We start from the raw sequence: 57,671 nt of genomic DNA, 5'->3' as shown, positions 1-57,671 counted from the left end.
AAAGGACCAGTCGCGTCCGTTGCCGTGCCAGGCGGATTCGACGAACAACAGATCAGGCCCGAACTCGTCCAAGTCCCGGCGCCAGCTTTCCCTGCCGATCGGTCGCTGAGTCCATTCCGCCGCGAAGGCCGAGGACGAGAACTCATCGAGGATCGTCGCGACGCGAAGTTCCTTCCACCGAGGACGCTCACGCGTCACCGGCGCCAGGGCCGTCGCCTCCTCAAGGATGGAAGCGAACTTGTTCGGATTGCTCTTGGTGGTCAAAGGCTTGTCGCCCGACGGTTTCACCGACTCATGCCGGTGTGCCGCTATCGACCGGATGATGGGCGCGCTGCGGCCGACCGTACCGGCGATGTCTCGCTGATTCCTCACGATGAGGTTGAGCTTCTGGTCAAAAGCGCGGATGCGATGTGCAGTCAGTGTGGCGATCCGATTCATGGCGACGAGGCCAAGAGCGCCAGCGACCAGACCGAGCAGGATCGCCAGCGGCGGGTATGCGGCACGGACCAGGACAGCCGCCACGCCGCACATGACGGCAAGAAGCACGGCCACCTGTGTCTTGCGCCGCGCGAAGGGCTGGGGCAGGACCATCAGCGCCAGACCCCCCGAGTGTCGATGACGCAAGTGCGGTCCAGACCGAGGTCGTGCGGCTGGATCTCCTTGAACACCGCATGATCGACCAGGACGACGGTGGCGTCAGCAGAGCCCGTCGCCTCAGCCAACGAGGTCAGTTCGACGTTGCGACGGTTGGCGAGCTCGGGCGGGAGTGCATCGACGTGAGGCTCGACCACGAGAATGCGAGCCGACGGGTTCTGATCGGCGAGTTCGGCGACGATCCTGCGTGCTGGGGACTCACGCAGGTCGTCGATGTCTGCCTTGAACGCGAGGCCAAGCGCCGCAATCGTCGGTGACTGGACATCGGCAACGGCCTGGCGCACCTTGTCGGTCACCCACTCCGGCTTCCCGTCGTTCACTTCGCGGGCCGTGCGGATCAGGTTGGCATGCTCGGGTGCCGCGTCCACGATGAACCACGGGTCCACGGCGATGCAGTGACCGCCCACGCCAGGCCCGGGCTGCAGGATGTTGACGCGCGGGTGGTGGTTGGCGAGCTCGATCAGTTCCCACACGTCGATACCCAGACGGTCGGCGATCAGGGAGAGCTCGTTGGCGAACGCGATGTTGACGTCGCGGAACGAGTTCTCGACCAGCTTGGCCATCTCGGCGGTGACCGCGTCCGTCAGCAGGATCTCGCCCTGGCAGAACACCGAGTACAGCTCCTTGGCGTGCTGGGCTGCCGCGGGCGTCAGGCCGCCGACGATCCGGTCGTTCGTGACGAGCTCGATCATGACGCGGCCGGGCAGTACTCGCTCCGGGCAGTGTGCCACGTGGATCATCGGGCGGTCGTCGGAGCCATCGAGAGAAAGGTCCGGCCGCGCAGCCAGGATCCAGTCCGCCATCTGCTGCGTGGCACCGGGGGGCGAGGTGGACTCGAGGATGAGGAGCTCGCCGCCGTCGAGCACCGGCGCCACGGCCTCGGCGGCCGCCTGGATGTACGACAGGTCGGGCTCGTGATCGCCCTGGAAAGGCGTCGGCACCGCGACGATGAAGGCGTCGGCCGGCTCGGGCTTGTCCGTGGCCCGCAGGGTGCCGAGCTGCACCGCGCCGCTCACGTACGTCGCGAGGTCGGGCTCGACGAACGGGACGTCGCCCCGGTTGATGGCCTCCACGGTGGCCGGGTTCACGTCCACGCCGACGACCTTGACGTCCTTCGACGCGAGGATCGCGGCGGTCGGGAGGCCGATGTAGCCCAGGCCGACCACACCGACGGTGTTGATCTCCATGTACAGATTCCTTTTCAGATCATCGCGTGCTGCTCGGCACGCCCGTAGAACGCCACGTCACCGCTCGCGAGCAGCTCGGCATCGGTCACCGTCCATGTGTGCCGGCCCGCCCCGGACCGCATCTGGACGAAGTTGTATCGGTCGGCGGAGTAGATCCGCGCACCGGCGTCGGCCGCGGCGTTCAGGAAGCCGGTGTCCTCCCCCGTCGGCGTCTCGGCGAAGCGGACGTGGGCCGCCAGCTCCCGACGCGCCACGATCGTCGGGCCCATGACGAAGTCCGTGTACCGGTGCTCCCGCTCGGCGAACCGCAACAGCGTCGCGTCCTGGGACTCGAGGTACATGTAGTGCGCCTGCTTGCCCACCACGTCGGCCGCCGCGTAGTCGAGCGCGTAGAGCTGGTCGCTCAGGTACTGCGTGCCGTACAGATCGTCGTCGTCCATCTTGGCGACGACGTCGCCGTCGGCGACGTCGACCAGCCGGTTGAGGCAGGCGCCGAGCGGCACCTCCTGGCCGGCCTGCAGCAGCACGAGGTCCTCGACGCCCGCCTCCTTGGCGCGGAGCCGCAGCGCGTTCTCGTCCTCGGTGAACCCGTGGGTGAGCAGGGCGAGCTGGACGTCGACGCCTTCCTGCGACCCCACCGAGCGCAGCACGTGGTCGAGCTGGTGCGGACGGTTCGTGGAGACCAGCGCGGTCACCCGCGGCCGCGGCACGACGGCGGAGTCCGCCAGACCGGCGTCGTGCAGGACCCGCTGCGCCCGCGCACCGTAGGTGTGCTCGCGCCAGATGCGTCGCTGCCCCCGGTGCACGGCACGGTCCCGCAGCTCGGGCGAACGGACCAGGGCGCGGACGGTCGAGGCGGCCTCGTCCCGGGTGGAGACATCGAAGACCTCATCACCCGGGAAGAACTCGCCCGTCGCCGCGCTCGGCGTCGTGACGACGGGCGTCCCGCACGCGGTGATCTCGAAGATGCGCCGCGCACACATGCTCGGCGAGTCCACCACCGAGTTCACGTTGAGGAACACCTTGTAGTCGCGGTACGCGGTGAGCATCTGCGGGTACGGGAGCGATCCCACCACCCGCGAGGCATACGGCTCGGGGAACTCGTACCGCTCGTCCTGTCCCGTGAACCGGGAGAAGATCTCCAGGCCCCGCTCCATCCGCGGAGAGACGTCCAGCGCACCCCCGAGCAGCAGGTGCATCTGCTCACGCCGCTCCGGGTACTTGTGCGCGAACCACGTCCCCGCGAAGGCGACGTCCCGCTGCGGGCCCGCGCCGTGCCGGCGCACCGGGTTGTGGATCGCCGGCTGCGCACCGAACGCCAGGACCCCGACGCGGTCGTGGCCCAGCGCCTCGCGGTACGCGGCAAGCCGGTTGACGTCCGTCGTGTACACCCGGTCGAAGAGCCGCGCGGTGTCGACGAAGTCCTCGAAGTGCGCCGGGTCCTCCTTGTTCCAGAAGACCGTCGGGATGCCTCGCTCGCGGCACGCCGCGAGCATCTCCGTCACGGCCGGGCGGGGCGCCGTCGGACCCGTGAGGTGGAATTTCCAGGCGCCGCCGTTGCCGGCCCATGCCGACTCGACGAAGACGAGGTCGAGACCGTCGAGCTGCTCGGCCCACGTGGACGGCTTGAGCAGCACTTGGTCCCACTCGGAGCCGAACGCGAGGCGCGAGAAGTCGTCGAGGACGACGCCGACGCGCAGGTGACGGGCCGGCGGGCGCTCCGGCGTCGTCCACGGTTCATAGACGAGTCCGGTGTCGGTCGCCGTCGCGCCCCGCGGGGCGTGGTCACCGAGGATGCGCTGCCGACGCAGGAAGACCCGGACCTGCTGCGGTCCGCCGTGCCGCAGGTGCCAGAGCGCCTTGCGTGCGGTCCGCCACCACCTCGCCTGCCGCACGCCCATCGCTCTCCCGCTACCGCTCGTCCATCGTCAGCCGGGGCAAATGTTATCTGCCCCGGCGCGCGTTCTGTACGTCCTTGGTCACAAGGCGGTCACAAAGCGGTCAGGAGAGGGCGTTCTGGATCGGCTCCAGCAGGAAGTACACGACGAAGAGCAGGGAGGACACCCACATGAGCGGGTGAATTCTCCGCACCTTGCCCAGCGCCAGCTTGATGACGACGAAGGCGATGAACCCGGCCCCGATGCCGTCCGCGATCGAGTAGGTGAACGGCATGATGATCATCGTCAAGAACGCCGGGATGGCGATCTCCATGTTCCGCCAGTTGATGCCCGCGACTTGGGCCATCATGAGGAACCCGACCAGCACCAGCGCCGGCGCGGCCGCCTCGTAGGGCACCAGCGCCACCAGCGGGGACAGGAACGTCGCCAGCAGGAACGCCACACCCGTGACCACCGAGGCGAACCCGGTCTTGGCGCCCTCGCCGACACCCGTCGTCGACTCCACGTAGGCGGTGTTCGAGGACACCGAGCCGGCACCACCGGCGATCGCACCGAAGGAGTCGACCACCAGGATCGCGCGGGTCCGCGGCGGGTTGCCCTTCTCGTCGAGCAGCTTCGCCTCCGCCCCGACGGCGACCATCGTGCCCATCGTGTCGAAGAAGTCCGCCAGCAGCAGGGAGAAAACCAGCAGCGCGACCGACACCGCCGCGATCTTGTCGAACGACCCCAGCAGCGAGAACTGGCCCAGGAGCCCGAAGTCCGGGACCTCGACGACGCCGGAGAAGGCCGGGGCGTTGAGGTTGAAGCCGTTCGGGTTGGAGCCGTCCGGCGCCTTGGCGCCGATGCTCAGCGTGTTCTCCAGCACCACGGCCAGCGCGGTCGCCGTGAGGATCGCGATGAGCAGCGCACCGCGGATCCGGCGCACCCACAGCACGATGGTGAGGATCAGCCCGACGACGAACACCAGCATCGGCCAGGTGGCGAGGTTGCCGAGCGCCACCGGGGTGCCGTCACCCGGCACGACGAACCCGGCGTTGACCAGACCGATGAGCGAGATGAACAGGCCGATGCCGACGCTGATCGCCGTCTTGAGCTCCACCGGGACGGCGTTGAACACGGCCTCCCGGAACCCGGTCAGCACCAGCACGAGGATGATCAGACCCTCGATGACCACCAGGCCCATGGCGTCCGCCCAGGTCATCTCCGGCAGGCCGGCGATCGAGTAGGCGACGACGGCGTTCAGGCCCAGACCCGCGGCGAGGCCGATCGGGAAGTTGGCGAAGACACCCATCGCGATCGTCACGATGCCGGCGATCAGCGCCGTCGCCGCCGCGACCATCCCGAGGTTCGGCGCGTCGCCACCCCCGAGGAACTGCCCCGTGCCGTCCGGCACGGTGCCGATGATCAGCGGGTTCAACACCACGATGTAGCTCATCGCGAAGAACGTGACCAGGCCGCCGCGGACCTCGGCCCCCATGCTCGACCCTCGCTGGGTGATCTGGAAGAAGCGGTCGATCGCGCTGAGACCCTCGGTGGGCGCGCTGGTCTGGTTCGCCATGGGCACACATCGTGCCAGAGCCGGGCCGGTCGACGGGACACGGTCCGGACAGTTCGGGCGTGACGCCGACCTCGTTCCGGGGCCGCGACGTACGATCGATCCGTGCCCTCCGTCATGACGCTGCTGCTCCACCCGGAACGCCGCCGTCCCACGCCCGGGCCGCCGGCGATCGACCTGTCCCGCGTCACACTCCTCGGGATCGCGTGCTGGGTGGTGGCGCTGGTGGTCACCGGCGTGCTCGCCGCGGTCGACCTGGTCCCGGTCGACGTCGTGATCGTCTGCGGGGCCGGCATCGTGCTCGGGCTGCTCGGCCTGCCCTGGGCCCGCCGCCACCGCGGCGACTGACGTCCGGCCGTCAGCTTCCCGCCGGCCGGCGGATCAGCCCCAGGCGGTCGTCGCCCAGAGCGCCACGGCACGCTCCGGCTCGCGCAGCACCGCCGAGAGCAGGGCCACCCGGTCCGGGCGGCCCAGCACGTCCGCCAGCCCGGCGGCCAGCCCGGCCGGCGACGTCGCGTGCACGCGCCCCTGGGCGTCCACCCACCACGGCACCGGGCGGCCCGCCACGGACAGCCGCTCGTGCTCGAACCAGACGGCCGGCAGCCGGTGGTCCAGCACCGCGAGGCGCGGGTCCAGCTCCTGCTCGGTACCGAGCTGGTCCGGGGACGGCAGCCCGTCCTGACCCGCCAGCGGCAGGTCCAGCAGCTCGGCCAGCCCCTCGGCCTCGCTCTCCGGGGCGGGCACCACGGCGCCGAGCGCCGCCCAGCGGGCGGTCCCGGCCACCACGACGTCCTCGGCGGGCTGCACGACGACGTCGCTCGCGTCGAGCACGGGCAGACGGTCCGGCAGGGGGTCCAGCGCCGTCGAGCGGTCCGCGGCGTCCAGCCGCTCCGCCAGGCTCGTCAGCCCGCGCCACACCACCAGGGCGTCCCGCAGCGGCAGCGGCGAGCCGACCGCGGGCAGCCGGTCCAGCGCGGCCGGCCAGTCCGTGGGGTCGAGATCGCCGAGGGCGTCCGCCCCGCCCAGGGCGCGCCGCACCGCGACGTCGAGCCCGGCCACCGCCCGCGGTTCGGGCGGCAGCAACGGGACGCCGTCGTGCAGGGCGAAGGGGGCGCCGAACCGCTCGCGCAACCACCACGCCGAGTACGAGGGCGCCGCGGCCCGTCCGCGCCGGACCGGGGTCAGCAGGGCACGCCGGGTGTCCGGGTCGCCGGCCAGCCGGGCCAGCACCCGAGGCCAGGCGTCGTCCGCCACAGCGTCCAGGTCGGCCACCGCCACCAGGTCGCCGACGGCCACGCCGGGACCGAACCGCGCCGTCAGCAGCCGCAGGTAGTCCGACCACCCGCCGAGCCAGCCCGCGGCGTCGTCCGGGCCGCCGTCGTCGTCGGCCTCGTCCGGGTCCGGGGTGATGACGTCCGGGACGATGTAGACGTCCGGGTCGGTGCGGGCACCGGCCGCGGTCAGCACCGGGGCGCCGTAGCGCGCCACGTACTCGGCACCGACCGGTGCGAGACCGTCGAGCACCTCGGCCGCCCACGTCCCGGGCAGCGTGGCCTCGCGCAGCGCGACCAGCTCGCCGTCGGCCGTCGGCACGGGCAGCTCACCCGTCCAGAACGGGGCGTCCGCTCCCCCGGTGAGCCGCACCAGCGCCAGCGCCGACGCGACGACCTCACGAGCGCCGTCGTCCCCGTCGCCGTCCAGGACCGCCTCGGCGGCGTCCAGCGCGGCACGGCGGACCTCCGGGTCCTGCAGCATCCGGTGGGCGTCCGTCGCCACCGCGCCGGCGCGCACCAGCAGCGGGTGGGCGACGTCGGGGTGGACGACGCGCAGGCCCAGCACCCGGGCCGTGGCCGCCAGGGAGGCCTCGTCGCCGTCGTCCACCGACCCCTCGGGCAGCACGACGGCGCTGCGCACCCCGGCCACGCGACCGTCCGCCAGCGGGACACGGGCCCCGGCGAGCGACTCCAGCACCCCGGGTTCGTTCGCGTACGGCGCCAGCGAGTCCAGCAGGTCGTGCCACCGGGCGGCGGGCAGCCCCGCCGGCAGGTCGTCGACGAGGTCCGCCAGCGCGACGGCGGTCGCGCCGAGACTGCGCACCGTCGCCTGGTGCCGTGCCGGGACGAGCACCAGCCCGGGCAGCACCGGGGCGAGCGCGGCGACCAGGTCCGCGTCACCGCCGGCGTCACCGGCGACGACCAGTGCGTCCTGCGGCGCCTCGAGCGCGGCACCGCCCTCCTCCGTGCCGGAGGCGCCGAGCAGCGGGGTGCCGCGCAGCGCCGCCGTCGCGGACTCCCGCACCGCGGCGTCCAGCTCGGAGCCGGGCAGGCCGGTCGGCACCAGGTCCAGGGGGTTCGGCGCGGCGGCCGGGTCCGTGGCGCGGTCCGCGGCCAGCGAGCCGAGCAGCTCGGCGTAGGCGGCACCCGCCTCGGCGGCCAGCCGGTCGGTGGCCGGGCCGGGCAGCACGCGACGGCGTCCGGCGTCGACCGGGAACGTCGCGAGCAGCACGGCGGGCAGGTCGATGACGACGTCCGTGGGCGTGGGGGCGTGCAGCACGCGCCGCCCCTCCTGCAGGGTCCAGACCAGCGACCAGTCCGGGCGCCGGTGCTCGCGGGGCAGGTCGGCGACGTCCGCGGCGGTGAACCGTCCGCTCCGGCCGAGCTGCGGGGCCGCCGTGCGGGCCGAACGGTCCCAGGTGTGCTCGTCCTCGGTGCCGGAGGGTGTCGTGACGACGACGGAGAGGTGGTCGACAGCGGGGAACGCCAGCAGGAGCACGTCGTCGAGCTCGGCGAGCTGGCGGCGCACCGCCTCCACCGCGGCGGTGTCGCGCAGCCGCAGCTCGACCACCGTGTCCGCGGCGGAGCCGGCGTCCAGCGCGGGCGCCGGGAACGGCAGGCGCAGCACCGGCAGGTCGTCGCCGCGCCCCGCGACGTCGGCCGCGAGCCGCTGCCGGTCAGGGCCGACGTCACCCGAGGTCAGCGTGGCCAGCGCGGTGCGGGTCTCGTCCAGGTCGAACCGCACACCGCCGTCGCGCGAGCTGATCGTGACGTCGTCGGACACGCCGCGCACGGCCGCGAAGCCGACGCCGAACCGCCCGACCTCGCCGGGGGCGCCGTCCTTCGCCGAGGCGCGCAGGGAGGCCAGGGAGGCCACCCCGTCGGTATCCAGGGCGTGGCCCGTGTTCGCCACGCGCAGCACGCGCGTGCTCGTGTCGAGGGCGATCTCCACGCGGCCGGGGACCCCGGCGCGGGCCGCGGCGTCGGCGGCGTTCTGCAGGAGCTCGACCACGACGCGGTCCCGGTAGTGACCGCGGGCGTGGTCCTCCTCCGAGTTCGCGTCCTCACGGAAGCGTGTGGCGGACCCGAGCCACGCCTCCGTGACCGCGTGCCGCAGCGCGGCGGTCCCGAAGACGTCTGTCGTCACGCGCGCTCGTCACCTTCCGGCTCGTCGGACCGGTCCGGCTCGTCCGGACCCGGCGTCCCCAGGTCCACCTGCTCGACCGTGGACTCGTCGATGATCGGGTCCGGGTCCGGCCACTCGCTGCGGCGCCGGCTCACGTCCGTCTCGGAGTGCGCCCCGCACCCGTGGTCCAGCGAGACGACCTTGCCGTCGTCGGGCGACCACGCGTTGGCGCACACCCCGAAGAGCTGGCCCAGCGGGCCCTGCAGCGGCACCAGGAACCCGCAGGTCGTGCACTCGGCGTCCGAGGCGACCGCCCCGCGGGAGGTCGGGCCCTGCGAGCCGCGGTACCAGCGCTCGGCGGCCTCGTCCCGGCCCTGCGGGGACAGCACCCGCTGGCGGGCCAGCGCGAGCTCCTCGATCGCGACCTCGTCCTGCTCCTCGTCACCGGTCGGCGTCCAGCCCGGCTCCAGGCGCGGGTCGTCCGCGCGGAACGGCAGCTTGTCGCCCGGGCGCACGTCCCCGGGGCGCAGACGCTCCGACCAGGGCACCCAGGCCGGGGCGAGGATCGCGTCGTCGCCCGGCAGCAGCTCGACCTCGCAGACGGTGGCCGTGCGGCCGCGCGGGACGCGGGCCACCGTCACGGTCCAGTGCCAGCCCTGGTAGCCGCGCATCCCCGCCGCGAACCGGTGGGACATCAGCCGCTCGCCCTCGGCGACCGTCCCGAGGTGCTCGCCGACGTCGTCCGGTCCGGACGCGACCTCCAGCGCCGCGGCGCGCGCCAGCTCGACGGCGCCCAGCAGGACGGCGTCGTTGCGGGCGCGCGAGCTCACGCGGCGGGCCTTCGCGGGCGCCTCGGCGGATGCCATGATTCGTCTCGCTCTCAGGAATCGAGGTTGTCGGCGACGGCGCGCAGCATCGTGGCGACGCGCTTGCCCGCCTCGCCCTCCGGGTACTTGCCGCGCCTGAGCTGGTCTCCCGTGCGGTCGAGCACACGCATCAGGTCCTCGACGATGCCGGCCATCTCCGACGGCGGCTTGCGCTTCGCCTTCGCCACGGACGGCTGCGGGTCGACGACCCGCACCGACAGGGCGGACGGCCCGCGGCGCCCGTCGGCGACGCCGAACTCGACGCGGGTACCGGGCTTCGGGCTCGGCACGTCGGCCGGCAGCGCGGAGGCGTGCAGGAACACCTCACCGCCGTCGGCGCTGGCGATGAAACCGAAACCGCGATCCGCGTCGTACCACTTGACCTTGCCGGTGGGCACCTGAACCTCTTCGTGCTCGTCGTTGCTCTGACCCGACGGGTGCCGGGCAATGTCCCAGAGTACCGGCGTGGGGCCGGGCCCGTCGCATCCGTGGACGACGGTGTCCGCCCCCTCCGGTCCGGGGCACGCCGCGCCCGGCCGTGCCACGCTGAGCACACCGGGGAGAGCACCGCTCTCGGATTGGAGCGTCGGTCATGACCCGTCATCTCGTCGTGGGGGCCGGTGCCGTCGGCCACCAGGTCGCCGCCCTGCTCGCCGCCGCCGGCGAAGACGTCACCGTCGCCAGTCGCTCCGGGCGGGACACCGGCCTGGCCGGCGTCCGGCACGTCGCCGTCGACGCCGCCGACCCCGACGCGCTGTGCGCCGCCGCCGGGGAGACCGACGTGCTGTACAACTGCGCCAACCCCGCCGACTACACCCGGTGGGACGAGATCTGGCCCCCGCTGGCCGCCTCGCTGCTGACCAGTGCCGAACGGCTCGGCGCCACGTACGCGATCACCGGCAACCTCTACCCCTACGGCCCGGTCGACGGCCCGATGACCGAGGACCTGCCCGACGCCGCCACCGACCACAAGGGTCGCCTGCGCGCCCGGATGTGGGCGGACGCCCTCGACGCCCACCGGGCCGGCCGCCTCCGCGCCGTCGAGGTGCGCGGCTCCGACTACGCCGGTCCGGGGGTCGGGGACAACGGGCACCTCTCCCGCGTGCTGCCGGCGGCCCGCCGCGGCCGCGCCGTCGGGATGATCGGCCGGGTCGACCAGCCGCACACCTTCACCGACGTGCGCGACGTCGCGCGCACCCTCGTCGCCGCGGCCGCCGACCCCGACGCGCACGGGCGCGTGTGGCACGTGCCGTCGAACCCGCCCGTCACCCAGCGCCAGGCCGTCACCGACGCGCTGGCCGCCGTCGGGCAGGGCCCCGTGAAGGTCCGCGCGCTGCGCGGGCCCGTCCTCGCGGTGGCGTCCTGGTTCTCCCCGCTGGTGCGCGAGCTGCGGGAGCTCCGCTACCAGTGGGAGCGGCCGTACGTGCTCGACTCGACGGCCGCCCAGGAGCGGTTCGGGATCGCCCCCACCCCGTGGCCGGAGGTGTGCCGGGCCACGGCCGCCGACTGACGTCGCGCTGTGGGCATGAAATCTGCAGCTCTGCCCTCGGTCGGAACGTGGATTTCATGCCCACAACCCGCGGGGACCTGGTCCCGGTGCTCGGCGATCGGCGTAGCATCGAACAGATGGCCGTCACGTTCACCGAGTGGGTGCGCACGCGCACGGACGACGAGCTCGTGACGCTGCTGCGCGCCCGACCCGACCTCGGCACCCCCTCCCCCTCCACGCTGCGCTCCCTGGCCGCCCGCGCCGCCAGCCGCACCAGCACCGAACGCGCCGTGGCGCACCTCGACGCCGGCACGCTGCAGGTGCTCGAGTCGCTGCTCGCACTGTCGGACGGCGGCACCCCGGTGGACGCCGCGCGGATCGCCGCCGCACTCGGCGCGCCGGACGCCGTCGGCCCGGTCGCCCGCGTGCTCGACGACGCCCGTGACGCCGCCCTGGTCTGGGACGACGGCGACGGCGTGCATCCCTCGCCCGGCCTCGAGGAGGTGCTCGGCCCGTACCCCGCCGGACTCGGCCCCGCCCGGGACGGCGACGGTCCGACGGTCGACGTCGCGGCCCTCTCCCCCGCCGCCCGGCAGGTCCTGGACGCGCTCACCTGGGGACCGCCCGTCGGCGTCGTCCCGCCGGAGGGGTCGGCGGCGCGCGTCGCGGTCGACGGTCTCGTGACCGACGGGCTGCTGGAGCGCTCCGACACCCGGCACGTCCTGCTCCCCCGCGACGTCGGGCTGGCGCTGCGCGATGGCCGCACGCACCGCACCCCCGACCTCGACCCGCCCCGACCCACGGGCACGGTCGTCCCCGACGCCACCGTCGACGCCGAGGCCGCCGGCGCCGCGCTGGAGATCGTGCGCCAGGTGGCCCACGTCGTCGTCGCCTGGGACGACACCCCGCCGTCGACGCTGCGCGCCGGCGGGCTCGCCGTCCGCGACCTGCGGCGCACGGCCCGGCTGCTCGAGACCGACGAGGCCACCGCCGCGACCGTCGTCGAGCTCGCCGCGAGCGCCGGCCTCGTCGCGGACGACGGCGACGCCCCGGCGTCGTACGTGCCCACCACCCGGGCGGACGGCTGGGAGGAGGCCGAGGACGCCGACCGGTGGGCGACGCTGGCGACGGCCTGGCGCCGGTCCCGGCGGACGCCGTGGCAGGTGGGGACCCGTGACGAGAAGGGCACCGTGCGGGCGCCGCTGTCCGCGGACCTGCAGCGGCCGTGGGTGCCGCGGCTGCGCGAGCAGGTGCTCGCCGTGCTGGCCGCCCAGCCGGGGGTGGCCCTCGGGGTCGACGACGTCCTGGAGGTGCTGCGCTGGCGGTCACCGCGGGCCGTGCCCCCCGAGGCGGCCGTGGCCGGGCTGCTGCGCGAGGCGGCGCTGCTGGGCGTCACCGGGGCGGGTGTGCTGTCCTCACCCGGCCGCGCGGTGCTCGCCGCGGGCGACGACCCCGGCGAGGAGGACCTCGCCGGGGCCATGCGCACGGTGTTCCCCGAGGAGGTGCACGAGTTCCTCCTGCAGGGTGACCTGACCGGCATCGTGCCCGGTCGTCCGGGGCCCGAGCTGGCCCGGCTGATCGACCAGGCCGCCGAGGTCGAGTCCCGCGGGGCCGCCACCACCGTGCGGTTCACCACCGGGTCCGTGACACGGGCGCTCGACCACGGCAGCAGCGGCGAGGACCTGCTCGCGGAGATCGCGCAGCGCTCGGCGGTACCGGTGCCGCAGCCCCTGGAGTACCTGGTCAAGGACACCGCCCGCCGGCACGAGGCGCTCCGGGTCGGGTCCGCGCAGTCCTACGTCCGCACGGCCGACCCGGCGACGCTCGCGGGCCTGGCCGACGACCCGCGGCTGGCCTCCCTCGGACTGGTGCGGCTGGCCCCGACCGTCCTGGCCGCTTCGGTGCCGGCCGCCGAGCTGCACGAGGTGCTGCGCGAACGCGGTCTGCTCTCCGCGCTCGAGGGACCGGACGGCCGCCCGCTGGGCCGGGTCCGCCGCGCGGCACGCCTGGACCGGGACGCCTGGTCGCGGCGACGCGGCGGCGGGTCGGTGCGCGGCATGACCGACGCCGGGCGGCGCGAGCTCGTCGCACGGATCCGCGGCACGAGCCGGGGCGGCGCGTCGGCGTCGGCGGGCTCCCCCGACGCCGGGGCGTCACCGGCCCGCGCCGAGCCCGGGTTCGGGTCCGGGCCCGGGCGCGGGGGCACCGCGGCGTCGCCGTTCGGTGAGGGTGACGGCGTCGGGCGGGCGGTGCGCGAACCCGGGGACGTGCAGGCCGAGCTGAGCGAGGCGCTGCGCGACGGACGGACGGTCTGGGTGGAGCTGGTCGGCGGGTCCGGGGCGCTGGAGCGGCGCGAGCTGCGGCCGATGCGGCTCGAGGGCGGGCGGCTGCGGGCCCTGGACCCCGTGCGCGAGGCCGAGCTCACCATCGCCGTGCACCGGATCGCCTCGGTGCAGCCGACCGACTGAGCCTCCGGGCCGGTCGACCGGGTCCGCCGTGGGAGACGCCGATGGTCGTCGGGACGACCAGCTCGGCACGACCCGGCTCCGGGCGACACTCGATCTGGGGGCTGTGCGCTCCGCAGGATCCACAACACCGTGGCGCGCACCAGTCACGGATAACGTGAATCTCACGCCATCCGTGACTGGTGCGTACGCAGCGGTCACGGTTCACGGACCGCCGACAGGTACGGAATCGACATCCGCCCCCTCGCGCCGCTCACCGCCCGCAGGAACACGACGGGCGGCCGGTGCGTTGGCATCCTGGACGCCTGCCCCGCGGAAGGACACGCATGCCCGACGGCCCCCTGATCGTCCAGAGCGACAAGTCGATCCTGCTCGAGGTCGACCACGCGCGCGCCGAGGAGGCGCGCCGCGCCATCGCGCCGTTCGCCGAGCTCGAGCGCGCCCCCGAGCACGTGCACACCTACCGGCTGACCAACCTGGGGCTGTGGAACGCCCGGGCGGCCGGTCACGACGCCGAGCAGGTCGTCGACACGCTCATCGCGTACTCGCGCTACCCCGTCCCGCACTCGCTGCTGGTCGACGTCGCCGAGACGATGGGCCGCTACGGCCGCCTGACGCTGCACTCGCACCCCACGCACGGGCTCGTGCTGGAGTCCACCGACGCCGCCGTGCTCGCCGAGGTGCTCAAGTCCAAGCGGACCACCGGCCTCGTGGGCGAGAAGATCGACCCGAGCAGCGTCGTCGTGCACCCCTCCGAGCGCGGCAACCTCAAGCAGGCCCTGGTCAAGCTCGGCTGGCCCGCCGAGGACCTCGCCGGGTACGTCGACGGCGAGGCGCACGCGATCGACCTGCGCACCACCACGACGCCCGTCTACCCGGGCGAGGAGGCCGCCGACTGGACGCCGCGGCCCTACCAGCAGCAGGCCGTCGACGGGTTCTTCCACGGCGGGTCCGGCGTCGTCGTGCTGCCCTGCGGCGCCGGCAAGACGATCGTCGGCGCCGGGGCCATGGCCGAGGCGAAGACGACCACGCTGATCCTGGTGACCAACACCGTCTCCGCGCGCCAGTGGCGCGACGAGCTGGTGCGCCGCACCTCGCTCACCGAGGACGAGATCGGCGAGTACTCGGGCTCCCGCAAGGAGATCCGCCCCGTCACCATCGCGACCTACCAGGTGCTGACGACCAAGCGGAAGGGCGTCTACACCCACCTGGAGCTGCTCGACGCCCGCGACTGGGGCCTCATCGTCTACGACGAGGTGCACCTGCTGCCCGCCCCGATCTTCCGCATGACCGCCGACCTGCAGGCCCGCCGCCGGCTCGGCCTGACGGCCACGCTCGTGCGCGAGGACGGCCGCGAGGACGAGGTGTTCTCGCTCATCGGGCCCAAGCGCTACGACGCCCCGTGGAAGGACATCGAGGCCCAGGGGTACATCGCCCCGGCCGACTGCGTCGAGGTGCGGCTCACCCTGCCCGAGCACGAGCGCATGCTCTACGCGACGGCCGAGCCGGAGGACAAGTACCGGCTCGCCGCCTGCGCCCCGGGCAAGAACCGCGTCGTCGAGCAGATCGTGGCCGACCACCCCGACGACCAGGTGCTGGTCATCGGCCAGTACATCGACCAGCTCGAGGAGCTGGCCGCGCACCTCGACGCGCCGCTGATCACCGGGTCGACGACCGTCCGCGAGCGCCAGAAGCTGTTCGCCGCGTTCCGCGCCGGGGAGATCTCCCGGCTCGTGGTGAGCAAGGTCGCGAACTTCTCCATCGACCTGCCCGAGGCGTCCGTGGCGATCCAGGTCTCCGGGTCCTTCGGCTCCCGGCAGGAGGAGGCCCAGCGCCTGGGCCGGGTCATGCGCCCCAAGCAGGACGGCCGCACGGCGCACTTCTACGCCGTCGTCGCCCGCGACACCGTCGACCAGGACTTCGCGGCGCACCGCCAGCGGTTCCTCGCCGAGCAGGGGTACGCCTACCGCATCGTCGACGCCGAGGACCTGGACGCTGTGCAGTAGAGGGCGGGTCAGCCCGAGATGCGGGGTCACTCGACCTCGACCAGCGTGGTCGGATGACCAGATTCGGGTACACCCTCATGACCGAGCAGTCCGGCCCGCGTGACCTCGTCGACTACGCCGTGCGTGCTGAGGAGGTCGGCTTCGACTTCGAGGTGATGAGCGACCACTACTTCCCCTGGCTCGACTCCCAGGGGCACTCGCCGTACGCGTGGAGCGTGCTCGGCGCTGTGGCCCACGCGACGCGGCGGACCGGGCTGATGTCCTTCGTGACCTGCCCGACGCTTCGCTACCACCCCGCCGTTGTCGCCCAGAAGGCGGCCACGACGGGGCTCCTGTCCGAGGGGCGGTTCACCCTCGGCCTGGGCGCCGGCGAGAACCTCAACGAGCACGTGGTGGGCGCGGGATGGCCGGCGGTCGACGAACGCCACGAGATGCTCACCGAGGCGGTGCAGATCATCGGCGCGCTGTTCCAGGGAGACCTCATGAGCTTCCGCGGGGACCACTTCCAGGTCGACTCCGCACGGTTGTGGGACCTGCCGGACGACCCGGTCGGGATCGGCGTCGCCGTCTCCGGAGGGCAGTCCGTGGGTCAGTTCGCGACTCTCGCCGACCACGTCATCGCGACCGAATCGCAGTCCGCACTCCTGGAGCAGTGGGACGCGGAGCGCGACGCGGCCGACTTGCCCGCGTCACGCAAGTTCGCGCAGGTACCGATCTCATGGGACCCCGACCGCGATGCCGCCGTCGAACGGGCGCACGACCAGTTCCGCTGGTTCGGGCTCGGCTGGCCGGTCAACGCCAACCTCCCGACGACGGAAGCCTTCGGCCTCGCGAGCTCCTTCGTCCGCCCTGACGACGTCGCGTCGTCGATCACCTGCGGCCCCGACCTGGACGCCGTGGTCGACGCCGTGTCGGCGTACTGGGAGGCCGGATTCACCGACATCGCACTGCATCAGATCGGCGATGAGAAGCAGGAGCAGTTTCTAGCGCAGGCCGCCGGACCGCTGCTCGAGAAGCTGCGCGCCGCCGCCCCGCAGTAGCCGGTCCGGGCGTCGAGGAGGCACGGGGGCACACCGCGAACTACGGTGCCAGCATGGCCGACGACGCCGCCGCGGACCGCGAGACCGCGCCCCCTGCCCCGGACGACGGCACCGGGGAGGGGACCGACCGTCCGCTCCAGCACGACACGAGCCGACCCCCGCGCTGGGTACCGCGCGTGCTCCTCATGGGCGCCGTCGCCGTCTTCGCCGCCATCTGGGTCTGGGGCGCGATCCAGCAGCTCAACACCGTCCTCGTCTACCTGCTCATCGCGGGGTTCCTCGCGCTCGCCCTCGAACCGGTCGTCGTGTGGCTCGTGCGGCACGGCTGGCGACGGGGAGCCGCGGCCGCCGCCGCGTTCTTCGGGTCCGTGATCCTCGGGCTCGGCATCCTGGCGCTGTTCGGCAACCTCTTCATCCAGCAGCTGATCCAGCTCGTGGGCACCCTGCCCGACGTGTACGTGGCGGCCCAGGAACGTCTGCAGGCCAACCTCGACGTCGACCTGCCGTCCTCCGACGACCTGCTGCAGCAGCTCGTCCAGGAGTACGGCTCCGACGTCGCCTCCGGCACCCTCGCCGTCGGCACCACCATCGTCGGGTTCGTGTTCGCCGCCCTGACGATCGGCCTCGTCACCTACTACCTCCTGGCAGCGGGCCCGCGGTTCCGGGTGGCGGTGTGCCGCTGGCTCCGCCCGGACCGGCAGACCGAGGTGCTGCGCCTGTGGGAGATCACGCAGGTGAAGGTCTCGGACTTCATCAGCTCCCGGGTGGTGCTCGCGGCGCTGTCCGCGGCGTTCACCGCCGTGTTCCTGGTGATCCTGGGCACGCCCTACGCCCTGCCCCTGGCCCTGTTCACCGGCCTGGTCTCGCAGTTCATCCCCACGATCGGCACCTACATCGGCGGGGCGCTGCCGGTGGCCGTCGCCCTGACGTCGCAGGGGGTGCCGCAGGCGGTCGCCGTGCTGGCGTTCATCATCGCCTACCAGCAGCTCGAGAACCTGTACTTCTCGCCCAAGATCTCCGCCCGCGCGCTGGAGATGAACCCGGCGGTCAGCTTCGTCGTCGTGCTGGCCTTCGGCGCGGTGTTCGGGGCGCTGGGTGCCTTCCTGTCGCTGCCGATCGCCGCTACCATCCAGGCCGTCGCCAACACCTACCTGACCCGGCACGAGCTCGTCGACTCCGACATGCTGCGCGACCCGGGCCGGCAGCCGCCGAAGGGGTCACGCCGGTCCCGCAACCTGCGTGCCGCCCAGGAGGCCGCGCGCACCGTCGACGAGCGCCGGGCCGACGGTCTGGAGTGAAGCGCCGGCCCGGCGCCACGCGACGTGGTCAGCCCATCATCTCCTCGTAGTCCGCGACCTGGTCGGCCGGCGGCGCCTCGATGCTGACGTCCTTGCCCCAGTCGGAGTAGGTGGTCGTCAGCACGACCTCCTGGCCCTCGACCGTCATCGTCATGTCGAAGGACACCGGCAGGCCGTCCCCGTCCAGCCGGAACACCATGTCCACCGGGGTCTCGTCCATCTCGTCGAGCGTCGACCGGTCGACGCCGAGCAGGGCGGGGTCGAAGGCCTCGGCCGCGTCGATCGTCACCGCGTAGACGTCGAGCTCCGTGCCCCCGACCTGCTCGGTCCCGACGTACTCGAAGGACTCCACGGCGTCGGCCATCATCTCGGCCTGCGCGGCGGGGTCCGCGTTCTCCAGGAGGTCGAGCGCCTGGGCGACGCCGGCCTCCTCCTGCGCCTCGTCGAGGTCGATCGCGACGTACTCGACCTCTCCGGCGCTGAACCCGCTCATGTCCATGTACATGGTCGAGTCGACGATGACGGCCTCGATCGTCATCCCCATCGCGTCGGTGGTCATGCGCATCCGCATCTCGTCGAGCGTGGCACCCAGGACGATGTCCGCGTTCTGGTAGACGCCGTCCATCCCCGCGAGCTCGACCGCCTCACCCGCGATACCGCTCTCCACGTGCACGGTGGAGTGCCCCTCCTGGGCCTGCGCCATCCGCTCCGAGAGCTCGACGACGTCGCCCGCCACGGGGCGCCCGCCGGTGGCCTCCTCGGCGGTGGCCGCGGCCTCGGCGGCCGACACCGCGGGGTCGACCGCCTCGTCGTCCGCTCCCGCACAGGCCGACAGCGTCAGTCCGACGGCGCCCGCCGTCAGCAGGGCGGTGATCCTGGTCTTCAGCACGTGTCCACTCATTCCGTCGTCGGTCGGCGGGTCCCCTGACCCGGCCCACGAGCATCGAAGCAGGCCCAGGTCACGTCCGGGTCACGGCGGGAACCGCCACAAACCTCACCCGCTGCGGGATTGCGTCGCACCCCCGGTCGCGCCACGATGCAGACCGTGACCCCGTCCCTCCTGGCCGCGCGGCGACGTCCGGTCTCACCTGTCGTCGCCGTCCTCACGCTCGCATCCGCGGTAGCCGCCTTCGTCGCCCTGACCGCCGGTCCGACGCACGCGGTGGGACACGTCGCCGCCGAGGCCCCGCTGTCCGAGCTCGACGGGGACATCACCGACGTCGCGGGTGTCCTCGACGAGGAGGGCACCGCCGAGGTGCAGTCCGCGCTCGACGAGCTCGCCGCCGACACCTCCTACCAGCTGTTCGTCGTCTACGTCGAGCGCTTCGACGGCCTGGACGGCCGGGAGTGGGCCGACGCCACGGCGAACCAGGCCCGGCTCGGCACCGACGACCTCCTCCTCGCCGTCGCGACCGAGGACCGGCTGTACGGCATGAGCTGGGACCAGAACGTCGACCTCACCGACGGCCAGCTCGACGCCGTCCGGGACGCCGCCGTCGACCGGCTGCGGGACGAAGACTGGGCCGGCGCGACCGTCGCCGCCGTCGACGCCCTGCTCGCCACCACCGGGGGGTCCGGCGCCACCACGGGCACCGGCGCCGGGCAGGACGACGGCGGAGGGATCCCCGACGTCGTCCTCTGGGCCGCGATCGGCCTGGTGGTCGTCGTGGGTGGGTTCGTCCTCGTGCGCCGGGCACGCCGTCGGGACGCCGAGCTCGCCGAGCGCGGCGCGGCTGCCGCGGCCGCCCGCCGTCGCCGCGCCGCGGAAGGGGCCCGCCGTGTGGTCGGCGCCGCCGGCCGCCCCGGTCGTCGCCAGGCCGCGGGCCCGGACCTGGAACGGTTCGCCGGGCTCGGTCTGGAGGAGATGCGGCGTCGTGCTGGCAGCGCCCTCGTCGCCGTGGACGACGCCGTGAAGACCTCCGAGCAGGAGCTCGCGTTCGCCGAAGCCGAGTTCGGCGTCGTGGAGACCCGCGAGTTCCGGGACGCCCTGGAGGCCGCGCGCCAGGAGGTCGCCGAGGCGTTCCACCAACGGCAGGTGCTCGAGGAGACCCCGGGCGACGCCCTGGGCGAGCACGCCGAGCTGGCCGCGATCATCACCCGGTGCGAGACCGCGGCCGCGTCGCTGGACGCGCAGACCGACGCGTTCGACGAGCTGCGTCGCATCCGCGCCCGCGCGCCGGAGATCCTCGACGAGGCCGAGCAGCGCGCCACCGAGATCACCGCCCGCGTCGAGCTCGCCCGGCACACCTTGGCAGGACTGACGGCGACCTACCCGGACACGGCCCTGGCCTCGATCCGCACCAACCCCGACCAGGCCGAGACCCTGGTCGCCAACGCCCGCGAGATGATCGAGTCCGGCCGTGCCGCCGTGCGCCGGCGTCGCCGGGCCGTCGCGGTCGCCGACGCCCGGGCCGCGCAGAACGCGCTCGGTCAGGCCGTCACCCTGCTCGAGGCCGTGGCGACCGCCGGCGACGACCTGGCGACGGCGGGATCCAGCCTCGACACGGGCATCGCCTCGATCACCCACGACATCGGTGACGCGGACCGGCTCGCCCCGGACGACGTCCGGGTCCGCGACGCGGCCGCCGAGGCCCGCGCCGCCGTCGACCAGGCCCGTGCTGCCAAGGACGGCGGCGACCCTCTGGCCGCCCTGAGCCGACTCGCCGCCGCCGAGGCCGCCCTCGACGACGCGCTGGCTCCCTCGCGGCACCGTTCCGAGGCCGACGCCCGCGCCCGCGCGCTGCTGCGCGACGTCCTGGGGCGCACCGAGTCCCACCTGCGATCCACCCGGGACTACGTGACGACGCGACGCGGCGCCGTCGGACCCGACGCCCGGACCCGGCTGGCGGAGGCCGAACGCCTGGTCGCCCAGGCCCGCGAGCAGCAGGCGAGCGACCCCCAGGCGGCGCTGGCCACGGCACAGCAGGCCGAGCGCTACGGCCAGCAGGCCGCGCAGATGGCCCAGCAGGACACCGGCGGGTGGGACGCCGGCCAGGGCACGGTCGGCTCGCGCCGCGGCGCCGACATCGGGGGCATGATCCTCGGCGGGATCCTCATCGACTCGATGATGCGCGGCGGCCGACGGCGTGGGCGCATGGGCGGCTTCGGCGGCGGTGGCCGCGGCGGCTTCGGTGGTGGCTTCGGCGGTGGCCGCGGCGGTGCCGGAGGTCGCTTCTGACCCGCCGGCGGGAACCCCGCGGCCTCCACCGTCGTCGGACCTAGTGACGGGCAACCTGGCACCAGAAAGGCACCTCATGAACCAGAAGCAGAGCATCCTCGGCCGGATCGGCCAGCTCGCGAAGGCGAACATCAACGCGCTGCTCGACCGCGCCGAGGATCCGCAGAAGATGCTCGACCAGCTCATCCGCGACTACACGAACAACATCGCCGAGGCCGAGCAGGCGATCGCGCAGACCATCGGCAACCTGCGCATGGCCGAGCAGGACTACCACGAGGACGTGCAGTCCGTGCAGGAGTGGGGCGCCAAGGCGCTGGCGGCCTCCCGTAAGGCGGACGAGCGTCGCGCAGCCGGCGACGCGGCCAACGCCGACAAGTTCGACCAGCTCGCCAAGGTGGCGCTGCGCAAGCAGCTCGACGCCGAGAACGAGGTCACGACCGCCCAGCCGATGATCGAGCAGCAGCGGGTCACGGTCGAGAAGCTGAAGACCGGGCTGGCGCAGATGAAGGACAAGCTCGTCGACCTCAAGTCCAAGCGCGACCAGCTCGTGGCCCGCCAGAAGGCCGCCGAGGCCCAGCAGACGGTCCAGGGCGCGATCAGCTCGATCAACGTCATGGACCCCACTAGCGAGCTGAACCGGTTCGAGGAGGCCGTGCGGCGCGAGGAGGCGCACGCGATGGGCCAGGCGGAGATCGCGGCGTCGTCGCTGGACTCGCAGTTCGCCGAGCTGGAGGGCTCGATGGAGGACCTGGAGCTGGAGGCCCGTCTCGCGGCGCTCAAGTCCGGGTCGCCGCAGCCGGGCCAGATCGAGTCCTGACCGCCGGCGCAGGTCAACTCCGGCCGAGTCAGAACCGCGCCGGCCGAGTCAGGACAGCTCCGGCCGAGTCAGGGCTCGGGTGCGACGGGTCAGGAAGCCGACCGGTCACACCCGAGCCGGACTCGCGGGCCGAGCCCTGACCCGCGGGCCGAGCCCTGACTCGCGGCCCGCCGCCCTGACCCGCGGGCAGAGGCCCTGACTCGCGGGCCGAGCCCTGACTCGCAGCGCGGCGGTGCGTTCAGGCCGCGGGTGCCTCGACGGACTCCGGCAGCTCCGCGGCGCCGTCGACCTCCTGCTCGTCCGGGCCGGCGGCGACGACGGCGGCCTCCTCCCGCTGCCGACGGGCGACGACCGCGGCGCGCACGTGGTCGAGGAACGCGCCGGCGAGCAGCTCGCCGGACCGGCGCAGCTCGTCGTCGTGCTCGACCGCGCACGCGTGCACGGCGGCGGTCTCCACCTCGGTGTACCCGAGCGCCCAGCGGACCGCCGTCGTCGGCCCCGCCTCCGGGTGGAACTGCACCCCGAGCGCGGACCCCCAGCGGAACGCCTGGTAGGGGTACATCTCGGACCACGCCAGCCACTGCGCGCCCTCCGGCGGCTCGATGACGGCGTCGGCGTGCATCTGCACGAACGAGGTCGCGACGCCCCGGCCGTCGAGGTCCTCCGCGGTCTCGGCACCCGCCGCCCGGGCGAGCGGGGCGAGCACCGGGTCCTCGAGCGCCTCGGCCCGCCAGTACACCGGCAGGACACCGGCCTCGCGACCGGGCGGGGCGCCCACGGCCACGGTGCCCCCGCCGGCGACCGCCAGCATCTGGGCGCCGAGGCAGACGGCCAGCGTGGGCAGGTCGGCGGCGACGGCGTCGGCCAGCAGGGACCGGACCGCGGGGAGCCACGGCGCGGCGTCGTCGGCGTAGGCGTTCATCTGACCGCCCAGCACCACGAGGCCGTCGCCGCACTCGTCGAGCGTCGGCACGGGGTCGCCGTCGAAGAGACGGACGACGCGCAGGTCGCCGAGCAGCCCGCGGAACCGGTCGACGGGAACGTCGGAACTGTGCTGCAGCACGGTGACACGAGGCACCGCTGAGAACTCGATCTCGGACACGAGCGCTGAGACTACTCCGCACGCCCCCGTCGGTCACCCCCCCCATCGACCGGCCCCCCGCGTACGCTGTGCCCATGGCCTCCCCCTTCTCCGAGCCGACCACCGTTCCCGCGCGCGGGACCGCGCGCACCACCTACCTGCTGGTGGACGGCGAGAACATCGACGCCACCCTCGGCATGAACGTGCTCAACCGGCGCCCCAACCCCGAGGAGCGGCCGCGCTGGGACCGCATCACCGGCTTCGCCCAGCGCGTCTGGAACCAGGACGTCGTCCCGCTGTTCTTCCTCAACGCCACGAACGGCCAGATGCCGATGTCGTTCGTCCAGGCGCTGCTGGCGATGGGCTACCGCCCGATCCCCCTGGCAGCCAGCGGTGACGAGAAGGTCGTCGACGTCGGTATCCAGCGCACCCTGGACGCCATCGCCGACCGCGACGCCGACGTGCTGCTCGCCAGCCACGACGGCGACTTCCTGCCGCAGGTCGAGCGGCTGCTGGGTCAGGACCGCCGCGTCGGCCTGCTGGCGTTCCGCGAGTTCGTCAACATGCAGCTCGCCGGGCTGTCCGAGTCCGGCCTGGAGATCTTCGACCTGGAGGGCGACGCCAACGCGTTCACGAGCCCCCTGCCGCGCGTGCGGATCATCCCGATCGAGGAGTTCGACCCGCTGCGCTTCCTCTGACGGTCCCGGCCGGGCGGGCGTCACGCGCGCGGTTGCTCGGCCGGCGGTTGCTCGGCCGGCGGCCGCTCGCTGCCGCGTCGCTCTCCCGGCAGGCCGGCGGACCGCCGCGTGACCGTGATCGCCCACAGCGCCGCGGCCGCCAGCAGGACCGTCAGCACCATGACCACCCACAGGAACCCGGTCGCCACGACGACCAGCACCGCCACGGCCAGCACGGCGACGCGCAGCACGTCCGCGTGCGCGGCGACCCACCGGCCCAGGCGGCCGTCCTGGCCCGTGACCGTGGCGACCCACGGCCACCGACGTCCGGCGTCCACCAACCACCGCGGCCGGCCCAGCAGCGCGCCGACGACCACCGTCACGGCGGCGACGACGGCGACGAGCCAGAGGATCTCGTGGACCTCGCCGGCCACGGACTCGAACAGCACGGTCGCGACACGCTCGCCGTCGGGCGTCCGCGCCACGTCCACCACGACGCCGCGCAGCCGGGAGATCAGCGCGGTCACGATCACCACGCCGACGAGCACGCCGATGCCGAGCTGGACGGCTCCCCGGCGTCGGTCGGGCGAGATCCACAGGGTGGCCACGACGGCGACGAGCGTCAGCACGACCAGCAGCCACCCGACCCGGTCCGCCGTCGTCACGGCGTCCTGGAGCCCGTCGAAGGTCGCACGGTCCATGAGCTGCACCTGGCCGATACCCTCCGGCAGCTCCACCCCGAGGGCCTCGGAGAGCTGGGCGCGAGCCTCCGGCGCCCTCTCGGAGACGGCGTCCGGGAGCGTGACGTCGCCGAGCACGTCCTCCAGACCACCGAGCGACTCACGCACGGCGTCGGCGACGAGGGGCAGCGTGTTCAGCATGACCGCGTCGTCGGTCAGGTAGACGTTCGGGTGGTCCTCGACGTCGGCGCGGGCCAGCGCCACGACTCCGGAGTGCGCCCGCTCCACGAGATCCGGCACCCGGTCCGCGACGGCGTCGGACGTCACCACCCGCTCCACGGCCGCGTCGATGCGCTCCTCCAGGGGCTCGACGATCAGCGGCGTGATCGCCGCGAGGGTCGGTCGGTCGACGTCCCCGGAGAGCGCGTCGAGCAGCGGCCCCGGCGCGAGGTCGCCCCGCGCCACCAGCGCCGCCACGAGGGCGGTGTCGAGCTGGGCCAGCCGGTCGGAGACCCGGGAGTCCAGGTCGAGGGCGAGCAGCACCTCGTCGGAGACGCGGTCCGCGAGCGCGTCGGCGAACGCCGGGTCGTCCAGGGCGGGGCCCACGGTGTCCATGAACTGGTCGGTGTCCAGCACGGTGCGGTGCGCCCACACCACGAGGGACGAGGCGACCACGAGGAGCGTCGTGATCACGGCCATCGCCCCGGCGACCCAGCGGCGGACCACGGGAGCCCGCGACGACCGCACCGGCTGCTCGGGCGTCGAGTGCTGCGTCACGGGGACGTCCTCCCTGGTCGGGACTGGTGGGCCGAGCCTACCGAGGTCGTCCCCGGCCCGCCGGACGGACGGGTCGGCCGTCCACGGCACCTGTCCAGGTAACGTCCAGCAAGTCGGCGCACACTGGAGTCATGGCTACCACCGACGCCGACGCCCCCGAGGCACGGCTCGTCGTCGTCGACGACGAGCCCAACATCCGCGAGCTGCTGTCCACCTCCCTGCGTTTCGCGGGCTTCGAGGTGCATGCGGCCGCCGACGGCGCGAGCGCCCTGCAGCTGGTGTCGGACACGCAGCCGGACCTCGTGGTGCTCGACGTGATGCTGCCCGACATGGACGGCTTCACCGTCACCCGACGCATGCGCGCCACGGGCCGGCACACCCCCGTGCTGTTCCTGACCGCCCGCGACGACACGCAGGACAAGGTCCAGGGGCTGACGGTCGGCGGCGACGACTACGTGACCAAGCCGTTCAGCCTCGAGGAGGTCGTGGCGCGGATCCGGGCGGTGCTGCGGCGCACGGCGGGCGGTGAGCCGGAGGACGACGCCGTGCTCCGGGTCGGCGACCTCGAGCTCGACGAGGACTCCCACGAGGTGCACCGCGCCGGCGTCGAGGTCGACCTCTCCCCCACCGAGTTCAAGCTGCTGCGCTACCTGATGCTCAACGCCGGGCGGGTGCTCTCCAAGGCGCAGATCCTCGACCACGTGTGGCAGTACGACTGGGGTGGCGACGCCAACATCGTCGAGTCCTACATCTCCTACCTGCGACGCAAGATCGACCACCTGACCGTCCCGGGACCGGACGGCACCGACGTCGAGCTGCCCGCGCTGATCCACACCAAGCGAGGTGTGGGCTACCTGCTGCGGACGCCGCCGCGATGACGGACGCGCACCCCGACGGCGCGCGCCGTGCCCCGGCGGACGCCGCGGCTCCCGCCACCGACGACGGCGGGCGCCGGTGGGGCTGGCTCGCCCGCACGCCCCTGCGTGTCCGCCTGGTGGCGATCACCGTGCTGCTGCTCGGCGCCGGTCTCGTGCTGGCGGGACTGACGGCGCGGACCGTCGTGTCGAACTACCTGATCGACGAGCTGGACGAGCAGCTCACGCAGTCGGCCCAGGGCGTGGCACGCCTGACGACGCTCAACCCCGGTGAGACGACCCAACGCATCCCGAGCGACTACGCGGTGACGCTGCACAGCTGCAACGGGCTCGACGGCGGCCCGGTGGGCTGGACGCAGACCCTGGACCGGTTCGGCGAGCCGCAGATCCCCGACGAGTCGGTCGAGACCGTCGTGGCGCGGGGCATCGACCCCTTCACCGTGGACTCCACGGGTGGCAGCGACCCGTCGCAGTGGCGGGTGGTCTCCATCCCCTGCAGCCCGTTCCGCGGCGCCGAGGTCGAGGGCGCCGCCTACGTCGCGCTGCCGCTGTCGAACGTCGAGGAGACGAGCGAGTACCTGGGCAAGGCGTTGCTCTGGATCGGTCTGGGCATCGTGGTGCTCGGGGGCGCCCTGGCGTTCTGGCTGGTGCGCCGTTCCTTCCGGCCCCTGCGTCGCATCGAGTCCACGGCCGCGGCGATCGCCGACGGCGACCTGTCCCGCCGCGTGCCCGAGGACCAGCCCGCCAGCACCGAGGTCGGCTCCCTGTCCCACTCGCTGAACGCGATGCTCACCCAGGTCGAGGCCGCGTTCGCCGCCCAGGAGGCCTCCGAGCAGCGGATGCGTCGCTTCGTCTCGGACGCCAGCCACGAGCTGCGCACGCCGCTGGCCACGGTCAAGGGCTACGGGGAGCTGTACCGGATGGGTGCCCTCGACAGCCCGGACAAGGTCGAGGACACCATGGGGCGCATCGAGGACTCCGCGCGGCGCATGGGGTCCCTCGTCAACGACCTGCTGGTGCTCGCCCGCCTGGACGAGCGCCGGCCCCTGCGCCAGGAGTCGGTGGACCTGGTCGCGCTGGCCCGCGACACCGCCCAGGACCTGCACGCCCTGGACCCGGAGCGTGTGGTCACCGTGACCGGGCTGGGTCCTGGCGAGGCGGCACCGTCGTCGCTCCGCGTGACGGGCGACACGGACCGGTTGCGGCAGGTGCTGACGAACCTCGTGGGCAACGTCGCACGGCACACGCCGGTGGGCTCCCCGGCGGAGCTGGCCCTGGGCACGACACCCGAGGGTGACGCCGTCGTCGAGGTGCGCGACCACGGCCCCGGCGTCTCGAAGGACCAGGCGGACAAGATCTTCGAGCGCTTCTACCGCGCGGACTCCTCCCGCAACCGCGAGTCCGGGGGCTCGGGTCTGGGGCTCGCGATCGTGGCCGCGATCCTGAGCGCCCACGGCGGCCGGTCCTCGGTGCACGAGACACCCGGCGGTGGTCTGACGGTGCGAGTTCACCTTCCGCTCCCCGGGGACTACGATGCGTGACGGCCTGGTTCCGGTTCGCCTGCGCAGCAACGTCGCTGGGGCGGCGTAATCTGGAACTACGGCTGGTCACAGCATCCGGCCCCTAGACGAAGGTCTTGATAGCGATGGGCGTGCTCCACGCCGACGCACCACAGTGGTTCCTCTCCGCGTTCGTCCGCACGTGTCACGGCGCCGGCGCCACCGCCACGGAGGAAGAGATCCGCGCGGTCGGGTCCGAGCTCATCGACCGGTGGTCGGAGACGGACCGGCACTTCCACAACCTGCGTCACCTGGCCGCGGTCCTGCACCGCGTCGACGAGCTCGCGCACGAGACGCACGAGCCCGACCTGGTCCGGCTGGCCGCCTGGTACCACGGCGCCGTCTTCGACGCCGACCGCAAGGTCGCGTACGCCACGCGGGGCGGTGAGCAGACCACCCTGAGCGCCGATCTGGCGCGCGAGCAGCTCGTCGGGCTCGGGGTGGCCGCGCGGCGGGCCGACCGTGTCGCCGAGCTCGTCGAGTCCATGGCGCGGCACAAGGCCCTGCCCGGCGACTTCGACTCGGCGGTCCTCAACGACGCCGACCTCGGCATGCTCGCCGCCGAGCCGCAGCGCTACAAGGAGTACGTCGCCGCGATCCGCGCCGAGTACGCGCACATCCCGCTGCCGGACTACCTCGACGCCCGCATCAAGGTGATCTCCAAGCTCCTCGGACGGCCCCAGCTCTACGTCAGCCCGCTCGGCCTCACCTGGGAGGAGCCGGCGCGGCAGAACCTGGACGCCGAGATGCACCGACTGGTCAAGGAGCGTCGTCGGCTCGAGGCGCAGACCCCGGCCGGCCCCGCCCGTCAGTAGCCGCCCGGCGCACGCACAGCTCCCGCGAGTCAGGACGATCCCGCGCGGGTCAGGACCGTCCTCCGCGAGTCAGGGCGGTCCTGCGCGGGTCAGCCGCTCGTCCACACCCTGTGGACGACGGCGGCCTGCCGCGCACCCGCACGCCTAGCGTCGTGGCCAGCCCGGCCCTCCCGGGACCCACGACGAAGGAGCAGCACGTGCGATACGAGGTCGACAGCGATCGGGTGGCACAGGCCGGAGCGGCGGTGAACGGGTCCGTCGGGGCGATCCGCGCCGAGGTCGGCGCCCTGATGCGGCACCTGCAGGACCTGCAGGCGAGCTGGCACGGCAGCGCGGCGACGTCGTTCGCCGGGGTGATGACGCAGTGGCAGTCCGCCCAGACCCAGGTCGAGGCCGCACTGGACTCCGTCACCGCGGCGCTGCAGTCGGCGTCCCAGACGTACTCCGACGCGGAGAACCAGGCCACTCGGCTCTTCGCCACCCGCTGACCCCACCCGTCGTTGTGGGCATGAAATCTGCGGGTGCAGACCGCCGGTCAGGTGCAGATTTCATGCCCACAACGACGCACGACGGCGGCCGGCCACCTCCGCAGAGGTGACCGGCCGCCGTCGTTCGCAGCGAGGCGCGGTCAGGACCGCGCCGGACGCGCAGGGATCAGAAGCCCATGCCGCCCATGTCGCCCATGCCGCCGTCACCGGCCGGGGCCGAGGCCGGCTCCGGCTTGTCGGCGACGACCGCCTCGGTGGTGAGGAACAGCGCGGCGATGGACGCGGCGTTCTGCAGCGCCGAGCGCGTGACCTTGACCGGGTCGTTGACGCCCGCGTTCAGCAGGTCCTCGTACTCGCCGGTCGCGGCGTTGAGGCCGTGACCCGAGGGGAGGTTGCGGACCTTCTCCGCCACGACGCCGCCCTCGAGGCCGGCGTTGATGGCGATCTGCTTCAGCGGGGCCGAGATCGCCGCGTTGACGATCTGCGCACCGGTCGCCTCGTCGCCGTCCAGCTCGAGCTTCTCGAACGCCACGGCACCGGCCTGCAGCAGGGCCACGCCGCCACCGGCGACGATGCCCTCCTCGACGGCAGCCTTCGCGTTGCGGACGGCGTCCTCGATGCGGTGCTTGCGCTCCTTGAGCTCCACCTCGGTGGCCGCACCGGCCTTGATGACGGCCACGCCGCCGGCCAGCTTGGCGAGGCGCTCCTGGAGCTTCTCGCGGTCGTAGTCGGAGTCCGACTTCTCGATCTCGGAGCGGATCTGCTGGACGCGACCCTCGATGAGGTCGGCGTCGCCGGCACCCTCGACGATCGTGGTCTCGTCCTTGTTGACGACGACCTTGCGCGCCTGGCCGAGCTCCTCGAGCGTGGCGTTCTCCAGCTTGAGGCCGACGGTCTCGGTGATGACCTGACCACCGGTGAGGATCGCGATGTCCTGCAGCATGGCCTTGCGGCGGTCGCCGAAGCCCGGGGCCTTGACGGCGACGGACTTGAAGGTGCCGCGGATCTTGTTCAGCACCAGGGTCGCCAGGGCCTCGCCCTCGACGTCCTCGGCGATGATCAGCAGCGACCGGTTGGTCTTCATGACCTGGTCGAGCAGCGGCAGCAGGTCCTTGACGTTCGAGATCTTCGACTCGACGATCAGGACGTACGGGTCCTCGAGGACGGCCTCCTGGCGCTCCGGGTCCGTCTCGAAGTAGCGGGCCAGGAAGCCCTTGTCGAAGCGCATGCCCTCGGTGAGCTCGAGCTCGAGGCCGAAGGTGTTCGACTCCTCGACGGTGACGACGCCTTCCTTGCCGACCTTGTCGAGGGCCTCGGCGATGAGCTCGCCGATCGCCGGGTCGCCCGCGGAGATGCCGGCCGTGGCCGCGATCTGCTCCTTGGTCTCGACCTCGGTGGCGGCGTTGAGCAGCTGCTCGGTCACCGCGGCCGTGGCCTTCTCGATGCCGCGCTTGACGGCGATCGGGTTGGCACCGGCGGCGACGACGCGCAGGCCCTCGCGCACGAGCGCCTGGGCGAGCACGGTGGCGGTGGTGGTGCCGTCACCCGCGACGTCGTCCGTCTTCTTGGCGACCTCCTTGACGAGCTCGGCGCCGATCTTCTCGTAGGCGTCCTCGAGCTCGATCTCCTTGGCGATGGAGACACCGTCGTTCGTGATCGTGGGGGCGCCCCACTTCTTGTCCAGGACGACGTTGCGGCCCTTGGGGCCGAGCGTCACCTTGACGGTGTCGGCGAGCTGGTTGAGCCCGCGCTCCATGCTCCGACGAGCTTCCTCGTCGAACGCAATCATCTTGGCCATGGGGACTGATCCTCCGCTGTGGCGTGTCGTGGTCTAGCGGTGCCCGCGACGGACGACCCGTCCGCGTGCGTTCACATCACGCACGCGACCGAGCCTCACCGATGGACCGAGTGGGTCACTCCGGTCGGCTGTCACTCGACAGTCGAGAGTGCTAAGACATTATTGGCACTCTCACCCCGAGAGTGCAAGATGTTCGCCCCCGGCGCACAACGGCGCTGCTCAGCGGCGCCCGACGTCGGCACGCCCGCCGGACACGCCCCGGAGAACGACGAAGGCCGGCACCTGCGACGCGAACTGCGTCGTCAGGCACCGGCCCGCACCGGTGGATCACTCGGCGATGGTGAGCGCCTCCTTGATCACCACGATGACGTCACCGTTCGCGAGCGGCTGCTGGGAGGTCTCCTCCGCGGGGATCCCGAGGATCGCCGCCACCGCGGCGGCCGTCTCGGCGCGCCCCTCGGCGTACCAGACCACGTTCGTCGTCTGGCCGGAGTCGCCGTCGTAGTTCGTCGCCTCGGTGTTCGAGAAGCCCTGCGCCCCGAGCGCCTCCGCGCCACGGCCGGCCTCGCCGCTGACGCCGCTGTCGTCGTTCAGGACGCGCACGAAGGCGCTCGTATCACCGGCTGCCACCAGGGAGGCGATGTCGGGACCGGACTCCTCGGGGGACTCCTCCGACGACTCCTCCGACGACTCCTCGGTCGCCTCGGCGTCGCCCTCGCCGGAACCGTCACCGGACTGCTCACCGGAACCGTCGCCGGACTCCTCGCCGGAGCCGTCGCCCTCGGCTGCCTCGCCCTCCGCGGAGGACTCGGGCGCCGCGGACTCCTGCTGCGCGGCCGGCGGGTTCTCGCTGCCGCCCGGGTCGTCGGACAGGAACCCCACGACGGCGACCGCCAGGCCGGCGAAGACGACGGCGACCAGCAGGAACGGCCAGGCCGAGCTCCACCCGCTGCGGGGCTCGCGGTGGACGCCGACGGGCGACCCCTCGGGACCGCGGACGTCGAACTCGTCAGGCGGGTACGGGTAGTGGCTCTTCGTCACGCCGCACAGGGTAGCGGGTCGGGATGGGCCGAAGTACAGAGCTTGTTCAGCACGCGGCCAAACCTGTTCAGCCGCACCGCGTCAGCCCCGCGAACCGTCGAGACGACGCGAGCTGCGGGCCCGCTGACGCGTCGCACGGAGCCGCCGCAGCCGCTTGACCAGCATGGGGTCGTGGGCCAGCGCCTCCGGGGTGTCGATGAGCGCGTTGAGCACCTGGTAGTACCGCGTGGCCGACATGTCGAACAGCTCGCGCACGGCCTGCTCCTTCGAGCCGGCGTACTTCCACCACTGCTTCTCGAAGGCCAGGATCTCCCGGTCGCGGTCGGACAGCGCCTCGGCGGCGTCCGACGCCGGAGCCTGCGTCGTGGTGTCGACCTCCTGGACCAGCATCTCGCTCATGCGGCCCAGTATGGGTCACTCCGGGCGCCACCTCCGGCAGCCCGGCCCCGCGCGTCGCCCCTCGCCGGCGCCCTGCTAGCGTCGCCGTCGTGGAGACGACGCCGGACCCTGCCGCCACCGCCCCGTCCGCACCGACCGGCGCACCGCCGTCGGACGCCCCGTCGCCGACCGGCCGGCCGCCGCTGGACCGGGTCATGGCGCCGGACTGGGCCGCCGCCCTGGCCGACGTCGAACCGCAGATCCACGCGATGGGCGACTTCCTGCGCGCCGAGGTCGCGGCCGGACGCCAGTACCTCCCGGCCCCCGCCGACGTGTTCGCGGCCTTCCGACGTCCCCTCGCCGACGTCCGGGTGCTCGTCGTCGGCCAGGACCCCTACCCGACACCGGGCCATCCCATGGGGCTGTCCTTCTCCGTCCAGCCGCACGTCCGCCCGCTGCCGAAGTCGTTGGTGAACATCTTCACCGAGCTGACCGACGACGTCGGCGTCCCGGCTCCGGCGAACGGCGACCTCAGCCCGTGGGCGGACCAGGGCGTGATGATGCTCAACCGGGTGCTGACCGTGGAGCCCGGCCGCCCGGCCTCGCACCGCGGCCAGGGGTGGGAGCAGGTGACCGAGGCCGCGATCAAGGCGCTGGTGGCACGCGGCGGACCGCTCGTCGCGATCCTCTGGGGCCGTGACGCCGCCTCGCTGAAGCCCTGGCTGGGCAGCACGCCCACCGTCGAGTCCGCCCACCCGAGCCCGCTGGCCGCCTACCGCGGGTTCTTCGGGTCGGCACCGTTCTCCCGGGTCAACACCCTTCTCGAGCAGCAGGGCGGGACGCCGGTCGACTGGCGGCTGCCCTGAGCAACTGATCCCGGGAGGGGTGCAGAATGGCCCCGTGAGTTCGCACGACAGCATCCCCCCGTGGTCCCGCTACGTCGCGATCGGCGACTCGTTCTCCGAGGGACTCTGGGACCCGTACCCGTACGACGACGGCACGCGAGCCCCGGCCGGCACGGAGACGACGGCGGTGCAGCGCGGCTGGACGGACCGGCTCGCCGACCACCTGGCCGAACGCCGCGGCGACGAGGTCCTCGAGTACGCCAACCTCGCGATCCGCGGCAAGAAGCTGCGCCAGATCGTCGAGGAGCAGGTGCCCGTCGCGCTCGAGATGCAGCCGGACCTCGTCTCGCTCGTCGGCGGCGGGAACGACATCCTGCGCGCCCAGGCCGACCTCGACGCCCTGGCGGCGACGCTGGAGGCGGCCGTGGCCCGACTGCGCGCGTCGGGCGCCGACGTGCTCATGGGCACCGGGTTCCGGTCCGGCGGCACCCTGAGCTTCATCCGCGGGCGGGTCGGGCAGTACAACGCCACGATCTGGTCGATCGCCCGCCGCCACGGCGCCTACGTCCTGGACAACTGGGGCCTGCGATCGGTGTACGACCTGCGGATGTGGTCCGACGACCGGATCCACCTCACCGACGAGGGGCACCGTCGCGTCGCGAACGCGGCGCTGGTGGGGCTCGGCCTCGCGCCGGACGACGAACGCTTCGACGACCCGATGCCCGCCGTCACGGCGCCGCGGCTGCGCCAGCGGGCCCGCGAGGACGCCCAGTGGGCGCGGGCGCACGTCGTGCCGTGGGTGCAGCGGCGGATCCGGGGCACGTCCAGCGGTGACGGCCGGACGCCGAAGTGGGCCGAGCCGAAGCCGTGGCCCCCGTCGGAGCGCTGACCGCGCCGGAGGGTCGGGTGCTCACCGCACGGAGGCAGCTCCCGGCGCGCGAGCACCGGTGGCGGGGTCCACGGTGAAGAGACGGCCACCACCGTCGACAGGGCGCTGCAGACGGCCGCGGCGCCCGGATTGGACCGACCATGAAGCTGCCTGAGGCCACCGAGGAAGACGTCCGGGTGCAGATGGACGACCTGTGCCGAGCCGGCGCCGTCATCATCGGGACCATCGGCGGATGGGACCCGCCCCCTCCGGGTGCCGTCGCCAAGCTGTCCCGCAGGGATGGGTCGGACGAACTGGTGATCTTCTACGACGAGCGGGGAACCACGCTCGACGAGCAGCGCGAGATCTTCACGGCGGCGTGGGAGGCCATCCGCACGGGGCTCGGCTACCCCGAGAAGTGGGACGTCGTCGAGGGCACCGACCCCGACACGGGCGAACCGGTGCGCTGGCGGGTGCTCTGGCTCTACTGGGAATGAGCTCGCCGGGACGACGGCCCGTCGGTCCGCGTTATCGCAGACCGACGGGCCGTCGGGTGGAGCCGCCTGTCGGGTTCGAACCGACGACCTTCCGTTTACAAGACGGGAGCTCTACCAGCTGAGCTAAGGCGGCGGGCGGGGACCATCGTACCGATGACGACGACCCGGCCGGGACGTCGAAGGCGTGAGGCCCGCCGCGCCGGTGCCGGTGCGACGGGCCCCACGCCCACGGCGAGGTCACTCGTCGGCGGACTCGCCCTCGGCGTCGGCGCCGGCGGCACCGTCGCCCTGGACGGCGCTCAGCAGGGCGCCCGGCTGGTTCCAGGTCTCGAAACGCTCCCCGTCGACCAGGATGGTCGGCGTACCGAAGCCGCCGTTGGCGTTCGCCAGGTCCGGGTTCGCGGACGCCTCGCTGGTCAGCGAGTACACGTACTGGCCGAACGTGCCGCGGGCGGTCCCGTCGGCGATGCCGGCAGCGACGTCGGCCGGGACGCCGGCCCCCTCGGCGATCGACGCCATCTCCTCGTCGCTCAGGCCCTCCGTGTTCTCGGCGGGCTGGTTGACGAACAGGGCCTCGTTGAAGGCGAAGAAGGACTCCGGCGCGCGGTCGGCCACCCAGTAGGCGGCCGAGGCCGAGCGCGTCGAGAAGTCGGTGCCCTGGGACATGCGGTCCAGGATCGAGACGGGGTGGAAGACGACGGTCGCGTCGCCCTCGGTCAGCATCGTCTCGACGTCGGCGGCGTTGATCTCCTCGAACTGGCCGCAGACGGGGCACATGTAGTCGAGGTACTCGTCGACGACGGGCGCTCCCTCGTTCTCACCACCGGCCACGAGGTCGGACCCGACCGGGATGCCGCCACCCTCCAGCGCCGTCGACGGGACGTCCTCCACCTCGGCCAGCGGGATGTCCTCGACGCTCTTCTTGTCCGCCTCGCCCATGAGGATGAAGACCGCGACGGCGACGAGTGCCGCGATCGCCACGCCGAGTGCCGCGAAGACGATCATCCGGTTGCGGCGGTCGCGCTGGGCCTGCTGCTGCTGGACGGCGAGCGCCTCGGCACGGGCTTCGTCCCGGCGCTGCGACTTGTTCTGCTTGTTGGACATCTCGGTGCGGATCCTTCGGGTCGAGTCGGGCGGGGCGATCCGGCGGCCAGCCTACCCGTGGGCCGGTCCACCCGGAGCGGAGGGCGGGGCGTCCCCGCGCCCCGACGCTAGGGAGCGAACCTGGGGAGATCCTGGGAATCCGGTCTCAGAACAATGACGGCGCGCTGTTCATGGGCCACCACACGATCTCGACGGGGTCGGTGACGAGCTGGGAGTACAGCACCCAGGACCCCACCAGGCAGATCGCGACGACGATCGCCGCCCCCGTCAGCCCGGGGGCGAGGTTGTTGAGGATCCGCCGGGCCCCGTCACGTGCGGTGCGACCGGCCGGACCGAACCAGGTGGCCAGCAGCGCGACGAGCATCGCTCCGGCCAGCACCACCGAGAACACGAACGGCGCGTTCCGACCGCCCACCGACCGGGACTCGACGTCCCCCAACGGCGCGACGATCAGGTTGCCGTCGCCGAACAACCAGTACCCGCCCATCGTCGCCAGGAGTCCGACGCAGCCGCCGACCACGGCCGCCGGGATGACACCGAGCGCGCCGAGCACCGCGTGATAGGGCAGCAGCAGACCGGCGACCCAGCCGTCCGAGGACCGCACACCCCTGCGCTGGCGGCGTTCGTGGAACCGCTGGCCCGAGGTCCCCACGATCCGGCACAGCACCGTCAGGCCGACGAAGGCCCCGAACGCCACGAGCGGGTAGAAGGCCGCGAGCACCACGAACGGCAGCCCCACCGCGAGCGCCGTCCCCCAGCGCCGCGGGTGGACCGGCGGCACGTAGGGTCCGGCCGCCTCCTCCTCCCCGTCGTCCGCGCCGTCGGCGAGCTCGTCGTACGTCCGGTACCGCACGTCCCCGAGGGGGATGGCCCGCGTCGCACCGTCCTGCGCACCGGCCCGCGCCCGCTCCTCGGAGGTCATCGTGCTCGCCGTCCCGCCGGGCGGCTCGGGCGGCACCGCGGGCGGACCGACGACGGCGGTGTCGGCGAGCGCGGGCGTGGCGCTCCCCGCCGGCGAGTCCGGCGACCCGGCGTCGGGCGAACCGTCCGGCGACGTCCCGGCGCTCCCCGCCGGCCCCGCCGCCGTCGCCGCGGTGGCGGCACCGGCCGCCACGACGATGCGCTGCGTGGCCTGCGGGTCCTCGGACTGCTGCGCCGCCGTGCTCTCGCCGTCGGCCAGGTCGCGGCGGATCGCGCGGACGACGTCCGTGGGTCCCCAGCGCCGGGTCGGGTCGGGCTGCAGAGCCCCGGCGAGCGCCCGTGCCGTGCGGGCCGGGACGCCGTACAGGTCGGCCCGGCCCTGCCGCGAGCGCCGCAGCACGACGTCGGTGGGCCGCACGCCGAAGGGTGACCGGCCCGTGGCGGCGAAGGCGAGCAGGGCCGCCCAGCTCCACCAGTCCGTCTCCGGGACGGGGTCCCCGCCGTCGAGCAGCTCGGGGGCGATGTACCCCGGCGTCCCCATGACGAACCCGGTCATCGTGGTCCGCGTGTCCCCGGTGCTCTGGGAGATCCCGAAGTCGATGAGGCTGGGCCCGTCGGCGGTGACCATCACGTTCGAGGGCTTGAGGTCCCGGTGCACGACGCCGGCCGCGTGGACGGACTCCAGGGCGTCGGCCAGCTGGTCGGCCAGCGAGAACAGGTCGGCCACGTCCAGCGGGCCGCGCGAGTCGATCTCCTCCTCGAGGGTGAGCCCCTCGACGAGCTCGGTGACGACGAAGGCGTACGGCCCCTCGAACTCCGCGTCGAGCACCTGCGCGACGGCCGGGTGCCGCAGCCGCTGCAGGGCCGCGACCTCGCGGCGCAACCGCTGGCGACCCGCGGGGTCGGCGTCCAGGTGGGCGTGCAGCACCTTGAGCGCGACCCGTTCGCCCGCACCGTCACGTGCCTCGTAGACCGCCCCCATGGCGCCGCGCCCGAGGGTGGAGACCACGGTGTAGCCCCCGACGTCGGTCCCCGGCTCGAGCCCGCCCTCGGGCCCCGAGGCCGACGTCTCGTGCGTCAGCACCTCCGCGTCGTCACCCACACCCATGGGGCACACCGTAGCGTCGCGCCCTCCACGGCGCGCCCTGGCTCGCCAGGGTTCACCCCGCGCGGGGGAAGGGCTGCGCCGATATGGTGCGCGCAGGACTCCGCACTGCCCAGTGCATCGGGTCGGCGTCCACCAACCTTGGGAGAGAACAGCGTTGACAGGTCAGGGATCGTCCAGCACCACGACCGGCGGCGACGGGTCGACCGGTTACGACCTCGTCGTCGTCGCCAACCGGCTTCCCGTCGACTTCGCGGTGGACGACGAGGGCAACCTCGACTGGAAGCGGTCGCCGGGCGGGCTGGTCACCGCCCTCGAGCCGGTCATGCGCGAGAACGACGGCGCCTGGGTCGGCTGGTCCGGCGCGCCCGACCTCGCGCACGAACCGTTCGAGGCGGACGGCATGCTGCTGGTCCCCGTGACGCTGTCCGCCAGCGAGATCAGCAAGTACTACGAGGGCTTCTCCAACGACACGCTCTGGCCGCTGTACCACGACGTGATCGCCCCGCCGACGTACCACCGGCAGTGGTGGGACGCCTACCGCAAGGTCAACCAGCGGTTCGCCGAGGCGGCGGCCGCCCAGGCGGCCCACGGCGGCGTGGTCTGGGTACACGACTACCAGCTCCAGCTCGTGCCGAAGATGCTGCGCGAGCTGCGTCCCGACCTGCGCATCGGCTTCTTCGACCACATCCCCTTCCCCGCCGTCGAGCTGTTCCAGCAGCTGCCCTGGCGCAAGGCCATCGTCGAGGGGCTCCTGGGCGCCGACCTCATCGGGTTCCAGCGCGGCGGCGACGCCTCGAACTTCGTGCGCGCGGTGCGCCGGCTCACGGACCACCCCACGCGCGGCTCGATCATCTCCATGGGCTCCGACGACGCGACGCCGGGCCGACGGGTCCGTGCGGCCTCGTTCCCCATCTCCATCGACACCCAGTACTTCGACGAGCTCGCCCGCCGTCCCGAGGTCCAGGCCCGCGCCAAGGAGATCCGCACGGACCTGGGCGACCCCGAGGTCGTGATGCTCGGCGTCGACCGCCTCGACTACACCAAGGGCATCCGGCACCGGATCAAGGCCTACGGCGAGATCCTGCAGGACGGCCGGATCGACGCCGCGAACACCACGCTCGTGCAGGTCGCCAGCCCGTCCCGGGAGAACGTCGGCGCCTACCAGGAGCTGCGCCAGCACGTGGAGATCCTCGTCGGCCGCGTCAACGGCGAGTTCGGCGAGCTCGGCCACTCGGCGATCCACTACCTGCACCACTCCTACCCGCCCGAGGAGATGGCGGCCCTGTACCTGGCGGCGGACGTCATGCTCGTCACGTCGCTGCGGGACGGGATGAACCTGGTGGCCAAGGAGTACATCGCGGCCCGCTCCGACCTCGGCGGCGTGCTGGTGCTCAGCGAGTTCACCGGCGCCGCGGACCAGCTGGCCCCGGGACCGCTGCTGTGCAACCCGCACGACATCGACGGCATGAAGGACATCATCGTCGCCGCGGCGGAGATGTCCCCCAAGGAGAAGCGTCGTCGCATGCGCAACCTGCGGCGCAAGGTCATGGGCGACGACGTCGCCAAGTGGTCGAAGTCGTTCCTCGGGGTGCTCACCGCCGTGCCCGGCCGCGACACCTATGTCTGAGCAGCTCGACCCCGCGCTGGACGGTGCCCTGCACGAGTTCACCGCCGACGACGGCGCCGCGCTGCTGGTGGCCCTGGACTTCGACGGCACGCTCGCCCCGCTGGTGGACGACCCGACGGCGTCGCGCATGACCCCGGCGGCCCGCACGGCCGTGGACGAGCTGGCGGCCCTGACGGTGCCCGGTGGCGGCGACGCGCCGGCGTCGCGGGTGCGGCTGGCGCTCGTCTCGGGGCGCGACCTCGACGACCTCGCGACGCGGGCCGCGCCCCCGGTCGGGTCGTACCTGGTCGGCAGCCACGGCGCCGAGACGGGGCACGTCACGGCGGACGGGGTCGAGACGGTCCCGCTCGAGCTCAGCGACTCCCAGCGTGAGGACCTGGAAGCGCTGCGCTCCGCCCTCGAGGCGGCGGTGGCCGGCCGCGAGGGCGCCTGGGTGCAGCACAAGCCGAGCGCCGCCGTCCTGCACACCCGGCTCGCCGGTCCCGAGGACTCCGCCGCGGCCGTCGAGGCGGCCGACGCCGCCGCCGACCGGCTCGGGCTCGAGCCGATGCACGGCAAGGACGTCGTCGAGATCGCGGTGCTGCCCACGTCCAAGGGCGAGGCGCTGCGGCGCCTGCGCACCGTCGTCGGACGCGACGTCGGCACCGAGCGCGTGCGGGTGCTGTACGCCGGGGACGACACGACCGACGAGAAGGCCTTCGCCGTGCTGACCAGCGGCGACCTGGCACTGAAGGTCGGCCACGGCGAGACCCTCGCGGCGCACCGGGTCGCCGGTGCGGACGACGTCGCCGGGGTGCTGGACCGGCTGCGCGCCGCGTTGCGGCCCTCCTGACCCGTCCCGACCTGCCCCGTGCGGCGTGCCGGGACGGCTGCGCCCGAGGGGGTGATCGGAGTCACGGCCGTGTAGGATCGATCCGCGCGACGCCGCCGGAACGGTCCGGTGAAGCCGCGCGGACAACAGAATGTGTCGCCGCCGACACGCCAGTCGTGAACGCAGCACACCCGACCACAACGGATCGTCCGGCACGTACCTGCCGGTGGAGGGACACCATCATGGCTTCGGTCACCTACGACCACGCGACGCGGATCTACCCGGGCACCGAGCGCCCGGCCGTGGACCAGCTCAACCTGCAGGTGGAGGACGGCGAGTTCCTCGTCCTCGTCGGCCCCTCGGGCTGCGGCAAGTCCACCTCGCTGCGCATGCTGGCAGGCCTCGAGGACGTCAACGGCGGGCACATCTACATCGGGGACCGCGACGTCACCGACGTGCAGCCCAAGGACCGCGACATCGCGATGGTCTTCCAGAACTACGCGCTGTACCCGCACATGTCCGTGGCCGACAACATGGGCTTCGCGCTGAAGATCGCCGGCACCCCGAAGGCGGAGATCCGCCAGCGGGTCGAGGAGGCCGCCAAGATCCTCGACCTCACCGAGTACCTGGACCGCAAGCCGAAGGCGCTCTCCGGCGGTCAGCGCCAGCGTGTCGCCATGGGCCGTGCCATCGTGCGTCAGCCCCAGGTGTTCCTCATGGACGAGCCGCTGTCGAACCTCGACGCCAAGCTGCGTGTCCAGACCCGTACGCAGATCGCCTCCCTGCAGCGCCGCCTCGGCGTCACGACCGTCTACGTGACGCACGACCAGACCGAGGCCCTCACCATGGGTGACCGCATCGCCGTGCTCAAGGACGGCCTGCTCCAGCAGGTCGGCACGCCGCGCGAGATGTACGACACCCCGGCGAACACCTTCGTGGCCGGCTTCATCGGCTCGCCCGCGATGAACATCGGCACGTTCGAGGTCCGCGACGGCAAGGCCATCGTCGGGCACGCCGCGGTGCCGCTGGAGCGCCACGTGCTCGACCAGCTCACCGACGCCGACAACGGCCAGGTCGTCGTGGGCTTCCGTCCGGAGTCCCTCGACATCGCGCACGACGACTCGCAGGACGCCTTCCAGGTGAAGGTCAACCTCGTCGAGGAGCTCGGCTCCGACGCCTTCGTCTACGGCGAGCTGCAGGCGGACGGCTCGGCCGGCGACCTGCACTCCGGTTCCTCGGACCAGGTCATCGTCCGCATCGACCCGCGGGAGGTCCCGATGAAGGGTGACACCATCCACGTCACCATCAAGCAGGGCCAGGAGCACGTCTTCTCCCCGTCCACGGGTGCTCGTCTGAGCCACTGAGCATCCCCGACGACGACGGGGCGGATCCGGCCGGGCGCCGGGTCCGCCCCGTCGTCGTCTACGCTGAACCTGCCCCCCATCGCTGTGGGCAGGAAATCTGCAGGTCCGCCGCAGGGTGCCCCTGCAGATCTCATGCCCACAACAGACCTGGAGATGCCGTGGAGCAGCTGAAGATCACCTCGGCGACCCCGAACTCGGCCCTGCTGGACCTGCCCTGGCGCCGCCCCCTCATCGAGTGGCCCGCCGAGGTCCTCGCGGCACTCCCCCGCGGCATCTCGCGGCACGTCGTGCGCTTCGTCCGCCTGGACGGCCGGGTCCTGGCCGTCAAGGAGATCAGCGAGGACGTCGCCTTCCGCGAGTACGGCATGCTGCGCCAGCTGCGCAAGCTCGAGATCCCCGCGGTCCGGCCGATCGGCGTCGTCACCGGACGCACGGCCGAGGACGGGACGCCCCTCGAGGCGGCGCTCGTCACCGAGCACCTGGCGTTCTCCCTGCCCTACCGGTCCGTGTTCAGCCAGTGGCTGCGCGACGAGACGGCGAACCGGCTCATCGACGCGCTCGTCGTCCTCATCGTCCGGCTGCACCTCGCCGGGTTCTTCTGGGGCGACGTCTCGCTGTCCAACACGTTGTTCCGGCGTGACGCCGAGCTCTTCGCCGCCTACCTGGTCGACGCCGAGACCGGTGCCCTGCACCGCGAGCTGACCCGTGGCCAGCGGGAGCACGACCTGGAGATCGCCCGCGTCAACATCATCGGCGAGCTCATGGACCTCGCCGCCGGCGAGCTGCTGGACAGCGAGATCGACGAGGTCGCGTTCGGCAACTCGCTCGTGGACCGCTACCACGAGCTGTGGGAGGCGCTGACCGGTGTGGAGGCGTTCGCCTCCGACGAGCGCTGGCGCGTGGCCGCCCGCATCGAACGGCTCAACGCCCTCGGGTTCGACGTCGGCGAGCTCGACATCACCACCGACATCGACGGCACGACGGTCCGGATCCAGCCCCAGGTGGTCGACGCCGGGCACCACTCGCGCCGTCTGGCCAAGCTCACCGGCCTGGACGTGCAGGACAACCAGGCCCGGCGACTGCTCAACGACCTGGACTCGTACCAGGCCGCGACGGACCGCCAGGAGGACGACCCCCAGCTCGTCGCCCACGACTGGCTGCAGAACGTCTTCCAGCCGACCGTCCGCGCCGTCCCGCGCGAGCTGCGCCGCAAGCTCGAACCCGCGCAGCTGTACCACGAGGTCCTCGAGCACCGGTGGTACATCTCCGAGCAGGCCGGGCACGACGTGCCGATGCCGGAGGCGGTGCAGTCCTACGTGACCAACGTGCTGCGGTACCGGCCGGACGAGAAGGCGATCCTCGGCATGGCTCCCGAGGAGGAGCCCCAGGGGCCCGAGGCGGACTACTTCCACTACGCCGCGTCCGAGCCGGGCGACGTCGACTGACGCTGCCCGACGATCCGCGCCGCTCGCGGGTCAGGACGCTCCTGCGCTAGTCAGGACGCTCCCGCTCGAGTCAGGTCCTCCCTTCGCGAGTCAGGGCCCCTCTTGCGCGAGTCAGGACTCTCGTACGCGAGTCAGATCGCTCGACCGGCACGACCTCACCCTGGGTCGCCGGGCGCGCCCTGACCCGCGGAATTTCGTCCTGACCCGCGGGACCTTGTCCTGACCCGCCGCCTTCCGCACTGACCCGCCGGGCACCGCCCTGACCCGCGGGATCTCGTCCTGACCCGCGGGCCAGCGTGACCGGTCGGCGTCAGGAGGCCGACCGCGCCTGCGCGACCTCGTAGAGCGTGATGCCGGCGGCCACACCCGCGTTCAGCGACTCGACGTCCGAGGAGATCGGGATCGAGGCCACGGCGTCGCAGGTCTCCCGCACGAGTCGCGAGAGGCCCTTGCCCTCGGAGCCGACGACGATCACCAGCGGGTCCGTGGCGAACGCCAGGTCGCGCACCGAGACGTCCCCGCCGGCGTCGAGCCCGACGACGAACAGCCCCGACTTCTTCAGGTCGGTCAGCGTCCGCGACAGGTTGGTCTCCTTGGCGACCGGCACCCGCGCGGCCGCCCCGGCGGAGACCTTCCACGCCGAAGCGGTGACCGACGCCGTGCGCCGCGACGGCACCAGCACGCCGTGGGCGCCGAACGCGCCCGCGGACCGCAGCACCGCCCCGAGGTTGCGCGGGTCGGTGACCGAGTCGAGCGCGACGATGAGCGGCGGCTCCCCTGCCTCGGCGGCCGCGTCCAGCAGGTCGTCCACCGACGCGTACTCGTACGGCGGCACCTCCAGGGCGACCCCCTGGTGCACGGATCCCTCGGTGAGCTGGTCCAGCGCCCCGCGCGAGCTCTCCAGCACGCGGGCGCCGTGCATCGAGGCGAGCTCGAGGATCTCCCGGGTGCGGTCGTCGTGGTCGATGCGCTCGGCCAGGTGCACGGCCGTGACCGGCACGTCCGTGCGCAGCGCCTCCAGGACGGCGTTGCGGCCTGCCACGACCTCGGCACCGCCGGTCGCCTTGCGGGTGCCCCGGGCCACGCCCTTGCGTGCCCCGGTGGGCGCCTGCGCCGCCGCCCGCTTCTCGGCGGCGACCTTCTTCTTGTAGGCCGGGTGGTAGGTGCGCTCCTCGGCCTTCGGCGTCGGACCCTTCCCCTGGAGGCCCTTGCGGCGCTGACCGCCGCTGCCGACCTGCGCGCCCTTCTTGGTGCCCGCCTTGCGCTTGGCACCGGGTCGCTGCGAGTTTCCCGCCATCATTCCCCCTTCGCGTCGGACAGCGTCCAGCGGGCGCCGTCCGGAGAGTCCTGCACGACGACGCCGGCCGCGGCCAGGCGGTCCCGGATCGCGTCGCTCGTGGCATAGTCCTTCGCGGCTCGCGCCGCGGCCCGTGCGTCCAGCTCGGCCTGCACGACGGAGTCCAGCGCGTCGGCCACGCGCGTGTCCGCGGCGCTGGCCCACTGCGGGTCGGCCGGGTCGAGCCCCAGCACGTCGAGCATCCCCCGCAGCGCCACGAGCGCCGCCCGCGCACCGTCGTCGTCGGAAGACGCGAGCGCGGTGTTCCCGGCCCGGAGCGTCTCGTGCACGACGGCGAGCGCCGCGGGCACGTTGAGGTCGTCGTCCATCGCGGCGACGAACCCGGTGGGCAGCCCGGCCGTGCGGACCTCGTCGCGCGGGACCTCGCCGACACGTTCGGTCGCCCGGTCGACGAACCCGGTGAGCCGGTCCCAGGTGGTCCGGGCCTCGTCGAGGGTGTCCGGGCCCCACTCGAGCATGGACCGGTACTGGACGGAGGCCAGCGCGTAGCGCACGACGGGGGCCGGCACCTGGGCGAGCAGCTCGCTCATGAGCAGCCCGTTCCCGAGCGACTTGCTCATCTTCACGCCCTGCTGGGTGACCCAGGCCGAGTGCATCCAGCGGTCTGCGAACGGGTACCCGGCGGCGCGCGACTGCGCCTGCTCGTTCTCGTGGTGCGGGAACCGCAGGTCGAGGCCGCCGCCGTGGATGTCGAACGCGTCGCCCAGGTAGCGCTGCGCCATGGCCGAGCACTCGAGGTGCCAGCCGGGTCGGCCGCGCCCGAACGGCGTGTCCCACGCGGCGGTCTCGGGCTCGCCCGGCCGCGGCGTCTTCCACAGCGCGAAGTCGTGCGGGTCGCGCTTCTCCGAGGTGACGGCGTCGTCCCCGCCCTCGGGGTTGAGGTCCTCGAGGCGCTGCGCGGTGAGCTCGCCGTACTGCGGCCAGGAACGCACGTCGAACCAGACGTTGCCCGGTCCGGTGGAGTAGGCGTGCCCGCGCTCGACGAGGCGCTGCATGAGCGCGACCATCTGCGGCACGTGCCCGGTGGCCCGCGGCTCGTAGGTGGGCGGCAGCACACCGAGCGCGTCGTAGGCGGCCGTGAACGTCCGCTCGTAGGTGGCGGCGTGGGCCCACCACTCGACACCGGCTGCCTCGGCCTTGGCGAGGATCTTGTCGTCGATGTCGGTGACGTTGCGGATGAGCGTCACGTCGAGCCCGGAGCGGGTCAGCCAGCGGCGCAGCACGTCGAAGGCGACGGCGGGTCGCAGGTGGCCCACGTGCGGGGCCGACTGGACGGTGGCGCCGCACAGGTAGATGCCGACCTTGCCGGGTGTCCGGGGGACGAGCTCGCGCACGGAGCGCGTGGCGGTGTCGAAGAGCTGCAAGGTCACCGGTCCAGGGTACCGGTCGGGTCCGGATCCCTGCGGCCCGCGGACCCTCAGCCGAACGCCCGGCCCTCGCCCCGGTAGGTGGGCACCTCCTCGACGACCTCGTCCCCGCGCACGAGGTGCACGGTGGCGAAGCGTTCCATCAGCTCACCGGCCTTGGCGTGCCGGAACCAGACCCTGTCCCCGACGCGCAGGTCGCGCCCACCGCGCCGGAGGCGCATCGGCGTCTGCACCTCCCCGGCCCCTTCACGTCGCGTCAGCGCCCAGCCGGGGGTGACGAGGCGCGGCAGCCGCGACGGACCGGCCGGCCCGGAGGCGACGTACCCGCCCCCGAACGCGGTGGCCCAGCCCGGCCCGGGCGAGCGGACGACGTCGAGCCCGAAGTACGCCGCCGGCCGGGCCTCGAAGGACCGGTAGCGGTCGAAGGTCGCGGGGACGAACAGCCCCGACCCGGCGGTCACCTCGGTGACACCGGTGCCGGCGGCGGAGGACTCCAGCGAACCCGTGCCGCCGGCGTTGACGAGCTCGACGTCCCGGCCGACGGCGGACCGGACCGCGGCGAGCACGGCGCGGCGGCGACGCTCGACGTCGCGGATCGACAGCCGCTTCACGGTCCGCACCGCCGGGCTCGTGTCGGGCAGGCCCGCGACCTGGGCCTCGTAGAACATCAGGCCGCGCACGTGCAGCCCGTCGACGGCCTCGACGGCGGCGGCGAGGTCGGCCACCTGCGCAGGGGTGCGCAGCGGGGACCGGCGGGTGCCGAGGTGGGCCTGCCACGGTCCGAGGCCGACGCGCAACGAGCTGTCGACGTCCAGGCAGAGGGCGCCGTCACCGCCGCCCGCTCGTGCGGCACGCAACGCCGCGCGCACCCGCTCGACCTGGGGGACGTCGTCGACCATGAGGGTGATCTCCCGGCGCGCGGCCGGGTCGGCGGCCCAGCGCGCGAGGGCGTCGCGGTCCACGGTCGGGTAGCCCACCAGGACGTCGCGGACCCCGGTGCCGACGAGCCACAGCGCTTCGTCGAGGGAGTAGGCCATCACGCCGGTGAAACCGGCCCGCAGGGCCCGTCCCACCAGCGAACGCACGCGGACGGACTTGGTGGCGACGCGCACGGGGGTGCCGGCGGCCCGCCGGAGCAGGTCGGCCGCGTTGGTGTCGAACACGTCCAGGTCGACGACGGCGAGCGGCGCGGGCGACCCGGCGGTCGCCCTGCTCAGCCGGTCGGTCGCGGACATGTCGGCACGCTACACCGCGGCATGGCACCGCAGGCCCGTGACAGAGTGTGCGACGTGAACTTCACCACCTGGGGCCGCACCTACCGGGCCTCCCCGGCGCGGTGGTCGCAGCCGCGGGACGAGGCCGAGCTGCGTGCCGTCGTGGCCCGTGCCGCGGCCGACGGTCTGCGGATCCGTGCGGTGGGGGCCGGCCACTCGTTCACCGACGTCGCCGTGACCGACGGCCTCCTGATCGGGCTCGACCGGCTCAGCGGTGCGCGGTCCGTGCGTCGCAGGCCCGACGGCACCGCCCTGGTCACCGTGGGCGCCGGGACCCGCCTGCACGAGCTCAACCGGCTGCTCGCGACACGAGGACTGGCGATGCGCAACCTCGGCGACATCGACCGGCAGTCGGTCGCGGGGGCGATCTCCACCGGGACCCACGGCACGGGGGCGCTGCTGGGCGGCCTGGCCACGCAGGTGCGCGCGCTGCGCGTCGTGCTGCCGGACGGCTCCGTGCGGTCGGTGTCGGGCGACGACACCCCCGGTTCCCCGGACCGCGAGCTGTTCGAGGTCGCCCGCCTCGGGCTGGGCACCGTGGGCGTGCTGTCCGCCGTCACGCTCGAGGTCGTGCCGGCCTACCTGCTGCGCTCGACCGAGCAGGTCCGCCCCTGGGACGAGGTCGTCGAGGGCATCGACGCGCTGTTCGACGGACACGACCGGTTCGACGCCTATTGGTTCCCCGGCACGGACCGGATGCTCACCTGGAGCCATGACCGCGTCCCGGCGCCCGAGGCGGCCCGCCACCGCGCGTCCCGCCGCGGGGTCCTGGGCGCGGCCCGGACCCTGGGTGACGCCGCCCGGTCCGTCCTGGACGAGGAGGTGCTGGCCAACGGTGTCCTGGGGGGTGTGATGCAGGTGGCGGCCGCCGCTCCGCGGACCGTGCCGCGCCTGAACGCGGTGTGCGCCGCCGCCCTCGGGGACCGGACCCACGTGGCGCCGTCCGACCGGGTGATGGTGAGCCGGCGGCGGGTGCGCTTCACCGAGATGGAGTACGCGCTGCCGAGGGCGGGGCTGGCCGACGCGCTGCGCGAGCTGGAGGGCTGGTTGCGAGCGTCCGGCGAGCCGGTGCCGTTCCCGGTCGAGGTGCGCTGCGCGGCCGCGGACGACGTGTGGCTGTCGACGGCACGGGGCCGGGACACCGCCTACGTGGCGGTGCACCAGTACCACCGGATGCCGCGCGAGCGGTACTTCGCCGCGGCGGAGGAGATCTTCCTGGCGGCGGGCGGCCGCCCGCACTGGGGCAAGCTGCACACCCGCACGGCCGCGGACCTGGCGGCGCACTACCCGCTGGACGACGTCGCGCGGGTGCGGGCCGCCGTCGACCCGCACGGCGTGCTGCGCAACGACTACACCGACCGGGTCCTCGGCCTCCCCGCCTGACCTCCGCCGCGACCCCTCGTCGTTGTGGGCATGAAATCTGCAGCCGCGACCCCGTCGAAGGCTGCAGATTTCATGCCCACAACGACGGGGCGGGCGGGGAGCCGTCAGCGGGCGGCGACGAGCGCGGTGGCGATCGCGGCGACGCCCTCGCCGCGGCCGGTCAGGCCGAGCCCGTCGGTCGTGGTCGCGCTGACGGAGACGGGCGCACCGACGGCCTCGGTCAGCGCGGCCTCGGCCTCGGTGCGGCGGGGCTCGACCTTGGGCCGGTTGCCGACCACCTGGACGGCGACGTTCCCGATCTCGAACCCGGCGGCCCGGACCCGGCGGGCGGCCTCGGCCAGCAGCACGACGCCGCTCGCCCCGGCCCACTCGGGCTCGCTCGTGCCGAAGTGCGTGCCCAGACCGCCGATGCCGGCCGCGGAGAACAGCGCGTCCGCGGCGGCGTGCGCGGCGACGTCCGCGTCCGAGTGGCCGTCCAGACCCCGCTCGCCGGGCCAGTGCAGCCCACCGACCCAGAGCTCACGGTCCGAGCCCTCCGGGGCGAAGGCGTGGACGTCCACGCCGATCCCGGTGCGCGGCAGGTTCATCGGCCCTCCAGCAACAGCTCGGCCACGGCCAGGTCGTACGGCGTGGTGATCTTCAGCGCGGCGGAGTCGCCCCGCACCAGGTGCACCGGGACGCCGAGCGCCTCGACCAGCCCGGCGTCGTCGGTCGCGGCCAGGTGCTCGGCGGCGGCCCGGGCCGCCCCCTCGGCGTGCGCACGCTGCAGGAGCTCCCGGTCGAAACCCTGCGGCGTCTGGACCGCTCGCAGCACGGTCCGGTCGAGCGTGTCGACGACCCGCTCGACCACGGGGGTGGTGTCGTCCCCGGGTGGGGCCGGGGCGCCGGCGTCGGGCGCGACGCGCTTGATCGTGTCCGTCACCGGCAGCCCGGGGACGACGGCGGGGTGTCCGCTGCGCACGGCCGCCACCACGCGGGCGACCAGCGCGGGCGGGGCGAGCGGACGGGCGGCGTCGTGCACGAGGACGACGTCGGTGCTCGCGTCGGCACGGCGGAGACCGGCGGCGACCGACGCCTGCCGGGTGGATCCCCCGTCGACGACCTCGACCGGGATCGGGAGCGCGCCGAGAGCGGCGACCATGTCGGCCGCACGACCCGGCGGAGAGGTCACCACCACGGCGTCGACCGCACCGGAGTCGGCGAGGCCGCGCGCCGCCAGGGCGATCATCGGCACGCCACCGACCGGCACGAACGCCTTGGGGATCTCCCGTCCGAGCCGCGTGCCGGAACCGGCCGCGGTGAGGATCGCGAGGGTCGTCAGGAGGCGAGCACCTCGTCGATGATGGCGCCGGCCTTCTCCTCGTCGACACCCTCCGCGAGGGCGACCTCGGACTCGAGGATCTGGCGCGCCTTGGCCAGCATGCGCTTCTCCCCGGCGCTCAGGCCGCGGTCGGAGTCGCGGCGGGACAGGTCGCGGACGACCTCCCCGACCTTGATGACGTCGCCGGACGCCAGCTTCTCCAGGTTCGCCTTGTACCGGCGCGACCAGTTGGTCGGCTCCTCGGTGTACGGCGCGCGCAGCACGTCGAACACCTTGTCCAGGCCCTCCTGGTCCACCACGTCACGCACCCCGACGAGGTCGACGTTGTCCGCCGGCACCTCGATCGTCAGGTCGCCCTGAGCGACCTTGAGCTTGAGGTACATCTTCTCTTCGCCACGGATCTTCCGGGTCTTGACCTCTTCGATCAGCGCGGCGCCGTGATGAGGGTAGACAACCGTCTCGCCTACTGTGAACGTCATCTTCAGATGTCCCCTTTCCCAGTGACCGAGTCTATCACGGTGGGCACCTGCGCCCGTGGCGCGGGGGGTGCGCGGAGGATTCACGGGACCACTGTTTCCGCAGTTCAGGGCGCTGCCAGCGGGCGGGTGGGTGACCACCCCGCCGCCCCACTAGGATGGTGCGGGGCGCGCCGCGTCCCTCACCCCAGTGACATCCCGTGCGCGGGCCCCGAGCCCGCCGCACCGCTCCAGCAGAAGGAGAGCACGTGGCCCGCTCCGCCCGTACCGCCCGTTCCGCCCTCGCCGCCGGGGTCGCCGTCGGCGCGCTGGCGCTCGGCGCCTGCGCACCCATCACCACCCAGATGGGCTACGCGCCGTCGGACGGGACGCGCGTCGACTTCGAGGACATGCAGGTCCGCGGCCTCAACCTGCTGGTCATCGCCACCGAGGAGGGCGGCGACGGCAACCTGCTGGGCGCGCTGGCGAACAACAGCGACGAGGACGTCGAGTTCACCCTGACCGCCAGCGGCGCCACACCCGTCACGGTGCCGGTGCCCGCGGAGGAGACGGTCTACCTCGGCACCGACGGCGAGGAGACCCTGCTCGGCCCGGTCGACACCATCCCGGGCGGGACCCTCGAGGCCACGCTCGAGGTCGCCGGGCAGAGCGAGACGTTCTACCTGCCGGTCTTCGACGGCACGCTGCCGGAGTACGCCGACTACCTGCCCTGATCCCCCGGCGACGGGCTCCCCGTCGCAGCACGAAGGCCCCTGCGCTCCGGGAGCGCAGGGGCCTTCGTGCGTACCGACGGGGCCGGCACGGCGGGTCGGATCAGCCGAAGCGGCCCGAGACGTAGTCCTCGGTCGCCTTCTCGGCCGGGGAGGAGAAGATGGTCGCCGTGTCGTCCATCTCGATGAGCCGGCCCGGCTTGCCCGTCCCGGCGATGTTGAAGAAGCCGGTCCGGTCGCTCACACGAGCCGCCTGCTGCATGTTGTGCGTCACGATGACGATCGTGTACTCCTGCTTCAGCTCGCCGATGAGGTCCTCGATGGCGATCGTCGAGATCGGGTCGAGAGCCGAGCAGGGCTCGTCCATCAGCAGCACCTGCGGCTTGATCGCGATCGCCCGGGCGATGCACAGCCGCTGCTGCTGACCGCCCGAGAGTCCGGATCCCGGCCGGTCCAGGCGGTCCTTGACCTCGTTCCACAGGTTCGCCCCGTGCAGCGAGGACTCGACGAGGTCGTCGGCGTCGGACTTCGAGATGCGCTTGTTGTTCAGCTTCACCCCGGCCAGGACGTTGTCACGGATGGACATCGTCGGGAACGGGTTCGGCCGCTGGAAGACCATGCCGACGTTCTTGCGGACGGCGACCGGGTCGACGTCCGGGCCGTACAGGTCCACGCCCTCCATCTCGACGGTGCCCTCCACGCGGGCCCCGGGGACCACCTCGTGCATCCGGTTGAGCGTCCGCAGGAACGTCGACTTCCCACAGCCGGACGGCCCGATGAGGGCGGTGACCGACTTGGGCTCGATCGTCATGTTGACGTCTTCGACGGCGCGGAAGTCGCCGTAGTAGATGTTCAGGTCCTTGGTGTCGATGCGCTGTGCCATCGTGAGCTTCCTTCGTGAGTGTGGCTGATCGTCGGCTGCGCGTCAGCCCAGCTTCGGGGCGAACCAGCGAGTGATCAGGCGGCCGATGAGGTTGAGTGCCAGGACCATGGCGATCAGCACGAGTGCCGCGCCCCAGGCGTTCTGGGAGGCGATGTCCGAGACGCACGTCGCCGTGTCCCCACCGGGGCACGGGGCGTTGCCCTGCGAGTACTGCCGGTAGGCGAACACCGGCAAGGTCATCATGCGCCCGTCAAACGCGTTGGCATTGATCGAGTCGGTGACGCCGACGGTCACGAGCAGCGGCGCCGTCTCGCCGATGACCCGGGCGATCGCGAGCAGCACGCCGGTGGTCAGCCCGGCGACGGAGGTGCGCAGCACGACCTTGACGATCGTCAGCCACTTCGGGACGCCGAGCGCGTACGAGGCCTCCCGCAGCTCGTTCGGCACGAGCTTGAGCATCTCCTCGCAGGAGCGCACCACGACCGGGATCATCAGCACCGACAGGGCCACGGCCCCCATGACGCCGATGCGGACGGCCGGGCCGAAGATCAGCGCGAAGAGCGAGAACGCGAACAGGCCGGCGACGATCGAGGGGATCCCCGTCATGACGTCGACGAAGAAGGTGACCGAGCGGGCCAGCCAGCCCTTGCCGTACTCGACCAGGTAGATCGCGGTCAGGATGCCGATCGGCACCGAGATCACGGTCGCCAGGGCCGTGATCACGACCGTGCCGAGGATCGCGTGGTAGATCCCGCCGCGCGGGTCCCCGCCGAAGATGTTGCGCATCGACTGGAACAGGAAGTCGAGGCTGATCCGGTCGGCGCCCTGGGCCACGACGGTGAAGATCAGCCAGCCCAGCGGGATCATCGCCAGGCCGAAGGCGATGTAGATCAGGACCTGCATGACGCGGTCGGTACGGCGACGACCGGGGTCCACCGTGGAGAGCAGTCGGGCCGTCTCCGAGCTGCCTCGTCCGGGGTTCTGCGTGGTGACGCTCATCAGTTGGCTCCCGAGAAGTCCTTGCGGCGCGCCACGACCCAGCGCGCCGTCATGTTCACGGCCAGCGTGATCACGAACAGGGCGAGTCCCGCGGCGATCAGCGTGTTGACACCGAGACCGGTCGACTCCGGGAAGTCGGCGGCGATGTAGGCCGCGATGGTCTGGTGCTGGCCGGCGGCCAGGATGTCGAGGGTGTACGTGAACCCGGGCGAGAGGATCATCAGCACGGCCATCGTCTCCCCGAGCGCCCGGCCCAGGCCCAGCATCGAGGCGGAGATGACGCCCGAGCGGCCGAAGGGCAGCACCGCCGTCCGGATGACCTCCCACCGGGTCGCCCCGAGCGCGAGCGCCGCCTCCTCGTGCAGCTTCGGGGTCTGCAGGAAGACCTCCCGCGACACCGCCGTGATGATCGGCAGGATCATGATCGCCAGGACGACCCCGACCGTGGCCATCGACCGGCCGGTCGGCGAGACCTGGCCGCCCCACAGGGGGAACCAGCCGAGGTTCTCGTTGAGCCACGTCCAGAACGGCGTGAGCACCGGGGCCAGCACGAAGAAGCCCCAGAGGCCGTAGATGACTGAGGGGATCGCGGCCAGCAGGTCGACCAGGGCGCCGAGGACCTGGGACAGCCGGCGCGGCGCGTAGTGCGAGATGAACAGCGCGATCCCCATCGCGACGGGCACCGCGAGCACCAGGGCCAGCACGGCGGCGAGGACCGTGCCGAACACGAGCGGTCCGAGGTACGCCAGCAGGGAGGTGTCCTCCGGGTAGCGCGGGACCCCCGCGGCGAGCTCCTCGGGGCTGGCGGTGATCGCGGGCCAGGCCTCGGAGATCAGGAAGAGCGCGACCGCCGCGAGGACCGCCAGGATGGTGGCGCCGGCTCCGACGGCGATCCATCGGAAGACGCGGTTGAAGCCCCGGTCGGTGTTGCCGCTGCGGCGGCGCCGGGAGCTCTTGGCCGGTGGACTGACTGTGGTCGTCACAGGGACCCCTCGTTGGTGCTTGGGCACTGGTCTCGTCACGTGCTGGGGTGCCGGACGGCCGGAACGGCGACCGGGCGGGACGCTGCGAGCGTCCGACCCGGCCGCCGGCGGCCGTTCAGGCGATGAACCTGGTCAGCCCGCGGAGATCGACTCGATGCCCGGCATGATGGCCTGGCGGATCGTGTCGGACAGCGGGGCGGACCCGGCGGCGTCCGAGGCGGCCTGCTGGCCCTCCTCGCTGGCGACGTAGCCGAGGAAGCCCTTGACCAGCTCGGCGGTCTCCTCGTCATCGTAGGTCGTGCAGGCGAGGCTGTACGAGACCAGGACGATCGGGTAGGTGCCCGCGATGTCGCGGTCGAGGTCGATCGTGTAGACGTACTCGCTGGTGCCCTCGGTCCGCGGCGACTGAGCCACGACCTCCGCGGCGGCCTCGGCCGAGTACTCGACGAAGTCACCACCGACACCGACCGCGACGGTGCCGAGGTCGCCGACCTGGGAGGCGTCGGCGTAGGTGATGGTGCCCTCGCCGGCCTGGGCGGCGCCCACGACACCCGAGGTGCCCTGCGCCGACTCCTGGCCGTCGACCGGCCACACGCCGGAGGGCTCGGCCGTCCAGATGTCGGGGGCCACCGTGTAGAGGTACTCCTCGAAGTTCTCCGTGGTGCCCGACTCGTCGGAGCGGTGCACGACGGTGATCGGCGTGCTGGGCAGGTCGGCGTCCGGGTTGTCCGCGGCGATCGCCTCGTCGTCCCAGGAGGTGATCTCACCGAGGAAGATGTTCGCGATCGTCTCCGGGCCCATGTTGAGCGAGTCGACGCCCTCGAGGTTGAAGGCCACCGCGACCGGGCTGACGTAGCCGGGGAACTCGATGACGCCACCCTCACCGCACTGCGCCTCGGCGGCGGCGAGCTCCTCGTCGTCCAGCGCGGCGTCCGAGCCGGCGAACTTGTAGGAGCCGTCGCCGAAGCCGGTACGGCCGCCGCCGGAACCGACGGGGTCGTAGTTGACGGTCGCGTCGGGGTTCGCCTGCTGGAAGCCGGCACGCCAGGCGTTCATGGCGGCTTCCTGCGACGAGGCGCCGCCGCCGGAGAGCGTGCCCGACAGGCCGCCCTCCATGTCCTCCGACGCCTCGGTGGTCTCGTCGCCGGTGGAGCCCGCGGGCTCGGGGTCCGAGCCGCAGGCGGCGAGGCTGAGAGCCAGCGCGCCGACGGCGACGGCAGATCCGGCACGGGTGAATCGGCTGAGGTTCACGAGTCGTTCCATCCTGTTCACACGGTGGTGGCACCGGCGGCCGCCGGCGTACGTCAGGAACGTTAGGCAGGCGAGGTGGCTCACCGGCCAGGAGCAGATGAACGAACGATGAACAGCCGTCGGACCCTGGGACACCGGGAGTCCGGGGCTCCGCACTCGCGAGCTCGCTCCGCCTCAGCCCTCGGCGTCGGCGAACTTGTAGCCGAGACCGCGCACCGTGAGGAGCAGCGACGGCGCGCTCGGGTCGGTCTCGATCTTGGACCGGATGCGCTTGACGTGGACGTCGAGGGTCTTGGTGTCGCCCACGTAGTCGGCGCCCCAGACACGATCGATGAGCTGGCCGCGGGTCAGCACCCGGCCGGCGTTGCGCAGCAGCAGCTCCAGCAGGTCGAACTCCTTGAGCGGCAGGGAGACCGCCTCGCCGCGCACCGCCACCGTGTGCCGTTCCACGTCCATGCGCACCGGACCCATCTCGAGCACGGACTCCCCGTCGTCGTCGGGCGTGGCGCCGGCGTCGCCCCCCGGGCCGCGCCGCCGCATCACCGCCCGCATGCGCGCGAGGAGCTCGCGGAACGAGTACGGCTTCGTGACGTAGTCGTCGGCCCCGAGCTCGAGCCCCACGACCTTGTCGATCTCGGAGTCCTTCGCCGTGAGCATGATGATCGGCACGTCGCCGCGCTGCCGGAGCTCACGGCAGACCTCGGTGCCGCTGAGGCCGGGCAGCATGAGGTCGAGCAGCACCAGGTCGGCCCCGCCGTCGTCGAACCTCTCGAGCGCGTCGTTGCCGTCAGCCGTCGCGACCACGTCGTAGCCCTCGCGGGTCAGCTGGTACGTCAGCGGGTCGCGGTACGACTCCTCGTCCTCGACCACCAGGATGCGCATCACGCGCTTACCTCCTCGTTCCTCGGGCCGTCTCCGGCACCGTGCCGATGGGGTCCGCCCGCGGAGCTGCCCGGGGCGGTCGACGGGCCGCTGTCGGACCCGTCCGTGCTGCCGGGCGCCCCGCCGTCGGGCGGGGCTCCGGCCGGACCGTCGTCGGACGGTCCGCCGTCCGGCGTGGCGGCCGACGCGTCCAGCGCACCCGCCGCGAGGTCCGCGGCCGGGATGCGCAAGGTGAAGGTGGAGCCCTTGCCCGGCTCCGACCAGACCCGCACGTCACCGCCGTGGTCGGCGGCGACGTGCTTGACGATGCTCAGTCCGAGTCCCGTCCCGCCGGTGTCCCGGGACCTGGCCGGGTCCACGCGGTAGAAGCGCTCGAAGACGCGCTGCTGCTCCTCGGTGGAGATCCCGACGCCCTGGTCGACGACGTCGATCTCCACCAGGCCGTCGCGTTCGTGCACGCCGACCCCCACGCGGGTGTTCTCCCCGGAGTAGGAGACCGCGTTGTCCAGCAGGTTGCGGACCGCGGTGACCAGCAGGTTGTGGTCGCCGAACACGATGCTCTCCGACGTCCCGCCCACGGTGATCGCGATGTTCTTGCCCTGCGCCTTCGTCCGGGCGCGGTCGACGGCCTCGTCGACGACGTCGACGACCGAGACGGGCTCGATCTGCTGCAGGGCCCCGGCCACCTGCAGCCGGGAGAGCTCGATGATCTCGTGCACCAGCTCGGAGAGCCGGTGCGCCTCGGACTGCATCCGCTCGGTGAACCGCCGGACCGCCTCGGGGTCGTCGGCGGCGTCCTGGACGGTCTCGGCCAGCAGCGCGAGCGCACCGACCGGCGTCTTGAGCTCGTGGGACACGTTGACGACGAAGTCACGCCGGATCGCCTCGACCCGGCGGGCCTCCGTGCGGTCCTCGGCCAGCACGAGGATGTTGTCCATCCCGAGCGGCGCGGCCCGCACCTGCAGCAGCACGGTGCCGGAGCCGATGGGACCGCGCGGCAGCTCCAGCTCCCGCTCACGGATCACGCCGTCGCGCCGCACCTCGTGGACCAGCTCGACGACGGTCTCGTGGGCGAGGGCGTCGTTGCGCACCACGCCGAGCGCGTACGCCGGCGGGGAGGCCCGGACGACGTCGTCGTCGTCGTCGATCACGACCGCGGCGGAGCGCAGCACCGACAGCACGCGGACCAGGCCCTCGTCGAGCGCACCGGGTTCCGACTCGGCCTCCCGCTGCTGCGCACGGTCGGAGAGGCGGAAGGCGAGGGCAGCGACGAGCCCGACGACGACGCCGAGACCACCGGCGATGACCGCCGTCACACCCTGGATGATTCCTTCCACAAGTGCCAGCCTAGGTCTCGGAGGGGTCGTTGCCGTGCCACGGCAGCAATTGCTCCCTGACGCGTCGCCCACTGTTCACCTGGAGCCCGCGTCACGTTCACTTCGCCGTCCGAGGCACCTGTGAGGGTTGATCAGCACCGATCTTCGAGAGGACACCCATGCGAGAGATCTTCGATGCCGAGCTGAAGCACATCGGCGACGGTCTGGTCGAGATGAGCCGACTGGTCGAGTCGGCGATCACGCGAGCCGGTACGGCGCTGCTCGACGGCGAGCACCAGCTCGCCCAGGACGTGATCGCCTCCGACCACGAGATCGACCGGCTGGAGCGCGAGCTGGACGAGCGGTGCGTCCACGTGCTCGCCCAGCAGGCTCCGGTCGCCACCGACCTGCGCGTGGTCATCACCGCGCTGCGCATCAGCTCCACGCTGGAGCGGATGGGTGACCTCGCCCGGCACGTCGCCGAGGTCGCCCGCGGACGCTACCCCGCGCTGGCCGTGCCGGACGGCGCCCGCGAGACGTTCGTCGCGATCAACGAGGCGGCCGGACTCGTGGCGCGGCGCACCTCCGAGCTGCTCTCCACGCGGGACGTCGCGCTCGCCGCGGAGATCGAGGCCGGCGACGACGTCATCGACCGGCTGCACCAGGACACGTTCGCCGCGACGCTGTCGCCGGACTGGACCGGCACCGCGCAGGAGACGATCGACGTCACCCTGCTGGCCCGCTACTACGAGCGGTTCGGCGACCACGGGGTGTCGGTGGCGCGTCGCATCACCTACCTGGTGACGGGCGACTTCGAGGCCGAGATCCACGCGCCCGCCGACGTCTGACACGTCGTCG

General features: G+C 72.9%; 50 protein-coding genes and 1 tRNA gene (1 of these 51 running past the window's edge). 23 read left to right on the top strand and 28 right to left on the bottom strand.

Going from position 1 to position 57,671, the window contains the following annotated elements; all coding sequences use genetic code 11:
- From HLI28_RS08350 to HLI28_RS08335, 4 genes are all read right to left on the bottom strand, one after another.
- Positions 1–591: the 5' portion of a glycosyltransferase family protein gene (locus HLI28_RS08350; protein WP_246246549.1), read on the bottom strand. It extends 1,542 nt beyond the left edge of the window; only the first 591 of its 2,133 coding nucleotides appear in the window; its start codon is at positions 589–591; its stop codon lies beyond the left edge, outside the window.
- A complete protein-coding gene (gene wecC, locus HLI28_RS08345; protein ID WP_171247060.1) occupies positions 591–1,841 on the bottom strand; it encodes a UDP-N-acetyl-D-mannosamine dehydrogenase in 1,251 nt (416 codons plus the stop codon). Before wecC ends, HLI28_RS08350 begins: the two co-directional genes overlap by 1 nt.
- A 14-nt stretch (positions 1,842–1,855) precedes the next feature.
- Positions 1,856–3,742, bottom strand: coding sequence for a glycosyltransferase family protein (locus HLI28_RS08340; RefSeq protein ID WP_171247059.1), 1,887 nt, complete (start codon positions 3,740–3,742; stop codon positions 1,856–1,858).
- 100 nt (positions 3,743–3,842) lie between these two features.
- Positions 3,843–5,297: an NCS2 family permease gene (locus HLI28_RS08335; protein WP_171247058.1), complete on the bottom strand. Its 1,455-nt coding sequence runs from the start codon at positions 5,295–5,297 to the stop codon at positions 3,843–3,845.
- Between the two features lie 102 nt (positions 5,298–5,399).
- Between HLI28_RS08335 and HLI28_RS08330 the strand changes: the two genes are divergently transcribed.
- Positions 5,400–5,642: a DUF2530 domain-containing protein gene (locus tag HLI28_RS08330; RefSeq protein ID WP_171247057.1), complete on the top strand. Its 243-nt coding sequence runs from the start codon at positions 5,400–5,402 to the stop codon at positions 5,640–5,642.
- A 33-nt stretch (positions 5,643–5,675) separates the two neighbouring features.
- On the opposite strand, the gene HLI28_RS08325 is transcribed toward HLI28_RS08330, so the two are convergent.
- From HLI28_RS08325 to HLI28_RS08315, 3 genes are read right to left on the bottom strand one after another with little or no spacing between them, the layout of a single operon-like run.
- Positions 5,676–8,714: a sacsin N-terminal ATP-binding-like domain-containing protein gene (locus tag HLI28_RS08325; RefSeq protein ID WP_171247056.1), complete on the bottom strand. Its 3,039-nt coding sequence runs from the start codon at positions 8,712–8,714 to the stop codon at positions 5,676–5,678.
- Entirely contained in the window at positions 8,711–9,559 is an 849-nt protein-coding gene (locus HLI28_RS08320; protein WP_171247055.1) for a DUF3027 domain-containing protein, read from the bottom strand. The genes HLI28_RS08325 and HLI28_RS08320 overlap by 4 nt, the downstream gene beginning before the upstream one ends.
- 14 nt (positions 9,560–9,573) lie before the next feature.
- Entirely contained in the window at positions 9,574–9,957 is a 384-nt protein-coding gene (locus HLI28_RS08315) for a cold-shock protein (RefSeq protein ID WP_171247054.1), read from the bottom strand.
- A gap of 194 nt (positions 9,958–10,151) precedes the next feature.
- On the opposite strand from HLI28_RS08315, the gene HLI28_RS08310 reads away from it, so the two are divergent.
- The 5 genes from HLI28_RS08310 (at position 10,152) to HLI28_RS08290 (ending at position 17,857) form a co-directional block, all read left to right on the top strand.
- Complete coding sequence (locus tag HLI28_RS08310; RefSeq protein ID WP_171247053.1) at positions 10,152–11,069, top strand: NAD-dependent epimerase/dehydratase family protein; 918 nt, start codon at positions 10,152–10,154, stop codon at positions 11,067–11,069.
- A gap of 56 nt (positions 11,070–11,125) precedes the next feature.
- Positions 11,126–13,516, top strand: coding sequence for a helicase-associated domain-containing protein (locus HLI28_RS08305; protein ID WP_246246548.1), 2,391 nt, complete (start codon positions 11,126–11,128; stop codon positions 13,514–13,516).
- A gap of 323 nt (positions 13,517–13,839) precedes the next feature.
- Positions 13,840–15,519 carry a DNA repair helicase XPB gene (locus HLI28_RS08300; protein ID WP_171247052.1) on the top strand — a complete coding sequence of 560 codons (1,680 nt, stop codon included), beginning with the start codon at positions 13,840–13,842 and terminating at the stop codon, positions 15,517–15,519.
- A 53-nt stretch (positions 15,520–15,572) separates the two neighbouring features.
- Positions 15,573–16,559 (top strand): TIGR03557 family F420-dependent LLM class oxidoreductase, encoded by a 987-nt coding sequence (locus tag HLI28_RS08295; protein ID WP_171247051.1) that lies wholly within the window; start codon positions 15,573–15,575, stop codon positions 16,557–16,559.
- A gap of 53 nt (positions 16,560–16,612) precedes the next feature.
- Positions 16,613–17,857, top strand: a complete 1,245-nt coding sequence (locus HLI28_RS08290) for an AI-2E family transporter (RefSeq protein WP_171247050.1) — start codon at positions 16,613–16,615, stop codon at positions 17,855–17,857.
- A 28-nt stretch (positions 17,858–17,885) separates the two neighbouring features.
- Here the strand turns inward: HLI28_RS08290 and HLI28_RS08285 are convergent, their stop codons facing one another.
- Positions 17,886–18,746 (bottom strand): SCO4651 family lipoprotein, encoded by an 861-nt coding sequence (locus HLI28_RS08285; protein ID WP_171247049.1) that lies wholly within the window; start codon positions 18,744–18,746, stop codon positions 17,886–17,888.
- Positions 18,747–18,893: 147 nt separating this feature from the next.
- Here HLI28_RS08285 and HLI28_RS08280 point away from each other — a divergent pair, with 147 nt between their 5' ends.
- Both HLI28_RS08280 and HLI28_RS08275 read left to right on the top strand, forming a co-directional pair.
- Positions 18,894–21,035, top strand: coding sequence for a TPM domain-containing protein (locus HLI28_RS08280; RefSeq protein WP_171247048.1), 2,142 nt, complete (start codon positions 18,894–18,896; stop codon positions 21,033–21,035).
- A gap of 76 nt (positions 21,036–21,111) precedes the next feature.
- Positions 21,112–21,852 (top strand): PspA/IM30 family protein, encoded by a 741-nt coding sequence (locus tag HLI28_RS08275; RefSeq protein WP_171247047.1) that lies wholly within the window; start codon positions 21,112–21,114, stop codon positions 21,850–21,852.
- Positions 21,853–22,090: 238 nt separating this feature from the next.
- Here HLI28_RS08275 and HLI28_RS08270 read toward each other — a convergent pair whose 3' ends face one another.
- Positions 22,091–22,954 (bottom strand): glutamine amidotransferase-related protein, encoded by an 864-nt coding sequence (locus HLI28_RS08270; RefSeq protein WP_171247046.1) that lies wholly within the window; start codon positions 22,952–22,954, stop codon positions 22,091–22,093.
- A 74-nt stretch (positions 22,955–23,028) separates the two neighbouring features.
- Between HLI28_RS08270 and HLI28_RS08265 the strand changes: the two genes are divergently transcribed.
- A complete protein-coding gene (locus HLI28_RS08265) occupies positions 23,029–23,631 on the top strand; it encodes an NYN domain-containing protein (protein ID WP_171247045.1) in 603 nt (200 codons plus the stop codon).
- 20 nt (positions 23,632–23,651) lie between these two features.
- Here HLI28_RS08265 and HLI28_RS08260 read toward each other — a convergent pair whose 3' ends face one another.
- A complete protein-coding gene (locus tag HLI28_RS08260; RefSeq protein ID WP_171247044.1) occupies positions 23,652–25,067 on the bottom strand; it encodes a hypothetical protein in 1,416 nt (471 codons plus the stop codon).
- A gap of 131 nt (positions 25,068–25,198) precedes the next feature.
- On the opposite strand from HLI28_RS08260, the gene HLI28_RS08255 reads away from it, so the two are divergent.
- The 4 genes from HLI28_RS08255 (at position 25,199) to HLI28_RS08240 (ending at position 28,804) form a co-directional block, all read left to right on the top strand.
- Entirely contained in the window at positions 25,199–25,945 is a 747-nt protein-coding gene (locus HLI28_RS08255; RefSeq protein ID WP_171247043.1) for a response regulator transcription factor, read from the top strand.
- Positions 25,942–27,483, top strand: a complete 1,542-nt coding sequence (locus tag HLI28_RS08250; RefSeq protein WP_171247042.1) for a sensor histidine kinase — start codon at positions 25,942–25,944, stop codon at positions 27,481–27,483. Before HLI28_RS08255 ends, HLI28_RS08250 begins: the two co-directional genes overlap by 4 nt.
- Positions 27,484–27,587: 104 nt before the next feature.
- Entirely contained in the window at positions 27,588–28,316 is a 729-nt protein-coding gene (locus HLI28_RS08245) for an HD domain-containing protein (RefSeq protein WP_171247041.1), read from the top strand.
- Positions 28,317–28,513: 197 nt separating this feature from the next.
- Positions 28,514–28,804 carry a WXG100 family type VII secretion target gene (locus HLI28_RS08240; RefSeq protein WP_171247040.1) on the top strand — a complete coding sequence of 97 codons (291 nt, stop codon included), beginning with the start codon at positions 28,514–28,516 and terminating at the stop codon, positions 28,802–28,804.
- A gap of 166 nt (positions 28,805–28,970) precedes the next feature.
- Here the strand turns inward: HLI28_RS08240 and groL are convergent, their stop codons facing one another.
- The 3 genes from groL to HLI28_RS08225 all read right to left on the bottom strand — a co-directional run bounded on the left by groL (position 28,971) and on the right by HLI28_RS08225 (position 32,033).
- Positions 28,971–30,602: a chaperonin GroEL gene (gene groL / locus HLI28_RS08235; protein ID WP_171247039.1), complete on the bottom strand. Its 1,632-nt coding sequence runs from the start codon at positions 30,600–30,602 to the stop codon at positions 28,971–28,973.
- 327 nt (positions 30,603–30,929) lie between these two features.
- Positions 30,930–31,643, bottom strand: coding sequence for a LytR C-terminal domain-containing protein (locus tag HLI28_RS15940; protein WP_171247038.1), 714 nt, complete (start codon positions 31,641–31,643; stop codon positions 30,930–30,932).
- A gap of 81 nt (positions 31,644–31,724) precedes the next feature.
- Positions 31,725–32,033, bottom strand: a complete 309-nt coding sequence (locus HLI28_RS08225; protein WP_246246557.1) for a DUF3263 domain-containing protein — start codon at positions 32,031–32,033, stop codon at positions 31,725–31,727.
- 191 nt (positions 32,034–32,224) lie between these two features.
- On the opposite strand from HLI28_RS08225, the gene HLI28_RS08220 reads away from it, so the two are divergent.
- From HLI28_RS08220 to HLI28_RS08210, 3 genes are all read left to right on the top strand, one after another.
- Complete coding sequence (locus HLI28_RS08220) at positions 32,225–32,887, top strand: uracil-DNA glycosylase (protein ID WP_281357626.1); 663 nt, start codon at positions 32,225–32,227, stop codon at positions 32,885–32,887.
- A gap of 34 nt (positions 32,888–32,921) precedes the next feature.
- On the top strand, positions 32,922–33,755 hold the full coding sequence (locus HLI28_RS08215) for an SGNH/GDSL hydrolase family protein (protein ID WP_343035731.1): 834 nt from the start codon (positions 32,922–32,924) through the stop codon (positions 33,753–33,755).
- A 140-nt stretch (positions 33,756–33,895) separates the two neighbouring features.
- Complete coding sequence (locus tag HLI28_RS08210) at positions 33,896–34,231, top strand: hypothetical protein (protein ID WP_171247036.1); 336 nt, start codon at positions 33,896–33,898, stop codon at positions 34,229–34,231.
- A gap of 57 nt (positions 34,232–34,288) precedes the next feature.
- On the opposite strand, the gene HLI28_RS08205 is transcribed toward HLI28_RS08210, so the two are convergent.
- The 3 genes from HLI28_RS08205 to HLI28_RS08195 form a co-directional block, all read right to left on the bottom strand.
- Positions 34,289–34,364: transfer RNA gene (locus HLI28_RS08205), tRNA-Thr, on the bottom strand.
- A 104-nt stretch (positions 34,365–34,468) separates the two neighbouring features.
- Entirely contained in the window at positions 34,469–35,335 is an 867-nt protein-coding gene (locus tag HLI28_RS08200; protein ID WP_171247035.1) for a DsbA family protein, read from the bottom strand.
- Positions 35,336–35,480: 145 nt separating this feature from the next.
- Complete coding sequence (locus HLI28_RS08195) at positions 35,481–37,364, bottom strand: serine/threonine-protein kinase (protein WP_171247034.1); 1,884 nt, start codon at positions 37,362–37,364, stop codon at positions 35,481–35,483.
- Between the two features lie 154 nt (positions 37,365–37,518).
- On the opposite strand from HLI28_RS08195, the gene HLI28_RS08190 reads away from it, so the two are divergent.
- The 4 genes from HLI28_RS08190 to HLI28_RS08175 all read left to right on the top strand — a co-directional run bounded on the left by HLI28_RS08190 (position 37,519) and on the right by HLI28_RS08175 (position 42,611).
- On the top strand, positions 37,519–38,991 hold the full coding sequence (locus HLI28_RS08190; RefSeq protein ID WP_171247033.1) for an alpha,alpha-trehalose-phosphate synthase (UDP-forming): 1,473 nt from the start codon (positions 37,519–37,521) through the stop codon (positions 38,989–38,991).
- Positions 38,984–39,823 carry a trehalose-phosphatase gene (gene otsB / locus HLI28_RS08185; RefSeq protein WP_171247032.1) on the top strand — a complete coding sequence of 280 codons (840 nt, stop codon included), beginning with the start codon at positions 38,984–38,986 and terminating at the stop codon, positions 39,821–39,823. The genes HLI28_RS08190 and otsB overlap by 8 nt, the downstream gene beginning before the upstream one ends.
- Before the next feature lie 221 nt (positions 39,824–40,044).
- Entirely contained in the window at positions 40,045–41,166 is a 1,122-nt protein-coding gene (locus HLI28_RS08180) for an ABC transporter ATP-binding protein (protein WP_171247031.1), read from the top strand.
- 158 nt (positions 41,167–41,324) lie between these two features.
- Positions 41,325–42,611: a DUF4032 domain-containing protein gene (locus HLI28_RS08175; RefSeq protein WP_171247030.1), complete on the top strand. Its 1,287-nt coding sequence runs from the start codon at positions 41,325–41,327 to the stop codon at positions 42,609–42,611.
- A gap of 310 nt (positions 42,612–42,921) precedes the next feature.
- On the opposite strand, the gene rlmB is transcribed toward HLI28_RS08175, so the two are convergent.
- The 3 genes from rlmB to HLI28_RS08160 are packed head-to-tail and all read right to left on the bottom strand — an operon-like array spanning position 42,922 to position 46,570.
- On the bottom strand, positions 42,922–43,908 hold the full coding sequence (gene rlmB, locus HLI28_RS08170; RefSeq protein ID WP_171247029.1) for a 23S rRNA (guanosine(2251)-2'-O)-methyltransferase RlmB: 987 nt from the start codon (positions 43,906–43,908) through the stop codon (positions 42,922–42,924).
- The gene (gene cysS / locus HLI28_RS08165) at positions 43,908–45,338 is read right to left on the bottom strand and encodes a cysteine--tRNA ligase (RefSeq protein WP_171247028.1); all 1,431 of its coding nucleotides are present in this window, start codon (positions 45,336–45,338) and stop codon (positions 43,908–43,910) included. The genes rlmB and cysS overlap by 1 nt, the downstream gene beginning before the upstream one ends.
- Positions 45,339–45,385: 47 nt before the next feature.
- Entirely contained in the window at positions 45,386–46,570 is a 1,185-nt protein-coding gene (locus tag HLI28_RS08160; RefSeq protein ID WP_171247027.1) for an alanine racemase, read from the bottom strand.
- A 21-nt stretch (positions 46,571–46,591) separates the two neighbouring features.
- Between HLI28_RS08160 and HLI28_RS08155 the strand changes: the two genes are divergently transcribed.
- Positions 46,592–47,992: a D-arabinono-1,4-lactone oxidase gene (locus HLI28_RS08155; protein ID WP_171247026.1), complete on the top strand. Its 1,401-nt coding sequence runs from the start codon at positions 46,592–46,594 to the stop codon at positions 47,990–47,992.
- A gap of 104 nt (positions 47,993–48,096) precedes the next feature.
- Here the strand turns inward: HLI28_RS08155 and ispF are convergent, their stop codons facing one another.
- The 3 genes from ispF to HLI28_RS08140 are packed head-to-tail and all read right to left on the bottom strand — an operon-like array spanning position 48,097 to position 49,792.
- Positions 48,097–48,579 (bottom strand): 2-C-methyl-D-erythritol 2,4-cyclodiphosphate synthase, encoded by a 483-nt coding sequence (gene ispF / locus HLI28_RS08150; RefSeq protein ID WP_171247025.1) that lies wholly within the window; start codon positions 48,577–48,579, stop codon positions 48,097–48,099.
- Positions 48,576–49,298 (bottom strand): 2-C-methyl-D-erythritol 4-phosphate cytidylyltransferase, encoded by a 723-nt coding sequence (gene ispD, locus HLI28_RS08145; RefSeq protein ID WP_343035743.1) that lies wholly within the window; start codon positions 49,296–49,298, stop codon positions 48,576–48,578. The genes ispF and ispD overlap by 4 nt, the downstream gene beginning before the upstream one ends.
- Positions 49,299–49,309: 11 nt before the next feature.
- Positions 49,310–49,792 (bottom strand): CarD family transcriptional regulator, encoded by a 483-nt coding sequence (locus tag HLI28_RS08140; RefSeq protein ID WP_171247024.1) that lies wholly within the window; start codon positions 49,790–49,792, stop codon positions 49,310–49,312.
- 245 nt (positions 49,793–50,037) lie between these two features.
- On the opposite strand from HLI28_RS08140, the gene HLI28_RS08135 reads away from it, so the two are divergent.
- Positions 50,038–50,502, top strand: a complete 465-nt coding sequence (locus tag HLI28_RS08135) for a hypothetical protein (protein ID WP_171247023.1) — start codon at positions 50,038–50,040, stop codon at positions 50,500–50,502.
- Between the two features lie 100 nt (positions 50,503–50,602).
- Here the strand turns inward: HLI28_RS08135 and pstB are convergent, their stop codons facing one another.
- The 6 genes from pstB to HLI28_RS08105 form a co-directional block, all read right to left on the bottom strand.
- Entirely contained in the window at positions 50,603–51,382 is a 780-nt protein-coding gene (gene pstB / locus HLI28_RS08130; RefSeq protein WP_171247022.1) for a phosphate ABC transporter ATP-binding protein PstB, read from the bottom strand.
- A gap of 42 nt (positions 51,383–51,424) precedes the next feature.
- The gene (gene pstA / locus HLI28_RS08125; protein ID WP_171247021.1) at positions 51,425–52,381 is read right to left on the bottom strand and encodes a phosphate ABC transporter permease PstA; all 957 of its coding nucleotides are present in this window, start codon (positions 52,379–52,381) and stop codon (positions 51,425–51,427) included.
- Complete coding sequence (gene pstC / locus HLI28_RS08120) at positions 52,381–53,364, bottom strand: phosphate ABC transporter permease subunit PstC (RefSeq protein WP_171247020.1); 984 nt, start codon at positions 53,362–53,364, stop codon at positions 52,381–52,383. The genes pstA and pstC overlap by 1 nt, the downstream gene beginning before the upstream one ends.
- 132 nt (positions 53,365–53,496) lie before the next feature.
- Positions 53,497–54,615, bottom strand: coding sequence for a phosphate ABC transporter substrate-binding protein PstS (gene pstS, locus HLI28_RS08115; protein ID WP_425483387.1), 1,119 nt, complete (start codon positions 54,613–54,615; stop codon positions 53,497–53,499).
- Positions 54,616–54,789: 174 nt separating this feature from the next.
- Positions 54,790–55,500 carry a response regulator transcription factor gene (locus tag HLI28_RS08110; RefSeq protein ID WP_171247018.1) on the bottom strand — a complete coding sequence of 237 codons (711 nt, stop codon included), beginning with the start codon at positions 55,498–55,500 and terminating at the stop codon, positions 54,790–54,792.
- On the bottom strand, positions 55,497–56,834 hold the full coding sequence (locus HLI28_RS08105) for an ATP-binding protein (RefSeq protein ID WP_171247017.1): 1,338 nt from the start codon (positions 56,832–56,834) through the stop codon (positions 55,497–55,499). The genes HLI28_RS08110 and HLI28_RS08105 overlap by 4 nt, the downstream gene beginning before the upstream one ends.
- A 158-nt stretch (positions 56,835–56,992) precedes the next feature.
- Here HLI28_RS08105 and phoU point away from each other — a divergent pair, with 158 nt between their 5' ends.
- Positions 56,993–57,661 carry a phosphate signaling complex protein PhoU gene (phoU, locus tag HLI28_RS08100; protein ID WP_171247016.1) on the top strand — a complete coding sequence of 223 codons (669 nt, stop codon included), beginning with the start codon at positions 56,993–56,995 and terminating at the stop codon, positions 57,659–57,661.
- Positions 57,662–57,671: the final 10 nt, after the last annotated feature.

It is taken from the genome of Isoptericola sediminis (genome assembly GCF_013085345.1).
In the GTDB taxonomy this organism is placed as follows: domain Bacteria; phylum Actinomycetota; class Actinomycetes; order Actinomycetales; family Cellulomonadaceae; genus Isoptericola; species Isoptericola sediminis.
Note: the sequence above shows the minus strand (reverse complement) of the source record. Positions and strands in the feature narration are given on the sequence as shown.

Coding starts and splice junctions, on each gene's coding strand:
- HLI28_RS08250 (WP_171247042.1), top strand. CDS start 25,942: ATGACGGACGCGCACCCCGACGGCGCGCGCCGTGCCCCGGCGGACGCC.
- HLI28_RS08265 (WP_171247045.1), top strand. CDS start 23,029: ATGGCCTCCCCCTTCTCCGAGCCGACCACCGTTCCCGCGCGCGGGACC.
- HLI28_RS08225 (WP_246246557.1), bottom strand. CDS start 32,033: ATGCTGGTCCAGGAGGTCGACACCACGACGCAGGCTCCGGCGTCGGAC.
- wecC (WP_171247060.1), bottom strand. CDS start 1,841: ATGGAGATCAACACCGTCGGTGTGGTCGGCCTGGGCTACATCGGCCTC.
- HLI28_RS08160 (WP_171247027.1), bottom strand. CDS start 46,570: ATGTCCGCGACCGACCGGCTGAGCAGGGCGACCGCCGGGTCGCCCGCG.
- HLI28_RS08280 (WP_171247048.1), top strand. CDS start 18,894: ATGCAGACCGTGACCCCGTCCCTCCTGGCCGCGCGGCGACGTCCGGTC.
- HLI28_RS08210 (WP_171247036.1), top strand. CDS start 33,896: ATGAAGCTGCCTGAGGCCACCGAGGAAGACGTCCGGGTGCAGATGGAC.
- HLI28_RS08320 (WP_171247055.1), bottom strand. CDS start 9,559: ATGGCATCCGCCGAGGCGCCCGCGAAGGCCCGCCGCGTGAGCTCGCGC.
- phoU (WP_171247016.1), top strand. CDS start 56,993: ATGCGAGAGATCTTCGATGCCGAGCTGAAGCACATCGGCGACGGTCTG.
- HLI28_RS08155 (WP_171247026.1), top strand. CDS start 46,592: ATGGCACCGCAGGCCCGTGACAGAGTGTGCGACGTGAACTTCACCACC.
- otsB (WP_171247032.1), top strand. CDS start 38,984: ATGTCTGAGCAGCTCGACCCCGCGCTGGACGGTGCCCTGCACGAGTTC.
- ispF (WP_171247025.1), bottom strand. CDS start 48,579: ATGAACCTGCCGCGCACCGGGATCGGCGTGGACGTCCACGCCTTCGCC.
- HLI28_RS08195 (WP_171247034.1), bottom strand. CDS start 37,364: ATGGGTGTGGGTGACGACGCGGAGGTGCTGACGCACGAGACGTCGGCC.
- pstB (WP_171247022.1), bottom strand. CDS start 51,382: ATGGCACAGCGCATCGACACCAAGGACCTGAACATCTACTACGGCGAC.
- pstA (WP_171247021.1), bottom strand. CDS start 52,381: ATGAGCGTCACCACGCAGAACCCCGGACGAGGCAGCTCGGAGACGGCC.
- HLI28_RS08335 (WP_171247058.1), bottom strand. CDS start 5,297: ATGGCGAACCAGACCAGCGCGCCCACCGAGGGTCTCAGCGCGATCGAC.
- HLI28_RS08340 (WP_171247059.1), bottom strand. CDS start 3,742: ATGGGCGTGCGGCAGGCGAGGTGGTGGCGGACCGCACGCAAGGCGCTC.
- HLI28_RS08275 (WP_171247047.1), top strand. CDS start 21,112: ATGAACCAGAAGCAGAGCATCCTCGGCCGGATCGGCCAGCTCGCGAAG.
- HLI28_RS08290 (WP_171247050.1), top strand. CDS start 16,613: ATGGCCGACGACGCCGCCGCGGACCGCGAGACCGCGCCCCCTGCCCCG.
- HLI28_RS08140 (WP_171247024.1), bottom strand. CDS start 49,792: ATGACGTTCACAGTAGGCGAGACGGTTGTCTACCCTCATCACGGCGCC.
- HLI28_RS08295 (WP_171247051.1), top strand. CDS start 15,573: ATGACCAGATTCGGGTACACCCTCATGACCGAGCAGTCCGGCCCGCGT.
- HLI28_RS08300 (WP_171247052.1), top strand. CDS start 13,840: ATGCCCGACGGCCCCCTGATCGTCCAGAGCGACAAGTCGATCCTGCTC.
- HLI28_RS08255 (WP_171247043.1), top strand. CDS start 25,199: ATGGCTACCACCGACGCCGACGCCCCCGAGGCACGGCTCGTCGTCGTC.
- HLI28_RS08200 (WP_171247035.1), bottom strand. CDS start 35,335: ATGTCCAACAAGCAGAACAAGTCGCAGCGCCGGGACGAAGCCCGTGCC.
- HLI28_RS08245 (WP_171247041.1), top strand. CDS start 27,588: ATGGGCGTGCTCCACGCCGACGCACCACAGTGGTTCCTCTCCGCGTTC.
- rlmB (WP_171247029.1), bottom strand. CDS start 43,908: ATGGCGGGAAACTCGCAGCGACCCGGTGCCAAGCGCAAGGCGGGCACC.
- groL (WP_171247039.1), bottom strand. CDS start 30,602: ATGGCCAAGATGATTGCGTTCGACGAGGAAGCTCGTCGGAGCATGGAG.
- HLI28_RS08305 (WP_246246548.1), top strand. CDS start 11,126: ATGCCCACAACCCGCGGGGACCTGGTCCCGGTGCTCGGCGATCGGCGT.
- HLI28_RS08180 (WP_171247031.1), top strand. CDS start 40,045: ATGGCTTCGGTCACCTACGACCACGCGACGCGGATCTACCCGGGCACC.
- HLI28_RS08310 (WP_171247053.1), top strand. CDS start 10,152: ATGACCCGTCATCTCGTCGTGGGGGCCGGTGCCGTCGGCCACCAGGTC.